The organism is Streptomyces sp. NPDC052079, from assembly GCF_040680275.1.
Lineage (GTDB): Bacteria > Actinomycetota > Actinomycetes > Streptomycetales > Streptomycetaceae > Streptomyces.
Window position 1 is genome coordinate 1 of sequence record NZ_JBFAWL010000029.1, and the last position, 57,671, is coordinate 57,671.

Consider the following 57,671-nt stretch of genomic DNA (forward strand, 5'->3'; position numbering starts at 1 on the left):
GCACACCACCGGTTCCGCACCGTCCGCGCGCAGGTCGTCTGCGTGGTCCGGGTTGCGGATCAGCCCTGTGACGTTGTCGCCGCGCGCCGAGAGCAGCCGGGTCAGCCGGCGCGCGATCTTTCCGTGTCCACCCGCGATCACAGTGTGCATGGGGTCATTCTTGCCCCACGCGACCGCTCACGCCGGGCGGCGGGACGGCCGCGGCAGGTCGGGTCGCGCGGTTGCCGCAAAGTCGGCGTACTCGCGCACCGCGCTGGGAACCGGCCGTCTGCCCAGCGGGCGCGATCGCGGGTTTCGCGCATATGGTCGAAGAGATATGTCCGCGTTCGTTGAGCTCGTAGTCCTGAGGCCGGCGACCTGAACTTGTCGATGGGGCGGTAAGGCGGTAAACGGCATGACGGTGAAACTGAACGCGAAGGCGTTCAACCACGCGAAGAAACTGACCGAAGAGGGCAAGATCGTCCTGGACGACCGGGACGAGTGGAGTGAGCACCAGCCTTCGGCAGCGGAAGAGAATGCCTACCTCGAGGAGCACGGGTTCAACGAGTACGCCAGGTGGTACCTGGCCATCGACGACGAGATGGGAGAGAAGACCAAGGGCCGCTACAAGTTCCCCTATGGCGATTTCGAGCGCGTCCACCGCTGCGGTGTGCTTTCTGCCGAGGTACGCGCCGCACGGCAGAAATACACGGACATCGAGAACGCCGCCGCACACCTGCACGGACTGCTGGACGGCAAGCGGGCCGGGAACCCGTGACAGCACCGGGAAAAGTGCACCCTCCTCGCGGAGCAGGACCCGCAGGCCCTCCTGGACGGTGGCCGCGTGGGAAGACATCGGGGACGATTACGACAGAAGCTGTCCAAGGGGCACGGAGGAAGGAACACACCATGGCCGACACCCCAATGTCCGACCGCGCGGAATGGCAGTCCCTGCTCGACGAGGTCACCGATGCACACAGCGGTGACCTGGTCACCATTGAAGTGGTGGATCCCTCGCTCGGAGACCAGCACGAAGCGGAGCAGCTGCCGTTCTCCTACCTCACCTATGACCCGAAGGACGACGTGGTGGTCGTCGCCGTCGGGGGTGAGTCACCGCGTTACCCGGTCGTCCTCCGCCATATGGTCCCGCACCCCCAAAGTGTCGAACTCTCTACGCCGGATGTCACTGAGGCAGCAGTCCGAGTGGTGGACCAGGAGGGCACCGCAACCTTGGTCACTTTCTTCCCCGCGGAGTCCGGGGCTGCCTGACGGCTACGGCGACGGAAAGCGCCGCGCCTCCTGGAGCGGCAAGCGGTCTTCCCGCGGTGTCGAGTGCCGCCACACGTACATCGCTGTCGCCATCACGAGGATCAGCGCCGACAGGATGAGCAGTTCCAGCCCCTCGACGTCCCACCGGAAGGACCTTTCCGCCTCGGCCGTCACGATGAGCACCTTGCGGATGCCGGCAATCAGGCCGACGACGAGGAACGGCTCGGCGTCGAGGGTCCGGTTCCTGATGGTGAGGCGGACGGTGTGGAGCAACTCGGCCACGATGAACAGCACCAGGCCGTTGTCCAGGGCGGAGAGAACGACCACCTCCTCGCGGTAGGGCCCCTGGATCGACCTGACGACGTCCTGGACGACCGTGACGGTCAGGAGCCCCGCGAGCAGTACGAGGAGCGCCGCGACAAGGAGGTGGATGCCGTCCTCGATGAGCTGCAGGACGCCCTGCAGCCGACCGCCCTCGAGCTTCGGGAGAATGGGTCGCACAGTCGACATGCTAGGGGTGCCCGCGCCCGCGGGCACGGCGTGCTGTCAAACGGGTGGACCCGCCGGAGCCCGGGCAGCGTCAAGTTCAGTACGACCAGGGCGTATTCGCCGGTGCGGGGGCCTGCCGGCGGGGCTTCCACGGAAACGCCTCCCCTAGCGCCGCCGGGCTCGTGGGTGCCCTTGGGCGCGGCCCAGGTGACGGAGATGTTCTCGCCGAGGGCGGTCTGCCCGTTCCCGGCACCATAGTCCATCGCATGACGCCCCTGCTGGGCAGGTTCGACGTGGATTTCGATGTGGAGGCCAACGGCCTCGGCCATATCCACGTCATCGCCCGTATGCCGCGCATGGGTCGGCCCTGGCAGATCATGCCCACGCCCCTTCTACCCGGACCACACGGTGCACAACCTCGGCGGCTCCGCGCCGCGGGTCCGCTACCGGCTCACGCCGCGCGGGCATTCCGTGCTGCCGATCATCGACGAGCTGGCGGGCTGGTGGCAGCCGGCGAACGCCGCGGAGAACTGACCGTCGCCGGCGGCCGTGAGGGGGTGGCAGCGGAGGGCAGTTTTAGTTAGCCTTACCTAAGTTTGCGGAGGGTTTCTGGGCGCTGTGAATCCGGTCCGGAGGATGCGTGAGAAATGCGGACCTGCCGGGACGGAACGTCCTGTGGCGCGCGGTGGGCGGTCAGCGCCGTGATGTCGTCGTCGGCGCGGTGCTGGGCATGGGGCACCAGACGGGCGAAGCCCTCGTGCCCGTCGTCATCGGACTCGCCATCGACCGCGGCGTCGTGGACGGCGACGTCAGCGGACTGCTGCTGTGGCTCGGCGTCCTGGCCGTCGTCTACGTCGGACTCTCCTCAAGTTTCCGCTTCGGCGCCCGCGCCGGTGAGCGCGCGTCCCTGACGGCCGCGCACCGCCTGAGGACGGAGCTGACCGCCCGTGTCCTCGCCCCCGAAGGCGGCACCGACGAGGGCCGGTTACCCGGGGAACTGGCGAACACCGCGACGGAGGACGCCAGAAGGGTCGGCGCCGTCACGATGGCACTCGTCGTCGGAATCGGGGCCGCGACCGGCCTGGCGGTCGGTGCGGTCGTGCTGCTGCGCATCTCCTTCCCCCTCGGTCTCCTCGTGCTCCTGGGCACGCCCCTGCTGCTGTGGCTGGTGCACCTGCTGAGCAAACCCCTTGAGCGCCGCAGCGAGACCGAGCAGGAACGCGCGGCGCACGCGTCGGGCGTGGCCGCCGATCTGGTGGCCGGACTGCGTGTGCTCAAGGGCATCGGCGCCGAACCGGCGGCGGTCTCCCGCTACCGGCGCATCAGCCAGGACTCGCTCACCGCCACCCTGCGCGCTGCACGTGCCGAAGCCTGGCAGAGCGGCGTCGTGACCATCCTCACCGGAGCGTTCCTCGCCCTGGTCGCCCTGGTCGGCGGCCGGCTCGCCGCACGCGGCGACATCGGCTCGGCGAGCTGGTCTCCTGCGTCGCGCTCGCCCTGTTCCTCATGGGGCCCTCTCCGAATTCTCCTGGGTCAACGCGGAGTTGGCGCAGGGGCGTGCGCCCGTGCCACCGGATCCTGAAAGCCCCACGCACTCCCCTGCCCCACGCAGTCCGAACCCCCCGCACCGCCCCGCACCACAGGAACCGAACCGAAGGACGACCGATGTTCCGCTCCCGCACAGCGTCACGGCTCGCCGCCGCGCTCGCCTCGACCCTCCTGCTCCTGACCGCCGCCACGGCCTGCGGCGGGGACGACTCCGGATCCGACTCCACCGACAGCGGTGCGAAGGCGGGCGCCTCCGGGGAGTCCGCCTTCCCCGTCACGATCGCGCACAAGTACGGCAGTACGACCATCAAGGCCGAACCGCAGCGGATCGTCACCGTCGGTCTCACCGACCAGGACGCGGTCCTGGCGCTCGGCAAGGTGCCGGTCGGCACCACCGAATGGCTGGGCGGTTACAAGGGTGCGATCGGCCCCTGGGCCGAGGACGAGCTGGGCGGTGCCGAGGCACCGACCGTCCTGAAGGACACCGGCACCGGCCCTCAGGTGGAGAAGATCGCGGCACTCAAGCCGGACCTGATCCTCGCGCTCTACGGGGGCCTGACCAAGGAGCAGTACGAGTCGCTGTCGAAGTTCGCGCCCGTGGTCGCCCAGCCGAAGGAGTACAACGACTACGGCATCCCGTGGCAGGAGCTGACGAGGAAGGTCGGCCAGGCACTCGGAAAGCCGGACGAGGCCACGAAGGTCGTCGAGGACACCGAGGCCACGATCAAGGCCGCGGCCGACGAGCACCCCGAGTTCAAGGGTGCCGGCGCGGTGATGGCCACCCCGTACGAGGGCATGTTCGTCTTCGGCAGCCAGGACGCGCGCTCCCGGATCCTGACCGACCTCGGCTTCTCCCTGCCCAAGGACCTGGACAAGGCGACCGGGGACAAGTTCGGCGCGAACATCAGCAAGGAGCGCACCGATCTGCTCGACCAGGACGCCGTCGTCTGGATCGCCGGCGACGTCGCCAAGGACGCCGACAAGCTGCACAAGGACGCCTCGTACAAGGATCTGAACGTGGTGAAGGAGGGCCGCGAGGTCTTCGTCGACGAGAGCAGCGACTACGGCAACGCCACGTCGTTCGTCTCCGCCCTCAGCCTGCCGTACGTCGTCGAGCGGCTGGCCCCGCAGCTGGCGGCGGCCGTCGACGGCAAGCCGGACACGAAGGTGGAGCAGCCCGCCTCCTGACGCCGGAGAGGGACAGTGAAAGGGGGCGGCCCCAGCGGCCGCCCCCATTCTTTCCGTGTGTGCCGTGTCAGCCGTCCATCGCCTCGGCCAGGCTCCGCGGCCGCATGTCGGTCCAGTGGGTCTCGACGTACTCCAGGCAGTCCTGCCGGTCGGCGGGCCCGTGGACGGTCCGCCAGCCGTCCGGCACGTCGGCGAACTCCGGCCACAGGCTGTGCTGGTTCTCGTCGTTGACGAGCACCAGGTAGACCCCCGTGGCGTCCTCGAACGGATTGCTCATCTGCTTCCTCTCCTCACGGCCCTACGGCCGACGGTTCCTCTCGGCCCGCACGACCAGCCCCTCCAGCGCCCGGAACCAGGTCCCGGCGAGGTCCTCGACCGTCTCGCGCGGCAGCAGCCCCTCCAGATGGGACCAGTGGGCGGCCAGCACCGGCCCGTCCTCCCGGTCCTCGGTCACGACGTTGATGCTCAGCGCATGGCCCTCCCGCATCGCGGCCTCGGGACCGATGTCGGCCGCGTCCTCCTCGGGCGCGTACGACCAGTCGGTCTCCTCCGGGATGCCGAACCGACCCAGGTAGTTGAACTCCACGCCGGCCGGTTCGCGGGCCGCCAGCACCTCACGGGTCCGGGGGTTGAGGTACCGCAGCAGGCCGTAGCCGACGCCGTTCGCGGGCAGCGCCGCCAGATGCTCACGCACCCGGCGTACGGCGTCCTCGGCGGCCGGGCCGCCGGCGAAGGCGTCGGCGGGGTCGGCCGGGCCCGCGTCGAGCCGCACCGGGAAGACGCTGGTGAACCAGCCCACCGTCCGGGAGAGGTCGACGTCGTCTCCGGCCAGTTCGGCCTCGCGGCCGTGACCCTCCAGGTCGACCAGGACGGAGGTGCCGGACCCGCCGGCGCGCCTGCGCCAGTCGGCGAAGGCCAGCGCGAGGCCGGCGAGCAGTACGTCGTTGACGCCGGCGCCGAACGCGGCGGGCACCGTCGACAGCAGCGGCCCGGTGAGCTCGGCGGGCAACCGCATGATCACCTCCCGCCGGGTCGCGGTGGTGTCGCGGTCGGGGTCCAACGGGCGGGCGAGCGGGAAGGGTTCGCCGCCGCCGTCGAGGATGGCCGTCCACACGGGCAGCTCCGCCTCCCGCTCGGGGGCCTCGGCCAGTTCGGACAGCAGCCGTGACCAGCGGGCGAACGACGTCTCGACGGGGCCGAGCCGTGCCGCGCGCCCGGCGGAGACGTCCTGCCAGGCCGCCGCCAGGTCCGGCAGCAGCACCCTCCAGGACACCCCGTCGACCACCAGGTGGTGAGCCATCAGCAGCAGCCGTCCAGGAGCGTCGCCCGCGTCGAACCACACGGCCCGCACCATGGTGCCGGCGTCCGGATCCAGCAGCGCCCGCGCCGCGTGCGCGTGCTCGCGTACGGCCTCGCCCAGCGCCTCGGCGTCGAGCCCGGTCACGTCCGCCCGATCGATCCACCGGGCGGCGTCGACCGTGCCGACGGGCGGGACGTGCAGCGACCAGTCGTCGGTGTCGTCGCGCGAGGGCCGCACCAGGGTGGCCCGCAGCAGGTCGTGCCGGTCGGCCAGGGCCTGGAGCACGGCGGTCAGGCCGGGCAGGTCCAGGGCGGCGGGCGTGCGGACGAGCGCGGCCTGGTGGTAGGTCGAAATGGGGCCGCCCAGTTCACGCAGCCAGTGCATCACGGGGGTGAGCGGCACGGTCCCGGTGCCGTCGTCCTCGCGGCGGATCCCGGTGATCCCGGGCGGCTCGGCGACGGCGCTCAGCGCGGCGGCCGTGCGGTGCCGGAAGACCAGCCGCGGGGTGATGCGTACGCCCGCCGCACGCGCCCGGCCGACGAGCTGCATGGCCACGATGCTGTCGCCGCCGAGGGCGAAGAAGTCGTCGTCCACGCCGACCCGTTGGAGCCCGAGCACCTCGGCGATGACCGCGCAGAGCGTCTCTTCCGTCGGGGTGGCGGGGGCGCGTCCGGAGGACAGTGCGGAGAAGTCGGGGGCGGGCAGGGCGGCCCGGTCCAGCTTGCCGTTGGCCAGCTGCGGGAACCGGTCGAGCGGTACGACGGCGGCCGGGACCATGTGGTCGGGGAGTCGGGCGGCGACATGGGCGCGCAGTGCGGCGGGGTCGGCGCCCTGGGCGACCACGTAGGCCACCAGCACCTTGCGCGCGCCCCCCTGACTGACCGTCACCAAAGCCTGCGCGACGGCGGGATGGGCCGTGAGCGCGGACTCGATCTCGGCGGGTTCGATGCGGAAGCCGCGGATCTTGACCTGGTCGTCGGCCCGGCCGAGGAAGTCGATCCGGCCGTCGGCCGTCCAGCGGGCCAGGTCACCCGTGCGGTACAGCCGGGAACCGGGCGCACCGAAGGGGTCGGCCACGAACCGCTCGGCGGTCAGGGCGGGGGCGCCGAGGTAGCCGCGGGCGAGTCCGCCGCCCGCGAGGTACAGCTCGCCCGTCACACCGGGCGGAACCGGTCGCAGCCGCTCGTCCAGGACGTGGGCCCGGGTCCCGGCCACCGGCCGGCCCACCAGCGGACGGTCGCTGTCACCGACCCTGGCGACCAGGGCGTCGACCGTGGACTCGGTCGGTCCGTAGAGGTTGAACGCCTCGGTGGCGCGCAACCCGGCCAGGTGCCGCCACTGGGCGACCGGTACCGCCTCGCCGCCGACGCCGACGACGGCGAGGGGGCAGTCGTCGCCCTCCAGCAGGCCGTTCTCCGCCAGTTGGGCAAACAGGGAGGGGGTGACCTCCAGGAAGTCGAAGCGGTGCCGGCGCACGGCCGCGGCGAGGAGTTCGGGGTCGCGCCTGACCTCCTCGGACACGATGTGCACGCAGTGCCCGTCCAGCAGCCAGAGCTGGGGCTGCCAGGAGGCGTCGAAGAAGAACGACCAGGCGTGCCCGGCGCGCAGGTTCCGCCGCCCGGTGGCCTGGATCGCGGGCCGGTACAGCGTCTCGCGGTGGCTGTGGAAGAGGTTGCCGACGGTTTCGTGGGTGATGACGACGCCCTTGGGGCGGCCGGTGGAGCCGGAGGTGTAGATGACGTAGGCCGGGTGGCGGGGTAACGGAACGGAGGTGTCATCGAGGCCGGACGGCGCCTGGGCGGCGATCCGCTCGGCCGTCGCGGGCTCGTCCAGGACCAGCCGTTCCGCGTCCGGGGGCAGGACGTCCGTGAACTCGCCGGTGGTGAGCGTCACCACGGGACGCGCGTCGTCGAGCACGTCGGCGGTGCGGTCCGGCGGCGCGTCCGGGTCGAGCGGCAGGTAGGCCGCACCCGCCTTGTGCACCGCGAGCACGGCCACCAGGAACCGGGCGGTGCGGGGCAGCGCCAGGGCGACCAACCGCTCGGGTCCGGCACCGAGTTCGCGCAGCGACCGGGCCAGTCGGTTGGCCTCCGCGCCGAGTTCGGCGAAGGTCAGCTCGATGCCGTCGGAGGTCACCGCGGGAAGCCCGGGGAACTGGCGGACGCATGCCTCGAAGAGGGCGGGCACGGTCGTCGGCGCCGCGAGGGCGGGGCGGCTGTGCCAGCCGTCCGTCAGGCGCTGCCGCTCGTCCGGGGCGAGGATGTCCACGCGGCCCACGGTGAGGTCCGGGTCGGCGGCCACGGCGCGCAGGACGCGGCGCAGCCGGTCGGCGAAGGACTGTGCGGTGGCGTGGTCGAACAGGTCCGCGCTGTACTCCAGGACCCCGTCGACCCCCGTGCCGTCGGCGCGCTCCACGAAGTCGAAGGACAGGTCGAACTTGGCCGTGGTCTGCGTGACTTCGCCCCGGCGGGCCTCCAGTCCGGGCAGGCCCGCGCGCTCGTCACCGGCCGCGAGGTAGACGACCATCACCTGGAACAGCGGGTGCCGGGCGAGCGACCGGGCCGGGTTGAGCACCTCCACCAGCCGTTCGAACGGCAGGTCCTGGTGGTCGAAGGCCGCAAGGTCCGTCTCCCGCACCCGGGCCAGCAACTCCCGGAAGGTGGGGTCGCCGGAGGTGTCGGTGCGCAACACCAGGGTGTTGAGGAAGAAGCCGACCAGGTCCTCCAGGGCCGCGTCCGTACGCCCGGAGATCGGGCTGCCGATGGGGATGTCGTATCCGGCACCCAGCCGGGTGAGCAGGGTCGCCACGGCGGCCTGGAGCACCATGAACACGCTCACCCCGTGATCGCGCGCCAACCGGTGCAGGTCCGCCGCCAGTTCGGCGTCGAGGGACAGGTCGGCCGAGCCGCCCCGGTGGCTCGCCTCCAGCGGCCGGGGCCGGTCGTAGGGCAGCGCCAGCTCCTCGGGGAGACCGGCCAGCGTCTGCCGCCAGTAGGCGGCCTGGAGCTCACTGACCTGGTCGAGCAGCTGCTGCTGCCACAGCGTGTAGTCGGCGTACTGGAGGGGCAGCGGCGCCCAGTCCGGCTCCCGCCCCTGTGTGCGGCAGGCGTAGGCGAGGGCGAGGTCACGGTTGAGGGGCGCGTCCGACCACTCGTCGCCGGCGATGTGGTGCAGCAGGACCAGCAACGTCCAGTCCTGTTCCCCCGTGCGGAACAGATGGACCCGCAGCGGGGGTTCGCGGTCCAGCTCGAAGCCGTACGCGCCGGCCTCCGCCAGCCGCTCGGCGAGCCGCTCCTCGCCGGTGTCCTCCACCTCGAAGGGGATGCGCACCTGGTCCGGGCCGAGGATCAGCTGGTGGGCCCGGCCGTCCTCGTCGGGGAAGACCGTGCGCAGCGTCTCGTGCCGTACGACGAGATCGTTCACGGCCGCCCGCAGCGCCTCGACGTCCAGCGCGCCGGTCAACCGCCAGGCCGAGGGGATGTTGTACGTCGCGCTGGGGCCCTCGACCTGGTAGAGCACCCACAGGCGCTGCTGGGCCGAGGACAGCGGCAGCCGCTCGGGGCGCTCGGCGGCCGGGAGGGCGGGGCGGGCGGCTGCCGCCGCGGTGCCGCCGGCCGCGAGTGCCGTGGCGAGCCCGGTCACCGTCCGCGTGTCGAAGACCGTGCGCAGGGACACCTCGACGCCGAGGGCGGCGCGGATCCGCGCGGTCAGACGCATGGCAAGCAAGGAGTGGCCGCCCAGGGCGAAGAAGTCGTCGTCGACGCCGACGGCGGGCAGGCCGAGGGTGTCGGCGAAGAGGGCGCAGAGGATCTCTTCGCGGGGCGTGCGGGGCCGCCCCCCGCCCGCCTGCGCGGCGAAGTCGGAGGCGGGCAGGGCGCGGCGGTCCAGCTTGCCGTTGGCCGTCAGCGGGAGGGCGTCGAGGATGACGAAGGCGGCCGGGACCATGTGCTCGGGCAGTTCGGCGGCGCTGTGGCGGCGCAGGTCGTCGGCGTTGGCGGTGCTCCCCTCGGCCGGCACCAGGTAGGCCACCAGCCGCTGATCATGCGCGACGACGACGGCGTGGTAGACGGACGGGTGCCGGACGAGTACGGCTTCCACCTCGCCGGGTTCGACCCGCATGCCGCGGATCTTGACCTGGTCGTCGGTGCGGCCCAGGAAGTCGAGCGTGCCGTCGGCCGTCCAGCGGGCCAGGTCACCGGTGCGGTACATACGGGTGCCGGGAGCGCCGTAGGGGTCGGCGACGAACCGCTCGGAGGTCAGGCCGGGGCGCTCGAGGTAGCCGCGGGCCAACTGGATGCCCGCCAGGTAGAGCTCCCCCGCGACGCCGGGCGGGACCGGGCGCAGGGCGGCGTCCAGTACGTAGGCGCGGGTGTTCCACACCGGGCGGCCGATCAGGATTTGCCCGGCTCCAGCGGGCACCTCGACGGCGGTGACGTCGACGGATGCCTCCGTGGGCCCGTAGAGGTTGTGCAGCCTCGCGGGCAGCAGCCGGTGGAAGCGTTCGGCGACGGCGGGCGGCAGCGCCTCGCCGCTGCACATCACCTGGCGCAGGCCGGTGCACCGCGCGGCGGTGGGTTCCTCCAGGAACATCTGGAGCATGGAGGGCACGAAGTGCGCGGTCGTGACGCCCTGTTCCCGGATCAGGGCGGCCAGATAGGCCGGATCGCGGTGGCCGTCGGGCCGGGCGACGACCAGAGTGGCCCCGGTGATCAGCGGCCAGAAGAACTCCCACACGGAGACGTCAAACCCGGCGGGGGTCTTCTGCAGTACCCGGTCGTCGGCGGTGAGCCGGTAGCTGTCCTGCATCCACAGCAGCCGGTTGGCGATGCCCGTCTGCGGGACGACGACGCCCTTGGGGCGGCCCGTCGAGCCGGAGGTGTAGATGACGTAGGCCGGGCTCAACGGGTGGTATGCGGTGGGGAGTTCGCCCTCGGGTCCCTCGGGGAGCGCGTCGCGGATGACGTACGCCGGACGCGCGTCGTCCAGGGTGAACGCGAGCCGCTCCGGCGGCAGGCCGGGCTCCAGCGGGAGGTACGCGGCGCCCGCCCGGTGCACCGCGAGGAGGGCCACGATCAGCTCCGCCGACCGGGGCAGCGTCACCGCGACCGTGCTCCCGGGTCCGACGCCGAGTCCGGCCAGGACGCGTGCGGTGTGCTCGACCCGGCTGTCCAACTCGGCGTAGCTGAGCCTTTGTTCGCCGACGACGAGGGCCAGGGCGTCCGGCATGCGGGCGGCCTGGGCCCGGAACAGTTCCGGCAGGGTGGTCGGGGTGACCTCGTGCGCGGTGTCGTTCCAGCGCTCGACGACCAGGTCGTGTTCGTCGGTGTCCAGAAGCCGCAGGTCGCGTACGGGCCGGTCGGGGTCGGTCGCCACCTGTTCCAGCAGCCGCACCAGCCGGGAGGCGAGCCGCTGGGCGGTCGTGGTGTCGCACAGGTCGAGGGCGTGTTCCAGGAGCAGCACCAGACGGCCGGGCCCGGTCTCGTCGACGAAGGTGAAGTGGAGGTCGAACTTGGCCATGCCGGTGTCCATGTCGAACCACTCGGTGGGCAGGCCGAGGACGTCCGGGTCGCCGTCGGGCCGGTGGTGATAGCCCAGCATGACCTGGAAGAGGGGGTTGCGGCCGGTCACCCGGGGCGGGTTGAGGGCCTCCACGACGTGGTCGAACGGCAGGTCCTGGTGCTCGAAGGCGGCCAGGGAGGACTCCCGGACGCGGGCGAGCAGCCCACGGAAGGACAGCCCGGGTCCGGAGAGGTCGGTGCGCAGGACGAGGGTGTTGACGAAGAAGCCGACCAGATCGTTCAGCGCCTCGTCGGTGCGGCCCGCGACGGGTGCGCCGAGCGGGATGTCCTCCCCCGCGCCGAGCCGGTGCAGCAGGGCCGCGGTGGCCGCCTGGAACAGCATGAACATGCTGGTGCCGGTGGCCCGGGACAGGTCGCGCAGGGCCCGTCCGGTGTCGGGGTCCAGCTCCAGGCGGACTGTGCCGCCGCGTCCGGTGGGCGTCTCCGGGCGGGGCCGGTCCAGGGGCAGGGCCAGCTCGTCGGGCAGGTCGCGCAGGGTCTCGGTCCAGTGGGCGAGCTGTCCGGCGCCGACCTGACCGAGCAGGCGGTCCTGCCAGAGGGTGTAGTCGGCGTACTGGATCGGCAGCGGTGCCCAGTCGGGGGCGCGGCCTTCGCGGCGGGCCAGGTAGGCGGTGGTCAGGTCGGTGAGGAAGGGCCGGTCGGACCATTCGTCCGTGGTGATGTGGTGCAGCATCAGCGTCACCACGTGGTCGGTGGGTCCGAGGCGCAACGCCTGGCAGCGGACGGGGAGTTCGGCGCTCAGGTCGAAGGGGCGGCGCTGGGCGGCGGTAACCCGGTCGGCGAGTTCGTCCTCGGTACAGTCCGCGACGGTGAACTCGGGCTCCACCGTCCCGGGTTCCGCGATCCACTGGTACGGCTCACCGTCCGACACCAGGAACCTGGTGCGCAGGGTCTCGTGACGGTTCGTCACGTGGCACAGGGCTGCGCGCAAGGCGTCGAGGTCCAGCTCGCCGCGGAGCCGGAAGACGAGCGGGAAGTTGTAGGCGACGCCGCCGGTGAGCCGCTCGACCAGCCAGAGCCGCCGCTGGGCGGCCGACAGCGGAATGCGCTCGGGCCGTTCGGCGGCGGGCTCCAGTACCGGCCGGGCGGGCCGCCGTCCCGCCTCTGCGCGCAGGGCCAGTTGCCCGGGCGTCGGGGTTTCGAACAGGTCGCGGACAGCGAGCTCGGCGCCGAGTTCGGTGCGGGCCCGGCTGATCAGCCGGGTGGCGAGCAGCGAATGCCCGCCCAGGTCGAAGAAGTTGTCCTCCGCGCCGGTGCGGGGCAGCCCCAGCACCTCGGCGAAGAGCCGGCACAGCACCTCCTCGACGGGCGTGCACGGGCCGCGCCCGGCGGACAGGGCGACGGCGGGCTCGGCGTCCGGCAGGGCTCGCACATCGAGCTTGCCGTTGTCGTTCATCGGCAGGCGCGGCAGCACCACGAAGGCGGCCGGGACCATATAGCCGGGCAGCCGCTGCGCCAGCTCCTCCCGGATCCGCCGCACGAGCGCGCCGTGGCCGCGGGTGGCGGTCGGGGTGTTGGCGTACGGCTCGGGGCCGCGCTCCGCGCGGGGGCGGTACAGGCCGAGGGTGCGGCCGGAGTCGGCGGCGGGCACGAACACGGCGTCGAAGAAGCCCGGGGTGTCGGACCAGGTCGTCAAGACCCGGAAGCCATGGGTCTCCCCCAACTGCCGTACGTCCTCCGGCTCCTCACCCGTCGGGGGCGCGGGCTGGGCGTCCAGCGCGCGCATCGCGGCGAGGTCGGCAGCCGTGCGCGCGTCGGGGATGCGCCGGACGCGGAAGGGTGCGGCCGAACTCAGGAGTGCGGTGAGGTCCGCGCCCCACTCGGTCTCCGGCACCTCGTCCAGCCGGAGGGCGTCGGCGGTGTCGGCGTACAGGACGACGTCGTAGCGGTACCGGGTCAGCTCGTTGTGGTGCCGTCCGCGCTTGGTGCGCAGGTCGACTCCGATGCCGAGGGTGGTGAACCAGTCGGGGTCGACGAGGAGTTCCTTCTCCAGGGCGAGCCCGCGGTCCACGGCCTGCCGCAGCGGCTCGCCCCCTCGGGCGGCCTGGATGCCGGTCTGGAAGACACGCGCCAGCCGCAGATCCCGTACGTCGCCCAGGAACAGCGCGCCGCCCGGCGCGAGCAGGCCCATCGCGCCCCGGATCACCTTGCGCAGGTGGTCCAGGCTCGGGAAGTACTGGATGACCGAGTTGATGACGATCGTGTCGAAGTGGCCGGGGGGCAGCCCGTCCGTCACCTCGGCCGCCTGGCAGCGCAGGTGGACCTTCCGGGCCAGTTCCGGGTCGGCCTTCAGGTCCTCGCCGAGCTTGCGGATCACGGGTGCCGCGAAGTCGGTCGCCCAGTACTCCTCGGCGTCCGGGGCAAGCCGGGACAGCAGCAGGCCGGAGCCGACGCCGATCTCCAGGATGCGGGCGGGCCGCAGCTCCCGGACGCGTGCGACGGTCGCCTCACGCCACTCCCGCATATGCTCCAGCGGGATGGGCGTGCCGTCGTAGGAGCTGTCCCAGCCCGTGAAGTCCTCGGTGAAGACGGCGGTGCCGATCTCGGTGTACTCGGCGGAGTAGATCTCCTGCCACTCCCCGATCTGCTCCGCCTCGGCCTTCTGGCGGACCTCGGCGTCGGGTTCGGCCGGGACGACGTACCCCACAAGCCGCCTGGTGCCGGGCGCTGAGGGGTCGTCGCGGGCGATGACGGCGGCCTGGGAGACCTCGGGGTGCTGGGCCAGCGCGGTCTCGATCTCGCCGAGTTCGACTCGGTGGCCGCGGATCTTGACCTGGTCGTCGGTGCGGCCGAGGAAGTCCAGGTTGCCGTCCGGGCGGCGCCGCACGAGGTCGCCGGTGCGGTACATGCGCTCGCCGGGCCGGCCGTAGGGGTCGGCGACGAAGCGCTCGGCGGTCGGGCCGGGCCGGTGCAGGTAGCCGCGGGCCAGCCCCACACCGGCGATGTACAGCTCGCCCGCCACCCCGTCCGGTACCGGTCGCAGCCAGGGGTCGAGGATGCGGGCGCGGGTGGCGCGGATGGGCTTGCCGACGGTCGGGGTCGCGCTGTCGTGGGTGCCGCCGCCGAGGGTGTTGATCGTGTACTCGGTGGGCCCGTACAGGTTGTAGCCGTAGGTGCCCTTGGTGTCCCGGAGGGTGTTCCACACGGTCTCGGTGACCGCCTCGCCGCCCAGCAGCACCAGCGGCGGCCGGTGGCCCTCCAGCAGGCCCTCCTCGATGAGGAGATGGGCGTAGGTCGGGGTCACGTTGACCACGTCGACGCGGTGTTCCTCGCAGTACGTCACCAGCGCGGTGGCGTCCCGGCGCAACTCCTCGTCGCAGATGTGCACTTCATGGCCCTCGACGAGCCAGAGCAGCTCCTCCCAGGACATGTCGAAGGCGAAGGACACCGTGTGTGCGATGCGGAGCCGGCGTCCGCCCGCCGAGGCGATGGCCGGGGCGAAGATCTCCTTCTGGTGGTTGAGCTGCATATTGGTCAGGCCGATGTAGGGGGTGACCACGCCCTTGGGGCGGCCGGTGGAGCCGGAGGTGTAGATCACGTACGCGGGGTGGTCCAGGCTGAAGGACACCCGTACGGGGTCGGCGGGCAGGGCGGCGAGTTCGGCCCGCGTCCGCGGGTCGTCCAGCAACAGGCGGGGGGTGTCGCCGGTGAGCGCCGCCGAGACGGCGCGGGTGGACAGCAGGAGCAGCGGGCGGGCGTCGGCGAGCATCAGCGACAGCCGCTCGGCCGGGTGGTCCAGTTCCAGCGGCAGATAGGCGGCACCGGTGCGCAGCACCGCGAACAGCGCCACCACGGTGTCGAGGGAGCGGGGCAGGCCCAGCGCGACGACCTTTTCCGGTCCGGCGCCGCGGGAGATCAGCAGCCGGGCCAACCGGTCGCAGCGGGCGTCGAGTTCCGCATAGGTGAGCGTGTGCTCGCCGAAGACGAGGGCGGTGGTGTCGGGGGTGCGGGCGGCCTGGGCGGCCAGCATGTCGGCGACCGTCTCATGCGGCACGGGCTGCCGGCCCGCCGTCTCCTCCCGGGCGAGCGCGGCGGCCTCGTCGGGCAGCAGCGCGGACAGCGAGCCCACGGGGGCGGACGGGTCGGCCACGAGCCGGTCGACCAGCAGCACGAACCGGTCGATCAGGCGCTGCGCGGAGGCGTCGTCGAGCAGGTCGGGGCGATAGGCGAGGGTGACGCGGACGCGCTCGCCGGGGGTGACGACGAGGTTGGCCGGGTAGTGGGTGGCGTCCACGTTGGCGACCGCGGTCGCCCCGTGCCGCTCGCGGAGCTCGGCGAGCCGGTCGTCGGTGTCGGCGTTGCGCAGCACGAACAGGGTGTCGAACAGGCGGCGGTGCCCGGCCTCGGCCTGGAGCACGCCGAGGCCAAGGTACTCGTACGGCATGACCTCCAGGCGCTCGTGCTGGATGCGGCGCAGCAGGTCCAGCACCGGTTCGCGCGGGTCGAAGGCGATGCGGGCGGGCACCGTGTTGAGGAACATGCCAATCACGTTCTCGACGTCCGGCACCTCACTGGGCCGGCCGGCGACCGTCGTGCCGAAGGCGACGTCGGTGCGCCCGCAGACGGCGGCGAGCACCAGGCCCCAGGCGGCGTTGAGCACGGTGTTGAGGGTCAGTCCGTGCCGCCGGGCGGTGTCCCGCAACCGTCCGGCGGTGTCCGGGTTAAGGACGGCGTCCAGCTGCCGCGGGAGGACCGGCTCAAGTCCCCGGTCGTCGACGGCCGGGGCGAGCAGCGTGGGCTCCTCGAACCCGGCCAGGGCCGCCCGCCAGGCGCGGCGGGCCTCGGTGTCGTCCTGGCGTTCCAGCCAGGTCAGGTAGTCGCGGTAGGAGCCGGGGCGGGCGAGCCCGGCGGGGTCGCCGCCGCTCTCGTACAGCGCGAACAGCTGGTCCAGGAAGACCCAGGCCGACCAGCCGTCCCACAGGATCAGATGGCGGCCGACGATCAGCCGGTCGCCGCGCTCCTCGCCGAGCCGGACCAGCAGCATCCGGAACAGCGGCGGGCGGCTCAGGTCGAAGCGGCGGGCGCGCTCCCCGTCCATCAACGCGGCCATGCGCCGGTCCTGTTCGGCCGCCGGCAGCCCGCACAGGTCCACCTCGCTGAGCGGGATGTCGGCGTCCCGGACGATGAACTGCACCGGCCGGCGCAGTCCTTCGCTGGTGAACCCGGCGCGCAGGGCGGGGTTGCGAGCGAGCAGGGCTCGGGTGGCGGCGCGCAGTCGGCCGGCGTCGACGCGCTCGGCGAAGCCGAAGGACTCGTGGACGGTGTAGACGTCCAGGGCGCTGTCGTCGTAGGTGGAGTGGAAGAACAGGCCCTCCTGGAGCGGGGCGAGCGGCCAGACGTCCTCGACGCGGCCGGGGGCGAGCGTGTCGACGCGCGCCCGCTCCTCGTCGGTGAGCGCGAAGGCGGAAGACTCGGGTTCGCGGCCGGCGTCCTCCAGGACCGCCGCCGCCTCGGCGAGCGCGGCCGGTGTGCGGTGCTCGAAGATCTGGCGCGGGCCGATCGCCAGCCCCGCCCGGCGGGCGCGGCTTGCCACGGCGATGGAGCTGATGCTGTCGCCGCCGAGCAGGAAGAAGTCGTCCTCGACTCCGGCGTCCGGCAGCTTCAGCACGGCGGCGAAGATCTCCGTGAGCAGGTGCTCGCGGGCGTTGCGCGGGGCGCGGGACTCGGTGCGCACGGTCTGCGGTGCGGGCAGGACGTTCCGGTCGAGCTTGCCGCTGGGGGTCAGGGGCAGGGCGTCGAGGACGACGTAGGCGGTGGGGACCATGGGGGCGGGCAGGGTTCCTTCCAGCGCGGCGCGCAGGTCGTCCGCTGCGGAGGTGACGGACAGTACGACGTAGGCGACGAGGGCGTTGTCCCGTACCGTCACCGCGGCCTGCGCGACCGAGGGCAGGCGGGTCAGGGCGGCCTCGATCTCGCCGAGCTCGATGCGGTTGCCGCGCAGCTTGACCTGCCGGTCGGTGCGACCGAGGTACTCGATCACCCCGTCGGGGCGGCGCCTGACCAGGTCGCCCGTGCGGTACATGCGGGTGCCGGGCGGGCCGTAGGGGTCGGCGGTGAAGCGTTCGGCGGTGAGCGCCGGGCGGGCGTGGTACCCGCGGGCGAGCTGGACGCCGGTGAGGTACAGCTCGCCGGGGACGCCGTCGGGCACTGGGCGCAGACAGGTGTCGAGCACGCGCAGGCCGGTGTTCCACACAGGGCGGCCGATGGGCACGGTGACGCCTTGGTCGGCGCCGTCTACCAGGTGGTGGGTGACGTCGACGGCGGCCTCGGTGGGGCCGTACAGATTGTGCAGGGGTACGCCGGTCAGCTCGCGCCAGCGGTGCGCGGCGGCCGTGGGCAGGGCCTCGCCGCTGCTGAAGACGCGGCGCAGGGAGGCGGCCCAGGAGGGGTCGTCGATGACCTCGCCGGACTGGAGGAACGCCTCCAGCATCGAGGGCACGAAGTGCAGGGTGGTGACGCCCTCCTCGCGCACCAGGGCGGCGAGGTACGCCGGGTCCCGGTGGCCGTCCGGCTTGGCGAGCACGACCGCCGCGCCTTCGAGGAGGGGCCAGAAGAACTCCCAGACCGAGACGTCGAAGCTGGACGGGGTCTTCTGCAGGACGCGGTCGTCGGCGGTCAGCCCGTATGTGCCCTGCATCCAGGCGAGCCGGTTGACGATGGCGCGGTGGGTGACGATCACGCCCTTGGGCAGGCCGGTGGAGCCGGAGGTGTAGATGAGGTAGGCGGGGTCGTCGGGGTGGGCGGGGCGCGCGGGTTCGGCCGGGGGCTCGGCGGTGTCCTCCTTGTCGAGGAGGAGTACGGCGGCGGCCGCGAGCTGCAGCCTGTCTGCGATCCCGGCGAGCGTGATCACCGTGCCCGTCCCGGAGTCGGCGAGCATGTGGGCGATGCGGTCCGCCGGATAGTCCGGGTCGACCGGGAGGTACGCGGCGCCCGACTTCAGGACGCCGAGCAGGGCCACCATCAGTTCGGTGGACCGGGGTACGGCGACCGCGACGAACCGGCCGGGACCGGCGCCGCGGGCACGCAGTCGTACCGCCAACGCCTCGGCGCGTGCGTCGAGTTCGGCGTAGGTCAGCCGTTCGTCCGCGAAGACGACGGCCGTGGCGTCCGGTGTGCGGGCGGTCTGTTCGGCGATGGCCCCGGCGAGGGTGGTCTCCGGGACCGGGCGCTCCTCGCCGGCCGGGTGGGCGCGCAGTGCCTCGTCCGGAGTGAGCAGGTCGAGGGCCGCGGCCCGTTGGTCCGGGTCGGTGGCGAACTCCTCCAGCAGGCGCGCCAGTCGGTCGCCGAGCAGGCGTACGGTGTCGCCGTCCAGCCGCTCGGTGTGGTGCTTCAGCCGCAGGTCGAGCCGTTCGCCCGGGGTGACGACGAGGGCGAGCGGATAGTGCACGGCGTCGTGGAAGGCGTCCCCGGTGATGCGCACGGCTCCCGAGGGGTCCCGCAGGTCGGTCGCGGCGGGGTAGTTCTCGAACACGACCAGGGTGTCGAAGAGTTCGCCCTCTCCGGCGTGTCCGGTGAGCCGCTGGATCTCGGCGAGTCCGAGGTGCTGGTGGTCCAGCAGACGTGCCTGCTCCTCCTGGAGGCGGGTCAGCAGGGTGCCGAGGGGTTCGCCCGGGGACCACCGCAGGCGGGTCGGGAGGGTGTTGATGAACAGGCCGACCATGGAGGCGATGCCCTCGACCTCGCTGTCGCGGCCGGAGACGGTGGTGCCGAACAGCACGTCGTAGCGGCCGGTGAGCCTGCCGAGGAGAAGGCCCCAGGCGGTCTGGACGACGGTGCTGAGGGTGACGCCGTGCTCGCGGGCGCGGTCCACAAGGCGGGCGGTGGTGCGTTCCTGCAGCTCCACCCGAGCGTGCGCCGGCTGTACCGGTGTTCCGGCGGCGGGAGTGTCGACCAGGTGGGTGGGTCCGTCGAGTCCGGCGAGTGCCGTGCGCCAGGCGTCGCGGGCGGCCTCGCGGTCCTGTCCGGCGAGGCGGCGCAGGAAGTCGCGGAAGGGGGTGACCTCGGGGAGTGCCGGGTCGTCGGTGCCGTAGCAAGCCATGAGTTCGCGGTGCAGGACGGGCAGGGACCAGCCGTCGGCCACCGCGTGGTGGAAGGTCAGGACGAGTCGGCTGCGATGTTCGCCGAGCCGGAGCAGGGCGCAGCGCAGCAGGGGCGGTGCGGCCAGGTCGAAGGCGGCCGCCCGCTCGTCGGCGGCGACGGCTTCGGCGAGGGTCTCGCGGATCTCGCCGTCCCGGGTGGACAGGTCGACCTCCCGCCAGGGCAGTTCGGCGTGGCGGGTGATGATCTGCACGGGCGTGCCGTCGGAGCGCCGGCGGAAGGCGGCGCGCAGGGGTGCGTGCCGGTCCAGCAGGCGCTGTGCGGCGCGGCGCAGGGTGGGGCCGTCGACCGGGCCCGCGAGGTCGAGGACCTGCTGGACGACGTAGACGTCGCCGCCGTTGCCGCTGGTCAGCGAGTGGAAGAAGAAGCCCTGCTGGAGCGGGGTGAGCGGGAGGAGTTCCTCGATGTCGAGGGGATCCGCGCCCTGGATCTCGGCCAGTTCGTCGGGCTCGATATGCAACAGCGGTGCCTGCTCGGCGTCTTCCTCCACGCGCTCGACGGCTGCCCGGGCCAGGGACTCGGCCGTGCGGTGCCGGAACACGTCCCGGGTGGTCAGCCTCAGTCCCGACTCGCGACCGCGGATGAGGAGTTGGATGGCGGTGATGCTGTCGCCGCCGAGGGCGAGGAAGTCGTCCTCCGCGGTCACCGCGTCCAGTCGGAGCACCTCGGCGAACAGGGCGCAGAGCAGCTTCTCGCGCGGTGTTCCGGGAGCGCGTCCGGAGCTCATCGCCCCGTAGTCGGGGGCGGGCAGGGCGCGGGTGTCGATCTTGCCGCTCGGGGTGACCGGCAGGGCGTGCAGGGGCACCAGCGCGGACGGGACCATGTACTCGGGCAGCCACTCGGCGGCGTGTGCGCGCAGGGTCCGCATCAGGGCATGGACGTCGCGGAAGGGCGCGGGACGGTTGGCGTGCGGGTAGGTGCTGCTGCCGCGGCGGTACAGGCCGGGGTGCGGATCGGTGAAGGCGAGGACCGCGTCCAGGGCGCCGTCGTCGGCGGTGCCGTTCCAGGTGAGCGCGGCCCGGTAGCCGTGGGGCTCGGCCAGGGCGTGCAGGTCCTCCGGGTCGGCGCCGGGGGCGGCCTCGCGGCTGCTGCCCTCCAGGGCGCGCAGGTCGGCGAGGTCGTCGGCGAGCCGGGCGTTGGGGATGCCGGTGACGCGCAACCGTGCGGGCCGCTCGGCGAGCAGCGCGTCGAGTTGCTCCGCGCCCGCCCAGGGGACCTCGCGCTCGTCGGGGGTGGCCGCCTGCGCGCCGGGGCGCAGGACGACGTCGTACCGGTAGCGGGTCAGCTCGTTGTGATGGGCGCCACGCTTGATGCGGATCTCGGCGTCGAAGCCGTCGAGGGCGGCGAAGTAGTCGGGGTCCAGGAGCAGTTCGCCCTCCCAGCGCACCGACTGCTCCACGGCCGCGCGCACGGCGCTCTTGTCGTCGGTGGTGGCGCGCCGGGTCTCCACGGCCGCACGCAGGGTGCGCAGCAGCCGCAGATTGCGGACGTCACCGACGAAGATCCGCCCGCCGGGGGCGAGCAGCCGGGAGGCGGCGCTCAGGACCTCGGTGAGGTACTCGGCGCTCGGGAAGTACTGGGCGACGGAGTTGATGACGACGGTGTCGAAGTGGCCCTCGGGCAGTCCGGTGGTGTCGTGGGCGGGCTGGGCGCGGAGTTCGACGCCGGGGAGGTCCACCTGGGCGCGCAGGGCGGCGATCGCCTCGGAGGAGAGGTCGGTGCCCCAGTACGCGTCGCAGTCCGGGGCGATACGGGAGAGAATCAGTCCGCTGCCGACGCCGATCTCCAGTACGCGCTTAGCCGGGCCGAGTTCGCGGATGCTCCGGACGGTGGCCTCCCGCCACTCCCGCATCTCCTCGACGGGGATCGGCAGCCCGTCGTACATGCTGTTCCAGCCAGCGAAGTTCTCCTGGTGACTCTCAGAACCGGCGGCGCTGTAGAGGAGTTCGTGAACCTCCTTCCACTCCTCCACACGGGTGGCCGAGCCGTCGAGGGCGGGTACGACGTAGGCGGCGAGCCGCCGGTCGCCGGGCCGGTCCTCGCGGGCGACGACGGTGACCTGGTCGACGGCGGGGTGGCCGTGCAGCACGGACTCGATCTCGCCCGGTTCGATGCGGAAGCCGCGGATCTTGATCTGGGCGTCGGCGCGGCCGAGGAACTCCAGCCGTCCGTCGGCCTTCCAGCGCACCAGGTCGCCGGTGCGGTAGAGGCGTTCGCCGGGTGCGCCGAAGGGGTCGGCGACGAAGCGTTCGGCGGTCAGGCCGGGGCGGCCGAGGTAGCCGCGGGCGAGGCCGGCACCGCCGAGGTAGAGCTCACCGGTGAGTCCGGCGGGGACGGGGCGCAGGTAGGCGTCGAGGACGTAGGCGCGGGTCCCCGGGTCGGGCACGCCGATGGGCACGAGGGAGCCGGCCGGGATGTCCGGGTCGCACAGACCGAGGGTGGAGTTGGTGGTGGCCTCGGTGGGACCGTAGGCGTTGAACATCATCCGGCCGCGGGCGTAGCGTCCGACGAGTTCCGGGGAGACGCGCTCGGTGCCGGCCAGCAGGGTTGCGGTGGGCGGCAGTTCGACGTCGTCGGGCAGGGCGGCGAGCAGGGCGGGCGGCAGGATCATGAAGGTGATGCCGTGCCGGTGGGCGTAGTCGGCGAGCGGGGCCGCGGGCACCCGTAATTCGGCGGGTACGACGACCAGTCGGCCGCCGGAGAGCAGGCCGAGGCACAGGTCCCAGAAGGCGACGTCGAAGCTGGGCGAGGCGAACTGGAGCACCCTGCTGTGCGGGCCGATGCCGAAACGTTCGCGTTGAGTCGCGACGAGCCCCGCGACTCCGCTGTGCGCGAGCACGACGCCCTTGGGGCGTCCGGTGGAGCCGGAGGTGTAGATGACGTAGGCGGCGTTGTCGACGGTGACGGGGGCGTCGGGGTCGCGCGTCGGGCGTCCGGCCAGCTCGGCGGCCGTCTCGGGCGCGTCGAGCGTCAGGACGGTCATGCCCTCGCGCCCGGGGAGGTCGCGGGCGGTCTCCTCGGTGGTGATCATGCAGACGGGGGCCGCGTCGCCGAGCATGTACGCGATGCGGTCCACGGGGTAGTCGTGGTCGGTCGGCAGGTAGGCGGCGCCCGACTTGAGGACGGCGACCTCGGCGACGATCAGTTCCGCACCGCGCGGCAGCGCGAGGGCGACGATCCGCTCGGGGCCCGCGCCGCGCGCGAGCAGGGCATGGGCGAGCCGGTTGGCACGCTGGTCCAGCTCGGCGTAGGTCAGTTGCTCGTCCTCGAAGACGAGGGCGACGGCGTCGGGGCGCTGCCGTACCTGCTCGGCGAACATCGCGGGCCAGGTGTCCGCGGGGACCGTGTGCTCGGTGGCGTTCCAGTCGAGGACGACCCGCCGGTACTCCTCCCGGCCCATTAACTGCAGTTTCTCGACGGGCGTTTCTGGTTCGGTGAGCGCGGCCATGAGCAGGGTCCGGTAGTGGACGAGGAGTCGCTCGACGGTCGTCGCCTGGAACAGCCGCGGGTCGTACGTCGCGCGCGCCTCGCCCTCGCTCACCTCCAGTAACAGGTCCACGGGGCCCGGCAGTTCTCCGGCGGGCCGGGCCGCCGTGGCGAAGGCGGTGTTGAAGAGCAGCCCTCCGCCGCGTGTCGGCCGCGGGTGCAACGCGTCGATCAGCAGGCCGACAGGCACCCGGTGGGTTTCGGCGTCCTCCCACGCCTGGGCGACCCGGCGGGCCAGTTCCACGAAGGCCGGTCCGTGATCGGCGGACACCCGCACCGGCAGACCGTCGTACCCGACGGTGAGGTCGGCCGCCCCGCTGTAGCGGTGCAGTAGCACGAAGAAGGCGGTGAGCAGGGCGGATTCGGAGGCGTCCGGGACGCCGGCCAGCGTGCGGGTGGCGCGGGCGGGGGCGGGTTCCGACGGATGGGGCCGGTCGGCGGGGAGCGAGATCTCCAGCGGGCGTGGTGTCAGCAACCGCTGCCAGTAGGCCAGGACGTCTTCGGAACCGCACACAGGCGTGCACCCTCCCCAGCAGGTGGTTCCCGGCCGGGCCGGGATCGGCGCCATAGTAAGGTAAGGGTTACCTAATTAGAAGGGTGCACAGATTTTTCGCCCGCGATGAGACGGTGGCCCGACTCGTCCTTTACAGTCCCTCACAGTAAGGCAAGGCAAGCCTGACCAAAGGAAGTTGACGTGGGGACCTCGGAGGACGGGGCGGCGAAAGACCCCCGCGCGGTACTGCTGCTGCTCGCTCTGTCCGGCGCGGCGCTGCTGACGCTGTGCGCCCTGTCGATGGCGTTCGGCGCGCTCAGCGTCCCCCTCGACCAGGTGTGGCACACGCTCCTCGGCGACGCTCCCAGCGCCCGTGTGGACACCGTGATCTGGTCCGTACGGCTGCCCCGGACCCTTCTCGGCCTGGCCACCGGGGCCGCGCTGGGCCTGTCGGGCGCGCTGATGCAGGCCCTGACCCGCAATCCGCTCGCGGATCCCGGAATCCTCGGGGTGAGCGCGGGCGCGGCCTTCGCCGTCGTCCTCTCGGTGGGGGTCCTCGGCATCGGCTCCGTCTACGGCTACATCTGGTTCGCCTTCGCGGGCGCGTTCGTCGCGAGTGTTTTCGTCCACCTCCTGGGAGGGCTCGGACGGTCGGGAACGACCCCGGTGAAACTCGCCCTGGCCGGCGTCGCCGTGACCTCGCTGCTGTTCTCGCTGACCAGCGCCGTCGCGCTGACCGACCCCGAGGCTCTGAACCGCTACCGGTTCTGGTCCGCGGGCTCCCTCGCCAACCAGAACGACGAAGTCCTGCTGCGCGTCCTGCCGTTCCTCGCCGTGGGCGCCGCCCTCGCGCTGGCCTGCGCGCCCGCCCTCAACAGCCTCGCCCTCGGTGACGATGTCGCCAAGTCCCTTGGGCTCAGGCTCGGATTCGTCCGCATCCAAGGCGTGGTGGCCGTCACCCTGCTCACCGGCGGAGCCGTCGCCGTCATCGGGCCGGTCGTCTTCGTCGGACTGGTCGTCCCCCACATCGCCCGCGTCCTCGCCCAGTACGCCGGTATCGGCCCCGACCACCGCTGGCTGCTGCCCCTGTCGGCCGTGCTCGCCCCCTGCCTGCTGCTGGCCGCCGACATCGCGGGGCGGCTGCTGGCCAGCCCGGTCGAGATCCAGGCCGGCATCCTGGTCGCCTTCATCGGCGGTCCGTTCTTCATCTCGCTGGTACGCCGCCGACGCCTCGCGGAGCTGTGAGCCATGACGATCGCGACGCATGAAGCGGTGAGCCATGTCGATCCCGACGATGAAGTGGTGAGCCATGACAGTCCCGTCGCACGAAGCGATGAGGCCACGACGATCCCGACGCACGAAGCGGTGAGCCCATGACGATCCCGACGCACGAAGCGGTGAGCCCATGACGATCCCGACGCGCGAAGCGGTGAGCCCATGACGACCGGCCTCGCGCCCGTTTCGGGCCGCAAGGACGCCGCGGACCGTACGGCCTCCCGCCGCACGGCCGGCCGTGTCGCCTTCCGGCTCGCCGTCCCGCCGGTCTCCGGCGTGCTGCGGCCCCGGCTGCTGGCGGTGTGCCTGATGCTCACGGCCGCCGCCCTCGCGCTGTTCCTCATGGAAACCGCGGTCGGGGACATCTCGCTCCCGCTCACCGACGTGGCGCGGTCCCTGGTCGGCGCGGGCGACCCGGCCACCGAACTCATCGTCCACGAGCTGCGCCTGCCCCGGGCCCTCGCGGGTCTGCTCGTCGGCATCGCGTTCGGCATCTCGGGCGCCCTGCTGCAGACGATGACCCGCAACCCGCTCGCCAGCCCCGACATGATGGGCATCACGCAGGGCGCCGGCGCCGCCGTGGTCACCGGCATCGTCCTCGGCTGGGACGGCGGGCTGAGCACCCAGGTGCTCGGGCTGCTCGGCGCGCTCACGGCCGCTCTGCTGGTCTATCTCCTGGCCTGGAAGAAGGGGGCGACCGGCTACCGGATCGTCCTCGTGGGCGTCGGCATCGCCTGGATCTGCACCAGTGCGACCGACTACCTCATGGCCCGCGGTGAGCGCTTCCAGGCGCAGGCCGCGCTGGGCTGGCTGGTCGGCAACCTCAACGGCCGCACCTGGCAGCAGATCACCCCGCTGGCCCTGACCATGGCCGTGCTGGTGCCGGTGGCGCTGCTGCTCGGGCGGCTGACGCGGACCCTGGAGCTCGGGGACGACGTCGCCCGGGGCCTCGGGACGCGCGTGCAGACCGTCCGGGTGGCCGTACTGCTCGCCGCCGTAGGGCTGGTGGCCTTCGGGACGGCGACCGCCGGGCCCGTCGCGTTCGTGGCGCTGGCCGCACCTCAGGTCGCTCAGCGTCTGGCCGGTACGGCCTTCCCGCCGCCCGTGGGCGCCGGGCTGACCGGGGCCGTCATGGTCCTCGGATCCGATCTCGCCGCACGGAAGCTCCTCACGGACACCGAGCTTCCGGTGGGGATCGTCACGGGTGTGCTCGGCGCGCCCGTACTGCTGTGGCTGCTCGTCCGCGCCAACCGCGCCGGTTCAGGAGGCTGACACCATGTCGAAGGCGGATTCCGTGCCGGGCGGCGGCCCCGGACTGCGTGCCGAGGGACTGCGGCTGGCGTACGACGACCGGACCGTCGTCGACGACCTCGACCTCGCCGTCCCCACCGGCAGGATCACCGTGATCGTCGGCGCCAACGCGTGCGGCAAGTCCACGCTGCTGCGCGCCCTGGCCCGGCTCCTGACACCCAAGTCCGGTGCCGTGCACCTCGACGGGCGCTCGATCCACGCCATCCCCACACGGACCCTGGCCCGGCGGCTCGGCATCCTGCCGCAGTCCCCCCTGGCCCCCGAGGGACTGACCGTCATCGACCTGGTGGGGCGCGGGCGTTCACCCCACCAGACCTGGTGGCGGCAGTGGTCGGCCGCGGACGAGGAAGCCGTGCACGACGCGCTGCGGGCCACAGCGATGACCGGCCTCGCGCACCGGGCCGTCGACGAACTCTCCGGCGGACAACGGCAGCGGGCCTGGATCGCGATGGCGGTCGCCCAGGGCACACCGGTGATGCTGCTGGACGAGCCGACGACCTACCTCGACCTCGCCCACCAGATCGACGTCCTCGACCTGGTCACCGATCTGAACCGGCATCAGGGCCGTACGGTGGTGATGGTGCTGCACGACCTCAACCAGGCGTGCCGGTACGCGGACCACATCGTCGCCATGAAGGCGGGCCGCGTGGTGGCCGAGGGCGCCGCCGAAGAGGTCATCACCGCCGCGACGGTGGAGGACGTCTTCGGGCTGAGGTGCGTGGTGGACGCGGACCCGGTCAGCGGAACGCCGATGGTCGTACCGATCGGCCGGCACCACGAGGGTGCCGGCGCGGCGGCCGTGGCCGTCTCCGACGCCCTCGGGTGACCCGGAGGGCTTCCGTGTCTTACGGACGGTCCGTCAGATAGCCGCCCATGGTGCGGAAGTAGTCGGTGGCGGCGTACTCGGTGCCGTCCTCGGTGCGCACCCGCTCGACCACCAGACCGGGCAGCCGCCCGGACCGTGCGCCGGCGCCGGCCACGACGACGACTCCGTCGCCCTCGCGGATGAAGATCCGGCCCGGCGTGCCGCCGTAACGGCCCTTCGAGACCGATGCCTTGAGGATCCGGACCCGCGCGCCGCGGTGGTACGTGAAGGCGTTCGGGTACGGATCCGACTGGGCCCGCACCAGCCGCTCCAGGTCCGCGGCGGGCCACGTCCAGTCGATGCGGCTGTCCTCCAGGGACCGCTTGTGGAAGAAGCTCGACCTGGAGCGGTCCTGCGGTGTCCACACGGCCTCGCCGGAGGCGATGAGGCCGAGGGATTCCCTGACGATCGGGCCGATGAGGTCGACCGTGCGGTGGAACAGGTCCGTCGCCGTGTCGGTGGCACCGACCGGCACCGAACGCTGCATCAGGATGTCGCCCATGTCGAGGTCGGCGTCCATGCGGTGAGCGGTGACGCCGACCTGCTTCTCACCGTTGATGAGCGCCCAGATGAGCGGCGAGAAGCCCGCGTAGGAGGGCAGCAGCGAGTCGTGGATGTTGAGTGTGCCGTGCGGCGGGAGGTCGTAGATCTCCGGGGGCAGCCAGGTACGCCAGTTGTTCGCCACGACGAGGTCCGGCTCCGCCTCCTTGAGCGCGCTCAGCAGTTCCTCGTCCCCCGGCCGGTCGCGCAACAGCACCGGCACACCGTGCTTTTCGGCCAGGTCGGCGACCGAGTCGTTCCAGATCCTCTCGTACACATGGTCGCTCTCGGGATGGGTGACGACCAGGACCACCTCGTGCTCGGGGTCCAGCAGAGCTTGCAGCGTCCGGTGTCCCCAGGTCTGGTAACCGAACATGACGACCCGCATCCAAGCCTCCTCGGCATTGCTAGGTAAGGCTAACCTTATCTAGCATGTGCCTGTTGAGGGGAGCCTGTGTCCGTTCATGGGAGAACGCTTCGGCTTCCCCCCTACAGGAGGCGATGACGCGGTGACGACGCTGCACACTGGGCCGGACTCCATCTACGACGTACTGGGCATCGGTTTCGGCCCGTCCAACCTCGCACTCGCCATCGCGGTCCACGAGCACGGCGCGGCCTCGTCCTCCGGGGACGGACTGCGGGCCGGATTCCTGGAACGGCAGCCGCGGTTCGGCTGGCACCGCGGCATGCTCATCGACGACGCCACCATGCAAGTGTCCTTCCTCAAGGACCTGGTGACGATGCGCGACCCCACCAGCGACTTCACCTTTCTGAACTATCTGCGAGAGCGCGGGAGGCTGGTCGACTTCCTCAACCAGAAGACTCTCTTCCCCCTGCGCATCGAGTTCCACGACTACTTCGAGTGGGCGGCCGCCCGTGTCGGCCATCTCGTCGAGTACGCCGCGGACGTGGTCTCCGTGAAGCCCGTCACCGAGGACGGCGAGGTCCGCTGGTTCGACGTCACCAGCCGTGATCCGGACGCGCCGGAGCGGCTGACGGTGCGCCGGACCCGCGCCGTCTGCGTGGCCACCGGCCTGGAGCCGCATCTGCCGCCCGGTGCCGAACTGTCGAACCGTGTTTGGCACAACAGCGAGTTACTTCCCCGCGTGGACCATCTCCTGCGCTCGGAGACACCGGTGCGCCGTGCCGTGGTGCTCGGCGCCGGCCAGAGCGCCGCCGAGACGGTCGACTACCTCCACCGCCGCTTCCCCGGGGCCGAGATCTGCTCCGTGTTCGCCAAGTACGGCTACACACCGGCCGACGACAGCCCGTTCGCCAACCGGATCTTCGACCCCGAGGCCGTCGACGTGTTCTACGCCGCCTCGTCAGAGGTGAAGCAGTCACTGAACGACTACCACCGCGGCACCAACTACTCCGTGGTCGACATGGACTTGATCGAGTCCCTTTCGCGGACGATGTACCAGGAGAAGGTCCAGGGCACACAGCGGCTGCGGATGATGAACGTCTCCCGGATCCGCGAGGCCGCCTCCCGCGCGGACGGCGTACGGGTGACGGTGGAGTTCCTGCCGACGGGGGAACGCGAGACACTCGACGCCGACGTGCTCGTCTTCGCAACCGGCTACCAGCCGAGGGGGATCGGCGACCACCTCGGAGACATCGCCAAGCTCTGTCTGCGCGACGAGGAGGACCAGCTCCGCGTCGGACGGGACCACCGCGTGGAGACCGCCCCCAACGTCACCGCGGGCATCTACCTCCAAGGGGCCACCGAGCACACCCACGGCCTCACCTCGACGCTGCTGTCCACCACCGCCGTCCGGGCCGGGGAGATCCACGCCTCCCTCCTCGCACACCGCTCCTCACCCGCCGCAACGGCGACGACTTCCCGCGGGTAGGGACGACACACGTGCGCCGTCGCGCCGCCGAAACCCTGCTGCCGGTCGACAGCACGCTGGCCGCCGCCTCGCCGTCCTGCTGCTCGCGGCCACGGCGGTGGCGGCCGACTTCCGGCTCTTACCCGACGCGTCGTACGGGCGGGCCCGCGAGGTCGTGACGGCGGAGTGCGGGCGTGCGGGCGTGCGGGCAACTCGCCGCGGCCGGGCGGTACGGCGAGGTCGAGGCCGTCCTGTCCCTGGGCCTCCCGAAGCGGGACGCCCACCTCGAAGCCGCCCGCGGCGCCGCAATGCTCCTGGCCGGCGCCTCCCCCGTGCGGGCGGCCGCCGTCCAGGTCTTCGTCCCCGTCGCACTGCTCGCCGTAGAGGCCCTGTCCGTGGCCCTGACCGTCGAACTCGTCGCCCGCCGCCGGCTCCATCGCACGGGCGTGCCGGCAGGGCGGGCGCGTGGCGGGGCGTGACCAACGCATCCCGGCCACGCCCCGACCGCACCGCTTGCTCAACCGCCGCTCTTGCGCCGGAACGACCGCTGACTCGCTGCCGGACCGTGCGCCGCACGCACCTTCGACGCATCGGAGTTGGCGGCGCCGGCGGCGGCCTCCGCCTGGGCACTGCGCTTTCGGGCCAGGGCTTCGCGGAACTTGCGCTTGATGTCGTCCGTGCCGTCGGCGTCCGGCGCCACAGGGGACGTCTCGGGGGCGGCCGGCTCCTCCGAACCTTCCGTGGATGCGTGATCTGCGGTCATGGTGACCTCCTGGGTTCGTGGGGCGGGCAGGCACAGCTTGTCATGCCGGGCGTGCTGCGGGGCTTGTCATGCCGGGCGCGCTGCGGGGACGCCGTCGTCCCGCTCCGCTCGGCCGCGCTCTCGGGGCGGCGCCGCTCAGCCGTTGCGACGTATCCGGGCGGCCCTGCGGGCATCCTTGGCCCTCCGGGACGTGCCGCCCGCGCCGCGGGAGGTGACCTTGCCGGTGCCGAGGCCGCGGAAGGGTGTCCACGGGACGGCGCGGGGCCGGGTCAGGTGCGGGCGCCGGTCGGTGCCTCCCGGTCCGGGGCGGGGTCGGCCGGTTCCGTGAGTCCGGTGGGACCGGTCGGCGGCTGGGCGTCGTCGGGGGCCGGTTCGGCGTTCTCTCCGAGGAAGCCGCCCGACTGGTGCTGCCACAGTTTGGCGTAGGCGCCGTCCGCGGCGAGCAGTTCCTCGTGCGTGCCCTGTTCGACGACGCGTCCCCGGTCGAGCACGACGAGGCGGTCCATGCCGGCGACGGTGCTCAGACGGTGGGCGACCACCAGGGCCGTACGCCCCTCCATCAGCCGCCACAGCGCATCCTGGACGAGGAGCTCGCTCTCCGAGTCCAGCGCGCTGGTCGCCTCGTCGAGCAGCAGGATCGGGGCGTCGCGCAGGATGGCCCGGGCGAGGGCGACGCGCTGGCGCTGGCCGCCCGAGAGTTTCACTCCCCGCTCCCCCACCAGGGTGGCGAAGCCGTCGGGGAGCTGGTGGGCGAACTCGGTGACATGAGCGGCCGCGGCCGCCGCGTGGATCTCCGCCTCGGTGGCGCCGGGCCGGGCGAAGGCGATGTTGTCCCGCAGGCTGCGGTGAAACATGGCGGGTTCCTGCGGGACGCAGGCGATCAGTGAGCGCAGGTCGGCCTGGCGCAGCCGGCTGATGTCCTGACCGCCGATCAGGACGCGTCCGGCGTCGATGTCCGACATCCGCAGCAGCAGCCGAGTGAGGGTGGTCTTGCCCCCGCCGGACCTGCCGACCAGGCCGATCCGCGCGCCTGCGGGCACGTCCAGGTTGAGGCCCTCGAAGATGGGCTTCGCACCGGCGTGGGCGAACGTCACGGCCTCGAAGCGGATGCCGGTGTCCTCTGGGGACAGCGGTTCGGGGTCGGTCGGGTCGAGCACGGTGGGCGGGTCCAGCAGCAGCTCGGTGAACTGGGCGGCCTCGGTCATCGAGCTCTCCAGCCGCCGGTAGATCTGGTTGAACTCGAACATCATCTGGGTGGCGCTGGAGTAGTAGGTGAACGCGACCACGATCTCCTCCACCCCCTGGCCCGGGCTTCCGAAGGCGATGGCCACCAGCAGGCCCAGCACGTTGGTCAGCACGGACATGGGGGCGATCAGGGTGTCGACGCGCAGATTGCCGTAGTCCCACGACTTCAGCGTCAGGCGCCGGGACTCCGCGACGCGGCTGCGGTGCTCCTCGGCCTCCCGCCGCTCGGCGGCGAACGCCCGGATGGTCTCCATGTTGGTGAGGCTGTCGGCGACATGGCCGGAGACCCGGGCGATCGCCGCCTCGCGTGCGTTGACGAGCGCCTGACGGCGGCGGATGAGGGGCACGGCGGCCACCACGGTCACGGCGATCATCAGCAGCAGGCCGACGACCAGCATCGGTGCGTAGCTCCAGAGAACCACGGCGCCGAAGACGAGGGGCACGAGGCTGCCCACGATCCGGTACGTCAGGGTGTCGACGAAGTCCTCGAAGCGCTTGCCGAAGCTCAGCACCCGTTTGGTCAGCGAGCCGGCGAAGTTGTCGTGGAAGAACGCGGCGTCCTTGGCGAGGAGTTCGTCCATGCCGCTGACGTACAGGTGCTCGATACCGAGGGCGTCGACCCGGTTCAGGCAGTGCAGCCCGATCCGCCACACCGTTTCGGCGAGCAGCAGCACCACGCCGAAGCCCAGCACGTACGGCAGTGCCGAGGCGAGGGTCAGGCCACCGTCGTCGGCCGCCTGTCCCGCCAGTTTGGCGATCAGCAGAGGGGCCACGTAGCGGATGCCGATGTTGCCCACAGCCGGCAGGAGCAGCGCGGGCAGGGCAAGCCGTCGTAGTCGGAAGATCTCCTGGCCGTAGCGGCGCAGCGCGAGAACGACCGCGCTCCTGCCCGGCGTCGGCCCGTGTACATCGGTGGTCGCCATCACACTCCCGGGAGGTCGGAGTCCGGAGTCTCCCGCGGGAGGACGGCACCGGTCCAGGCATTTACCGCGGATGGGCGACAACCGGACACTACCCCGCATGCTTCCCGCGTCCGGTGAGGTAGGTGGCCGGTGCGGCCCTGCGCACCCGGGCCCGGGACGGACTCGACCTGTCCGGGCAGGTGTGGCGGGCGACTGCCCCTCCCCCACCCGGTGCCCCTCATGACCTGAACGGCGCAAGGATCGGCGTCCCGGAGCGCTGGAACCCGCGCCGGGCGCAACGATCGGACCAATGAGAGGGAGACACCGCTGGAACCGAACGCGCCGCGCACGCGGGTCCGTGCGCGACCCGGGGGACGCCGACGGGTCGGCAAGGGGAGCCTGTGACACGTACGAACAACGACTCCCAGACGCGGGCCGGGCGACGCTCACTGGCCAGCCAGCTCTCCGACCGGGTGCGCTCCTACCTGGCCACCGAGGCGGGCAGCGCCGGCCTGCTGCTGGTCGCGGTCGTGGTGGCCCTGGTGTGGGCCAACTCGCCCTGGTCGGCCTCCTACACCACCCTGTGGTCGACCGAGCTGTCCGTGTCGCTCGGCAACGCCGAGCTCTCCATGGACCTGAGCCACTGGGTCAGCGACGGCCTGATGACCCTGTTCTTCTTCGTCGTCGGCCTGGAGGTCCGCTACGAGATCTCGGTCGGCGCGCTGTCCGGCCGCGACCGCATCATGCTCCCGGCCCTGGCGGGAATCGGCGGGATGGTCGTGCCCACGGCGATCTACCTCCTGATGGCGCCCGAGGGCGAAGCGGAAGGCGGCTGGGGCGCGGTCATCGGCACCGACACCGCCTTCATGCTCGGGGCGCTCGCCCTGGTGGGGCCCCGGTTCGCCACTCAACTGCGGGTCTTCCTACTGGCCATGACCGTCATCGACGACATCGTCGCGGTCAGCGTCATCGGCCTGGTCTACTCGGAGACCATCCACCTGGTGCCGCTGCTGGTGGGGCTCGCGCTCTGTGCGGCCCTGGCCATGCTGACCCGCCTGGGCGTCTGGCGGTCGGCCCCGTACGTGCTGCTCGTCACCGGGCTGTGGCTCACCACGCTCGAGGCCGGTCTGCACGCGTCCATCGCGGGCATGATCGGCGGCTTCCTCATCCCCGCCCACCCCCCTGTGCCCGAGTTCCTGGACCGTGCCGCCCGGCTCTTCCGCGCCTTCCGCCAGTCGCCGAGGGCGGACGTCGGACTGTCGGCGCGTCTGGGGCTGCAACGCGCGGTGTCGGTCAACGAGCGGCTGCAGTTGATGCTGCATCCCTGGGCGAGTTACGTCGTCGTCCCGTTGTTCGCCCTCGCCAGTGCCGGTATCGACCTGCGCGGAGGCGTCCTGGGACGCGCCCTCTCCTCCTGGCTGACCTGGGCCGTCGTCGTCGGCCTGGTGGTCGGCAAGCTCGTGGGCATCTGGGGCGGGGCCCACCTCGGCACCCGTCTCGGGCTCGGGCAGCTTCCGAAGGGGGTGGGGCTCGGCCATGTGGTGGGCGGGGCCGCCCTCTCCGGGATCGGCTTCACCGTCTCCCTGCTGATCATCGGACTCGCCTTCGACGACCCGGCGCTGCGCGCCCAGGCGACCGTCGGCGTCCTGATCTCGGTGGTCCTCGCCACGGCCCTGGGATGGCTGGCGTTCCGTCTCGCCGCGGCGCTGCGCGGCGAGACGGACGCGGACCTGCCGCGTTTCCTCGACCGTCCGGTCGACCCGGAGGTGGACCACATCGCCGGCCCCGTGGACGCACCCCTCACCCTGGTGGAGTACGGCGACTTCGAATGCCCCTACTGCGCCCGCGCCACCGGCGTCATCCACGAACTGCGGCAACGCTTCGGCGACCGGCTCCGCTACGTCTTCCGGCACCTGCCGCTCACCGACGTCCACCCGCACGCCATGCTCGCCGCCCGGGCGGCCGTCGCCGCCGACGAACAGGGACGCTTCTGGGACATGCACGACATGCTCTTCGCACACCAGGACAAACTGGAGTTCGAGGACATCGCCGCCTACGCCATCGAGCTGGGACTCGACATCGAGCGGTTCCTCGAAGCCATCGACAGCGAGAGAACCGCCGAACGGGTACGGGCGGACATGGCCAGCGCGGAGGCCAGCGGGGCGCTCGCCACCCCGACCTTCTTCGTCGGCAACCGCCGGCACGTCGGGCCGTACGACGCGGAGACACTCGCCCGCGAGCTGGAGGCATCCGCGGCCGACCACTCGTCCTGAGCCGAGCTCAGGGTTCAGAATCCGCTACCCGGTCAGCAGCTTTCGCCGAACTTGACGGCCCCGATCGTCACCGGCTGTCCGTCGAGTTCCGCCCCGGCCGCCGGGTCGGTCGAGCAGACCTGCCAGTTCGACTCGACGAGCACCATCCGGTCCTGGCCGGACACGTCGTCGACGACGATGCTGGTGGAGCCGTCGAGCGCCTGGCGGGCGACCTTGACCGACTTGCCGGCGAAGTCCGGCATGGTGCCACCGGCCTCCTCGGGTTCGGCCTGGTCGCCGCTCGCGGGACAGCTCTCCTCGAGCTTGACGGTGCTGAAGTCGACCTTCGTGTCGGTCGGGTGTGTGCCGGGCGCCGGGGTCTGGGCGCAGACCTTCCAGTTCCGGTCGAAAAGCTGGTTCCGGCCCCGGCCGAGCGCGTCGTGGGACGTGAGGTGGTAGAAGCCGGCGGCCTGCGCCTCGTCCTGGGCGCTCTGCAGTCCCTTGCCGGCCATGTCCGGCAGCGCCGCGGCGGACTTGGTGTCCACCGAGGGTTCCTCGGCCGCCTCGCCGGTGTCGGAAGCCGAAGGGGCGGTGGACGCGGCGTCGTCCGTGCCGGTGTCGGCGGTTGGACCGCAGGCGGTGAGCGCTGCGAGCAGCAGCGTCGTGGCTGCGGAGACACGGGTGATGCGCATGGTGAACCCCAAAGGTGTGGCAGAAGTCTCCGCTCCCGCCGGCTTGGCGCTCTGGCGGGTCTCCGGGCTCGAGCCGTCAGTATGAGGGTCACCGGCGTCCAGCGGTCGGTGTCGACCAGGGGCGGTCAGGCAGCGGTCCCATCCGGTTGACGGCCCCGGGCCGGCCTGAACCAGACGTACAGAGTGCGGGCGAAGCACAGAACGGCCAGAGGGAAGGCGATGCTGTAGTTGCGGATTCTGCCCTCGTGCGCCTCGATCGCCTTCTCCTGCATCTCCGCGTAGCTGCCGCCGCCGCCCTGTCCGCTGTAGTCGTCACACCTGTCGCCAGGAGTCATCGCCTCGCCGCCGCAGTCCGGCGCCGCGCTCGGGTCGAAGCCCAGGTTCAGGACCACGGACACGACCGCGAAGATCAGAGCTCCGAGTCCTATCAGCAGGGGAAGACACCCGGGTACGTACTGACCACTCGACCCGCTTCGCCCTGACTGTCCCCCCGGCTCACCCTCCGGCGTTGCCGTCATGTCGCTCCCCTCCGTCACTGCGCGCACACTTGTCCGTCTCGTCCGCGGTCGGCACGCACGTCCTCAACGACCGGCGTTTCTCGGCCTGGAGCGCTTTTTCTACCATGGGATCCGACGGTGGATGACGTGCCCCGTCACACGGACCGGGCCTAGCCGGGTCCGCAACTCCTGTCGACTGTTTGGGAGGTGAAGCGGTGGGCGGGACCTGGGCGGGGGTGCGAGAGCGCGTTCTCGCGCTGCGGAATGCGCCGCACTGGAGGGTGGTGTTCGGGGCCGACTTCCACGACCACGGCCATAAATTCCAACTGCATCCCGTCCTGAACGGGGAACAGCTGCGAGCGGTTGAGCGGCGGTTCGGGACCGAACTGCCGGAGGAGTACCGCACGTTCCTCCTTCAGGTGGGGGCCGGTGGCGCGGGCCCGGACTACGGCCTCTTCCCGATGAAGCCGTCCGCGCCCGGCGTCCTGTCGGCCACCGGCCGCTGCGCGCTGCCCTTCCACCCCGGGCTCACGGCTGAGCTCGACCAACACGAGTGCGCGGAGCCCCAGCGGGCCGACTACCCGGACGACGATGCCTTCGCTGCCGCGCACACCCCCTGGGTGGCCCGCCACGAGGAGCTGTACGACGCACTGACCGAGGGCACCCTCTGCATCAGCTCCCAGGGCTGCGCGTACTACTCGCTCCTGGTGGTCACCGGCCCCCATCGCGGCACCATATGGGAGGACGTACGGACGGTCGGCGAGGGCGTGGTGCCGGTCGGACGACGCGGCACCACGGAACCCGCTACATTCGCGCAGTGGTACCTGAACTGGCTCGAAGACGCCGAGCGCCGCGCCTGGGACGAACGGAGCGAACCACCGCCGCGCCCGCGGCTCACCTCGGACCATAACCTGTCCGGCGAGTCATGAGCGGAGCCAGAGGCGTACGGCTGCAGCGGCTACCATCCCGTGGAAGACATACACGGGCGGCGCGCGGTGCGGCAGGGGCTGTCGACCGCGACCAGCAGATCGCGTCGGCCGGTGTCCGTGTACTGGGCGAGCGCGGGACTCACGGTGCGGGCCAGCGTCTCCCACCCCGACGGCCCTGGGACCGCAGCTGTACGCCCTGCGGGTCGACTCGGCCAAACTCGACGCGCATTTCCTCGCCGGCTGTCTGCGCGCGCCCTCCAACGGGCGGCAGGCGGGTACCCACGCCTCCAGCTCGTCACGGGTCGACATCCGGCGCCTGCAGGTGCTCCACCTCCCTCTGCGGGAGCAGCAGGCGTACGCCGAGATCTTCCGGGACCTCCGGGACTTCGAGGCACGACTCGGCACCGCCGAAGGCCTGGGCAGGAGACTGGTGAGCGACATCTCCGACCTGCTCGCCGCGGGCGGGCTCGGCGTCTGACCTCGCCCGAGGCTCTCCAGGAGCACGTCCAGCGCCGTCTCCTCATGCAGGGCGACACCCAGCGCCTCCGTGCGCGTGACCAGGGGGCCGCAGGCCGAGCCACTGCTCGGCGTCCCACGCGTGGAACCGCTCGACCTCCGTAAACCCCAGCTTGGCCGCGAGGCGCATCGAGCGGACGTTGGCGGTCTGGGTGGCGAGCACCACCGGCTCCCCCGGAAGGACGTCGTCGAGCCAGTCCAGTGCCGCCGCGCACGCCTCGGCGGCGTACCCGGATCCCCACGCCCGCGGCAGGAACAGGTAGCCGAGGTCGATCTTCCCCGCGGCGGCCGGGCGGCGGTCCTGTGGGGCTCTCCTGAGCAGGATCTGGCCGATCATCGCCCCGTCGAGAGCGACGACGAAACTCCCGGGCCATCTCTCGGGCACTTCGGGCATCTCGCGCTCGAGCTCGCTGCGCGGGCGGGCGCCGCCGAGGTAGGTGTGCACGTCCGGCGACGCCAGCAGCTCGATGAAGGCCGCACGGTCGCCGGGCTCGGGCTCACGGAGTACAAGCCGCTCGGTCCTGATCGGGGCGGGCGGCCAGGCGACGGGTCCGAGCTCAGTCATGCCGGCCACTCCATCAGCGGGCTCGCAGGTGATCAAGTGCCGTGTCCCTCATGGCAGTTCCGGGCGTGTCAGAGCCCTCGCGAAGGGCTCGCCCGTGCGGCGGGCGTACGTCATGCGCTCGCGGACCTCCCTCAGGGTGCGCGGACGGTATCCGGGCCCGCCGCAGCAGCTCTTGTGGAAGTGGACACCGGCGTGGAGGAGAACGGACAGCGTGCGCCAGGCGGCGGTGTCCCGGCGCGGGGGCGCCCCGAAGGCCGACCCCACGTGGATCAGAGGTTCCGCGCAACGGGGGCAGACCCGGTGCGGCCGTTCCCTGTCGTACGGCTGCTTGTACGAAGCCCGGCACGGCAGGCAGACGTAGGAGCTCTTCCCATGGCCCATGCCGTCAGGGTAGGCGACGGCCGCGCGTTGCTCGACGGAGTTTTCTGAAGCGGGGGTGCCAGGAGGATCGCTTGACCCGGACTTCGCTCGAGGCTGCCCCAGACACAGTCCCCGCCCCGCAGGCGCCGGGCGGGGACTGTGTCTGGGGACCCGGGTCAGGCCTGCGTCAGAGGCTCCTGGGTGAGCGTTGCGTGGAAGTGGCGGGTGTGGTTGACCTGGCGTTCCGGGCCCGTGAGGGTGACCCTCGCCGCCAGGCGGGTGTCGGTGCTCGACGCGGCCAGGCGCAGTTCCAGGGCCCCGGGTTCCACGACCCGGCGGCCGTCGCGGCCGGTGAAGGACGCGACGTCGGCCGGGACCGTGACGCGGATCCGTCGGGCCTGCCCCGGCTCCAGCAGGACCCGGGTGTAGCCGACGAGGCGCTGCACCGGCTGGACGACGGAGGCGACCGGGTCGTGCAGATAGAGCTGGACGACCTCCGTGCCGGAGCGGTCGCCGGTGTTGCGGACGGTGAGGGCGAGGGTGAACTCGCCGTCCGTCGGGGCCTCGTGCGCGTCCACGGCGAGGTCGCTCCAGGCGAACGTCGTGTACGTGAGGCCGTGGCCGAAGCCGAACGCCGGGGTCGGGTCGACGTTGGACACCTCGCTGACCTGGGCGAGCCGTGCACCGAGGTAGGTGGTCGGCTGGGAGCCGGGGCCGCGCGGCACGCTGACCGGGAGCCGGCCGGAGGGGGCCGTACGTCCGCTGAGCACACCGGCGATCGCCCGGGTGCCCGCGACTCCGGGGAAGAAGGACTGCACGATCGCCGCGGACTCGGCGGTGGCGCGGCCGAGGGCGTAGGGGCGGCCGGCGAGCAGCACGGTCACCACCGGCGTGCCGGAGTCGAGCAGCGCGTCCAGCAACTGCTGCTGGGCGCCGGGCAGCGCGAGGGACTCCGCGTCGCAGCCCTCGCCGCTGGTGCCGCGGCCGAACAGGCCCGCGCGGTCGCCGAGGACGGCGACGACGATGTCCGCCTCCCGGGCCGCGTCCACGGCCTCGTCGAGGCCGGCGAGGTCCCCGTCGTCCACGCCGGTGCCGCGGACGACGGTGATGTGCGCGTCGGGGAACTCGGCGGCCAGGGTGTCCCGCAGGGTGGGCAGGTCGATGCCGAGCGGGACGTCCGGGTGCTGCACGCCCACGTGCTGGGGCAAGGAGTAGCAGCCGAGTACGGCGGTGGCCTCGGCCGCGTTGGGGCCGACCAGGGCGATGCGGCGGGGCGGGGCGAGCGGCAGGGTGCCGTCGTTGGTGAGCAGGACGATCGCCTTCTCGGCGATCTCGCCGGCCAGTTCGCGGTTCTCGGGGCTGTCCAGGTCGATCGTGCCGCGCAGGGCGTCGGGGTCGTCCAGGTCCGCGCCGTCGAGCGCGGGCGGCACCGGGCTCCAGTCGCGGTCGAGCAGGCCCAGCTCCGCCTTCTGGGTGAGGACGCGGCGCAGGGCGCGGTCGATGAGCGACTCCGGGACCCGGCCCGCGGCGACGGCCTCGGCGAGCGGTGCGCCGTACGTCTTGACGGTGGGCAGTTCGACGTCGACACCGGCCTTGAGCGCGGCGCCCGCGGCGTCCGCCCAGTCGCCGGCGATGCCGTGCAGGGTCTTGAGGAAGGCGATGCCGAAGTAGTCGGCGACGACGGTGCCTTGGAAGCCCCAGGTGTCGCGGAGCAGCCCGGTCAGCAGGCTGTCGTCGGCCGCGGCGGGGACGCCGTCGGTGTCGGTGTAGGAGTGCATCACCGAGCGGGCGCCGCCCTCGCGGATCGCCATCTCGAAGGGCGGCAGCAGGACGTCGGCCCGTTCGCGGGCGCCCATGGGCGCGGGGGCGCAATTGCGTCCGGCGCGGGAGGCGGAGTAGCCGGCGAAGTGCTTGAGGGTGGCGACGATTCCGGCGGATTCGAGGCCCTGCACGTACGCGGTGGCGATGGTGCCGACGAGGTAGGGGTCCTCGCCGATGGTCTCCTCGACCCGGCCCCAGCGGGCATCGCGTACCACGTCGAGCACGGGCGCGAGTCCCTGGTGGACGCCGACGGACCGCATGTCGCGGCCGATGGCCGCGGCCATGCGCCGCACCACGTCCGGGTCGAAGGTGGCGCCCCAGGACAGCGGGACGGGGTAGGCGGTGGCGCCCCAGGCGGCGAAGCCGGCAAGGCACTCCTCGTGGGCGACGGCGGGGATGCCGAAGCGGCCCGCGCCGGTGATGCGGGACTGGGTGCGCAGCAGGGAGAGCGCGCCGAGTGCCGGGTCGACAGGTGCGGTGCCGAAGGGGCGGGTGAGCTGGCCCAGTCCGCTGGGGAGCAGCGCGTCGAGGTCGACGGTCTCCTCCATGTCGTGCTGGTGGGGGGCCACTTCGGCGCCGTTGGCGGACGCGCCGACCCACACGCCGTACAGCTGGGCGATCTTCTCGTCCAGCGTCATGGCGGCGATCAGTGCGTCGACCCGGTCGGCGACGGGGCGGTCGGGGTCGTTCCAGAGGGGGATTTCGGGGGTGGTCTCTACGGCCACGTCGGCAGTCACTTTCCTCCGACACCCATCAGACCCTGGACCAGGGCGCGACGGGCGAACAGGTAGACGAGCAGGATGGGCACCATGGAGAGCACCACGGCTCCCAGCAGACCGGGGATGTCGATGCCGTGTTCGGTCTGGAAGTTGTACAGACCCAGGGTGACGACCTTGCTGGAGTCGGACTGGGTCAGGGCGAGCGGGAACAGGAAGCCGTTCCATGCCTGGAGCGCGGAGAAGACCACGATGGTGGACAGTCCGCCCCGGGACAGCGGCAGGACGAGTTGGAAGAACATGCGCCGCGGGCTCGCTCCGTCGATGGCCATGGCCTCATACAGTTCCGGCGCGATGTCACGCATCGCGCCGCTGAGGATCAGCGCCGACATGGGCAGACAGAACGCGGCCGTGGGCAGGATGACGCCGAGCAGGTTGTCGTACAGCCCGGCTTCGCTGATCAGGTAGAACATCGGCACGATGACGGCCTGGGCGGGGATGGTGAGTCCGAGGAGGAACAGCCGGAAGATCGCCGACGTGGCACGGCCGCGGCTGCGGACGATCGCGTAGGCGAGCGGCGGTACCAGCAGCAGCACGATGCCGATCACGCAGGCGGTGACGACAAGGGTGTTGAGGAAGTACTGGCCGAAGCCCGAGTCGAAGGCACCGGTGTAGTTGTCGAGCGTGAGGCTGTCCGGGGGGGGAGATGGGGCCGTTGTCGGCGTAGTCCTGGCGGGTGCGCAGGGTCGCGGCGAGCAGCACGTACAGCGGCAGGCCGACCAGGAAGAGCCAGATGAGCGATCCGGCGCCGGCCACGTAGTTCGGTCGGCGCCTCATGACACACCCTCCATGGAGCTGCGCATCTTGTCGTAGCCGGAAGCCCGGACGACGATCAGCGAGATGATCGTGGCCGCGACGACGAGGACCAGGGCGATCGCGGAGCCGGTGCCGTAGTCGAAGCTCTTGAACGCCTTGTCGTACATGTAGTAGGCGCTGATGGTGGTGTCGGTGCCGGGGCCGCCCTGGGTCAGGATGAGGACCGTCTCGAACGCCCCGCCGTTCCCGTCACCGCAGGCCGAGAGGATCAGTGCCAGGGCGAGCGTCGCAGCGCAGACGACCAGTCTGGCAAGCGCGCACGTGTCGTCATCGTTCGCCCTTCGAAAGTTTCGGAGACCTCACCGAAAGCCATGCCGTGGGACAGTAGGTCAGACAGGAGTTTCGGTCAACGGTCGAACATTACTCACCCAAACTGTTATCGCGCGCGGGACCGTGTCCTGCGTGTATGCACGATGAGGACGAGACGGGTGGCGGCAGAGTCACCCTGGCCAGGGTGGCGAAAGAGGCCGGCGTTTCGATGCCGACAGTTTCGAAGGTGCTCAACGGCCGAACGGATGTCTCCCGAGCCACCCGCGCCAAGGTGGTACGCCTGCTGGACGTCCACGGGTACCGCAGGCGCGCCCAGCCGTCGTCCCGCTCCCCGCTCATCGACATCGTGTTCCACGAGCTGGAGAGCATCTGGGCGATGGAACTGATCCGGGGCGTGGAGAACGTCGCCAAGGAGAACCGCGCGACGGTGGTGCTCACCGAGAGCGGCACCCGGCACACACCCGCACCCGAGTGGCTGCCGGGCCTGCTGCGGCGCAGGCCGCTGGGCGTCGTGCTGGTCTGCTCCTCACTCCCGGGAGACATCAAGCGCCGGCTCAGGGCCGCGGCCATCCCGTTCGCCGTCATCGACCCGGCGGGCGACGCCGACCCCGACGTGCCCTCCGTCGGCTCGGCGAACTGGGCCGGGGGCCTGGCCGCCACCCGCCATCTCACCGGCCTCGGCGACCGGCGGGTCGCGATCATCACCGGCCCGAAGGTGCAGAGGGGCTTCGCACACGCCATGGAACTCCTGGAGGGTCCCGAGCGGCCGACGGCCGTCTTCGCGGGGAGCGACCTCCAGGCGCTCGGCGTGCTGGAGGCGGCCCGGGTCAAGGGGCTGCGCGTCCCCGAGGACCTGTCGGTGGTCGGCTACGACGACGTCCCGCCGGGCCAGTGGTCCAGCCCGCCCCTCACCATGGTCCACCAGCCCCTGCGTCACATGGCCGAGGAAGCGGCCCGCATGCTGCTCCGCCCGGACGATCCCGGGACGGCGGCGCAGCGCATAGAACTGGCGACCCAGTTGGTGGTCCGGCAGAGCACGGCCCGGCTCGAAGATGAGGGTGCAGCCGCGGACCGCTGATCCGCCTCGTGAGCCGGCGGTCAGCGGGCGATGCCCCGCTCCCGTCGCAGACGGCGCAGCACGACGAGCAGGTCCAACAGCGCCGTCAGCGCGAGCACGCCGCAGACCACGGCGAGGAGCACCAGCGGCCCGCGGCCCGGGCTGTCGTCGGGGCCGGAGTCCGCGGCCCACACGGCGAACAGGGCGCAGCCCGCGAGGAACAACGGCAGGAAGAGCCCCGCGAGCAGCCGGCGCAGCCGCAGCGGGCTCCGCGCGGTGACCGGTTCGGTGCCGCTCCGGGGGTACCGGCGGCCGAACGTTCCGGAACGGGCCCGGGAGACCGGTTTCCCGGCCCGGTGGGTACGTTCGTCTCGCACGCCGTACACCTCCTCGTCCGCGTTCGCAGGGGACCGGGTAGCCCTCGGCGACGAGGGCAAACGGGCGTCCGTTGGTCCGGGCACGTTCGGGGGTACCCGGCGACCGACCATCGCGGACCAGCGCACCATGAGGAAGGACACCCGCCTCATGCAGCACGATCAGATCATCGGAAAAGTGCAGGCCCTGGCAGGGCTGCCGGACCGGGGATCGGCCGAAATGGCGACCCGCGCGGTGCTGACGACGCTGGCCGAACGGCTGCCGTCCGGGCTGACCGACCACGTGGCCGCCCAGCTTCCCCCGCCCCTGGCCGCCCCTATGCGACAGGCAACGGACTCCGCCGCCGAGGGGCCGAGGGCCACCTCGGGTGAGCGCTTCGGCCTGACCACGTTCGCCGGCCGGATCGCCGGCCGTGCGGAGACGGACGAGGACGCGGCCCTGCGGGAGGCCGCCGCCGTACTGGAAGTGCTCGACGCCGCGCTCACCCCGGAGCTGACGGAGAAGGTGGCCGCCGCGCTGCCCAAGGACATCGGCAGTCTGCTGCCCGTCGCCCGGGCGGCCGAGGACACCCGCTGAGGAGGTGACCTGACATGGTCTCGGAATCCGTGACGGTTCCCTCGGGTGGCGCCGCCCTGGCCGGTGACCTCGAGATTCCCGTCGGGGCGCGCGGGATGGTGCTGTTCGCTCACGGCAGCGGCAGCTCCCGGCACAGCCCCCGCAACCAGGCCGTCGCCACCGCGCTGCAACTGGCCGGGTTCGGCACGCTTCTCCTGGACCTGCTGACCGAGCAGGAGGAGATCGAGGACGCGGCGACCGGCCAACACCGTTTCGACATCGGTCTGCTGGCTCGGCGGCTGGCGCACGCCATCGACTGGCTGGAACAGCGCCCGGACACCGTGGACCTGCCGGTCGGTCTGTTCGGCGCCAGCACGGGAGCCGCGGCCGCCCTGGTGGCGGCGGCCGAGCGTCCCCAGAGGGTGTCGGCGGTCGTGTCGCGGGGCGGACGCCCCGACCTGGCGGGGGACGCGCTGGCCCTGGTCTCGTGCCCGGTACTGCTCATCGTGGGCGGCAACGACACGACGGTCCTCGAACTCAACCGCCGGGCCGCCGAGCAGCTGACGGCCGCCCCGCACCGCATCCATGTCGTCCCCGGCGCGACCCATCTCTTCCCCGAGCCGGGCGCGCTGGAGCAGGTGGCGGACCTGGCCGCCGAATGGTTCCGCGAGCATCTGTGACATGGCATGCGGCGAGCTGCGGCGCGGAACACTCCGCGGCCCGCCCCTCGGTCAGCCGGAACTGCACGACACCGTCGGCCAGCTCCCGTTGCCGTTGCTCTGAATCGACGTCGTGTCTCCTTCGTCCGGGGTCGCAGGCAGCCGGGGGTGAATCAGATGCTTCCGGTGACGGAGGGGTGGTGGTGCGCCGCGGCGAGCAGGCCGGCGGCGCCCCGCACGGCGGCGGTGTGCGGGGACGGCACCGGCTGGACCGGGCAGCCGAGGCGGTCCGGAAGGTCGCGGGTGATGTCGGGGCGCAGCGCGCCGCCGCCGGCCAGCAGGACGCCGCGGCGCAGGGCGGTGCGGGTCAGCGCGGTGCGGTCCCGCCGCAGCATCGCCGTCACCATCCCGGTCACCGCCTCGGTGATGAGCTCGGGCTCCGTGCCGTCGGTCAGGTCCGCGGTGCCCAGCGCGGCACGGCGGGCGTCGGTCACCGCGCCGTCGGCGAGCAGTACCACCTCGGTGAGGTGGGCGCCGAGGTCCACGACGAGCAGCGGCCGGATGTGGTCGGCGCCCGCGGCCAGCGCCACAGCCCGGGCCCCCGGGACGGTCAGCACAGCACGCGGATTGAGGACCTCCACGGCGGTGCGGGCCTCGGTGCGGAAGGCGAGCCCGTCCAGCACCGGTGCCGTCACGACGACCAGCGGCCGGCCGATCCTCGGCATCCGGTGCCCGAGGAGCCGTTCCAGCATGCGGGCCGTGCCGGGGGTGTCGACGATGGTCCCGCGCTGGATGGGGTGCACGGCCCCGGTGCCCGGGAAGGTCACGGTGGGCACGTCGAGGACCATGCCCCGGCCGGCGATCCACGCGCGTGTGCGGGCGCTGCCCAGGTCGAGAGCGATACCCGAGCAGCGCCGGCACAGCGGCCAGTGCCGGTGACGTACGGGAGCCGGCCGGGGGCGCCGGATCACGGTCACCGGCCGGCCTCCCTGACCTGCTGACAGCGCCCGCAGTAGCGGGCCTGGGGGACGATCAGCAGGCGGTGGCGTTCGACCGGGCGGCGGCACAGATGACAGGTGCCGTACTCCCCGGACTCCATCCGGGCGAGTGCCGCCTCGACGTCGGCGAGCACCATCCGGGCGGAGGCGGCGAGCTTGACGCCGACCTCGATCTGGGCGGCGTCCGCCTGCCGGCGCCCGTCGTCGGCACGGTTGGTGGAGGCGAACTGCCGCAGCTGCTCCTGGCGGAACTGCCGCTGCTCGTGCAGGTTCTCGCGCAGCGCGGCGAGGTCCTCGGGGGTGAGGGCCGCGTCGCGCTCGCCGATGGTCTGGTGGGTCACCACTGCACCCCTCGGGCAGAGCGGGAGAGAAGGACGGTCGTGGCGGGCGTCAGGCCGCGCGGCGCTGGCAGGCGACGCAGTAGCGCGTGTGCGGGAGGATCTCCAGCCGCTCCGGCGGGACGGCCTTGGAGCAGCCCTGGCAGGTGCCGTAGGTGCCGTCGTCGACCCGGGCGAAGGCCTCGTCGATCTCCGTGAGGGTGCGCTTGATCGCGTCGATCTGGTTGGACATCAGGTGGTCGCCGGGGCTCTGCCCGGTTTCGTCGAGCGCCTTGAGCTGTGCCAGCCGGGTCGTGCGGGCGTGTTCGAGCCGCTGACGGACCTCGGCCGCGGCCGGGAGTGCGGTGCGCGGTTCGGTGCGGGGCAGGTCGAGCGACACGTGGTCCTCCTCGAAGGCGTACGGGTGATGTCCTCACCATCGCCCGTTTCGTGCGTCGCGCCCATCGGGCGCGGTACCCATCTGTGCGGGGTCCCAGGACCCACCCCGTACGGATGGGTCCGACGGAGGACCGGAAATGGGGTGCGGGGCCCATCGACACCCGCCGTGCGGGCCGTGCACGCTGGCCGCTGTCCGCCGGGACCATGGGCCGCGGCCGCACGACGAGGCACGGTGACCGACAGTAGAGGCAGACGAGAAAGAGGAAGGCGTGACCTCCGTGTCCCTGTACTGGCGGATCTTCGGGCTGAACGCGGTGGTGCTGGGAAGTGCCACCGCGCTGCTGTTGTGGGCTCCCGTCACCGTGTCCGTTCCGGTGCTGCTGACCGAGGCGGTGATCCTGGTGGGCGGGCTCGCCGTCATGCTCGTCGCCAACGCCGCGCTGCTGCGTATCGGGCTGGCCCCGCTGGACCGCGTCACCCGGCTGATGACGACGGTGGACCTGCTGCGCCCCGGTCAGCGGCTGCCGGTACGGGGCGGGGGCGAGGTCGCCGAGCTGGTCAGCGCCTTCAACTCCATGCTGGAGCGGCTGGAGAGGGAACGCGTCGCGAGCAGTGCCCGCGCCATCCTCGCCCAGGAGGGCGAGCGGCGCCGTATCGCCCAGGAGTTGCACGACGAGGTGGGGCAGAGCATGACCGCCGTGCTGCTGGCCCTGAAGCGGGCCTCGGACGAGGCGTCCGAGCCGCTGCGCGGTGAGCTCCAGCAGGCCCAGGAGATCACCCGGGAGAGCCTCGACGAGGTCCGCCGGCTGGTGCGCCGGCTGCGCCCGGGCGTCCTGGACGATCTCGGGCTGGTCAGCGCGGTGACATCGCTCGCCACCGAGTTCGCCACGCACACCGGGCTGCGGGTGGTGCGCCGTTTCGACGCGGATCTGCCGGGGCTCGACCCTGAGACGGAGCTGGTGATCTACCGTGTGGCGCAGGAGAGTCTGACCAATGCCGCCCGGCACGCCGAGGCGCGGTCCGTGGAGGTGAGCCTGCGCGCGGTCGACTCCGGCGTCGTCCTGGAGGTGATTGACGACGGGCGCGGCATCGGCGCCGCGCACGAGGGCGCCGGACTTCGGGGCATGCGGGAACGTGCGCTGCTGATCGGGGCCATGCTGGATCTATCGAGCCCGGACGGGAACTCCGCGACAGCGCGCGGGACGCGTATCCGGCTCACCGTGCCCGCCGTCAGGAAGCAGTCATGACCCCTCAGGAACACCGGCCCGGCCACCCGACGCAGTCGAAGATCCGGATTCTGCTCGCCGACGACCACGCTCTGGTGCGGCGCGGCGTCCGGCTCATCCTCGACCGGGAGCCGGACCTGGAGGTGGTGGCCGAGGCGGGTGACGGTGCGGAGGCGATCGCCATGGCCCGGACCCATGACATCGACCTGGCGGTGCTGGACATCGCCATGCCGCGGCTGACCGGTCTGCAGGCCGCGCGTGAGCTGACGGCGCTGAAGCCGGGGCTGCGCATCCTGATGCTGACGATGCACGACAACGAGCAGTATCTGTTCCAGGCGCTGAAGTCGGGGGCCGGCGGCTATGTGCTGAAGTCCGTCGCCGACCGGGACCTGGTCGCCGCCTGCCGGGCCGCGATGCGGGACGAGCCGTTCCTGTACCCGGGTGCGGTGACGGCGCTGATCCGCAACTACCTCGACCGGGTCCGGCACGGGGAGGAGGCGCCGGAGCAGCTGCTGACGCCGCGCGAGGAGGAGGTGCTGAAGCTCGTCGCCGAGGGGCACTCGTCGAAGGAGATCGCCGAGCTGCTGGTCATCAGCGTCAAGACGGTGCAGCGGCACCGCGAGAACCTGCTGCACAAGCTGGGGCTGCGGGACCGTCTGGAGCTGACCCGCTACGCCATTCGCGCCGGGCTCGTCGAACCTTGACCGCCGCCCCGCGGGGACGCTCCGCCCGCCTTCCGTTCCGCCGTGCCGCGTCGGCCCTCGCCGCCTTCGCGGCCATACTGCTGACCCTCGGGGTCACCGGCGGTGCCGCGTTCGAGTCCGGCGCCGTGTCCGCCCCCGCGACCTCCCCCGAGCCGGCGCCCGCGTCGTACTCCTTCGACACCCGTCCGTACAGCGACGACGCCTACGTCGGTGCCCGCACCGTGCTCACCCGGCCGGAGCGGGACGTCGGGGAGCGGTCGATGTCCGCCGGGCATGTGCTCTTCACCGAGGCGTACACGCCGCCCGTCCCGCCGCGGCCGGTGCGTCCGGCACCGGTGGCCGGGCATGCGCAGCCCCCGGCCGCGCACATGCCGTCGGATCCGGGACGCGCCCCTCCCCCGCCCTCCAGCACCTGAGATTCCCTCTTCCTCTTCTCCGCGTGCCTGCTGGAGGCATCTGTGAATCGTCCCGCCCGCCTCAGGGCGTTGTTCGCGCTCGCCGTGATCGTCGCATCCGTGTTCGTCGCCGTCACCGTTCCGGTCCGTCTGGGACTGGACCTCCGGGGCGGCACCCAGATCGTCCTGGAGACCCGTTCCACCGAGACCGTCGAGGCCGACACGGAGGCCACCGACCGCACCCTGGAGGTCCTGCGCGGCCGTGTCGACGCGCTCGGGGTGGCCGAACCGAGCATCGTCCGTTCCGGTGAGAACCGGATCATCGTCGAACTGCCCGGCCTGCAGGACCCGCGTCAGGCGGCCGACGTCCTGGGCCGTACCGCTCAGCTCTCCGTCCACCCGGTGCTCGGCATCGCCTCCGCGACCGACAAGCCGCAGAAGAAGGGCGAACGGATCCTGCCCGACGAGGCCGGAGAGCGGCTCCGGCTGGGCGACGCCGCGCTCACCGGCCAGGACGTGAAGGACGCCGAGGCGCGCTTCGACCAGCAGGGCGGCGCGGGCTGGCATGTCACGGTGGACTTCGAGGACGACAAGGCCTGGGCCCGGCTGACCGGTGAGGCCGCCTGCAACCCGCCGGGCGACCCGAGGCGCCGGGTCGCGATCGTGCTGGACAACAAGATCATCTCCGCTCCCCAGGTCGACCCGTCCGTCTCCTGCGGCGCGGGCATCACCGGCGGCTCCACCCAGATCACCGGTTCGTTCAGCAGCGAGGAGGCCAAGGAACTCGCCCTGCTGATCAAGGGCGGCGCACTCCCGGTGCCGGTCGAGACGGTGGAGCAGCGGACCGTGGGCCCGACGCTGGGCGCCGAGGCCATCAAGGCGAGTGCCTGGGCGGCCGTCGTCGGTACCGCGCTGACCGCGGTCTTCATCATCGTCGTCTACCGGCTGATGGGCGTCCTGGCCACCCTGGCCCTGCTCTGCTACGGCCTTATCTCCTACGCCGCTCTCGCCGCCCTTGGGGCGACGCTGACCCTGCCCGGACTCGCCGGTTTCGTCCTGGCCATCGGTATGGCGGTGGACGCCAACGTGCTGGTCTTCGAACGGGCCCGTGAGGAGTACGGCAAACGCAACCGGCGGCCCAGCAGCCGCTCGGCCCTGACCGCCGGCTTCAAGGGCGCGTTCAGCGCCATCGCGGACTCCAATGTCACCACGCTGATCGCGGCGGTGCTGCTGTTCCTGCTGGCGTCGGGACCGGTGAAGGGCTTCGGTGTCACGCTGGCCATCGGTGTCATCGCGTCCATGATCAGCGCCCTGGTGATCACCCGGGTGCTGGCCGAGTTCGCGGTGGCCCGCCGCTGGGTGCACCGCCGGCCGGAGCTGACGGGGCTGGCCTCGATCGGGCGGGTCCGCACGTACCTCACCCGGCGCAATCCGCAGCTGATGCGGCGTCCGCTCCGCTGGCTGGCGGTGTCCGCCGTCGTGCTCGTCCTCACCGGCGCGGGCATCGCGGTGCGCGGGCTGAACTTCGGTGTGGAGTTCACCGGCGGCCGGCTGATCGAGTACTCCACCAGTAATCCCGTCGACCCCGACCGGGCCCGGGAGGCGCTGGCCGACGCCGGCTTCCCGCAGGCGGTGGTGCAGTCCTCCGGCGACAACCAGCTGACGGTCCGCACCGAGGAGCTGACCAACGCGGAGGCCGCCGAGGTGGCCGACGCCATCGAGGAGGTCGGCGGCGGCGCGGAGAAGGTCCGTGACGAGCTGATCGGCCCGAGCCTCGGCGAGGAGCTGCGGCGCAACGCGCTGATCGCCCTCGGTCTGGCGCTCGCCGCCCAACTGCTGTACCTCGCCGTGCGGTTCCGCTGGATGTTCGGCGCGGGCGCGGTCGCGGCGCTCGCGCACGACGTGGTGATCCTGACCGGCATCTTCGCCTGGCTGGGCAAGCCGATCGACGGTGTGTTCCTGGCCGCGCTGCTCACCGTGATCGGTTACTCGGTGAACGACTCGGTGGTGGTGTTCGACCGGATCCGCGAGCTGTGGCGCAAGGACAGCAAGGCACCGCTGGACCAGGTGACGAACCTGGCGGTCCTCCAGACGGTGCCTCGTACGGTCAACACCGGTATGGGTGTGATCTTCATCCTGGCCGCGCTGGCCCTGCTCGGCGGCGAGTCACTCACCGACTTCGCCCTCGCCCTGCTGATCGGCATGCTCGTAGGCACATACTCCTCGGTATTGACCGCATCCCCACTAGCCATCGAACTCAACAAACACGCCACCAAGGGCCCCCGAGGCCGCGGCACCCCCAAGCGCCGCCCCCGAACCAGGCCCACCAACCAGGACACGTAACACGCCCGGCGGCTCCCCGCCCGGGAGCCGCCGGACCCGACGCGACGGCACCCCGCCGACGCGCCCCCGCGTGCAGTCACGTGCCGCCCTCCGCGGGCAGTCGTGCCGCTGGGGCGGCACGGGTGGGCGCGACGGCACCCCGCAAGCGCCGGGCTGCGCGAACACCCCCCGGCCCGCACCAACGCGGCAGCCCCCTACGCCACCGCCGGCTCGGCGTCCGCCCCCGGCCCACCCTCCCCGCCGGCGGCGAACTGCGTACGGTGCAGCTCGGCATACCGACCCCCCGCCGCCAGCAGCTGCTCATGCGTCCCCCGCTCCACAATCCGCCCCGCCTCGACCACCAGGATCAGATCCGCCGCCCGCACGGTGGACAGCCGATGCGCGATCACCACCGCCGTCCGGCCCTCCAACGCCTCGCCGAGTGCCTCCTGAACGGCGGCCTCCGAGGTGTTGTCCAGATGAGCGGTGGCCTCGTCAAGAATGACGACCCGCTGCCGGGCCAGCAGCAGCCGGGCGATCGTCATACGCTGGCGCTCGCCCCCGGAGAGCCGGTAGCCCCGCTCCCCCACCACGGTGTCCAGCCCATCGGGCAACGCCCGTACAAGCGTGTCGAGCCGCGCCCGCCCCAGCGCATGCCACAGGTCGGCATCGCTCGCATCCGGCCGGGCCAGCAGCAGATTGGCCCGCACCGTGTCATGGAAGAGATGCCCGTCCTGGGTGACCATCCCGAGCGTGGCGCGCAACGACCGAGCGGTCAGCTCCCGCACATCGACGCCGCCCACGCGTACGGCACCCCCGTCGACGTCGTACAGCCGCGGCAGCAGCGCCGCGATCGTCGACTTCCCCGCCCCGGAGGAGCCGACGAGCGCGACGGTCTGCCCGGGCTCGGCCCGGAACGAAATGCCGTGCAGCACCTCTTCGCCGCCGCGCGAGTCGAGAGCCGCGACCTCCTCCAGTGAGGCCAGGGAGACCTTGTCAGCAGCCGGGTAGCCGAAGCGGACGTCGTCGAACTCCACGGAGACCGGTCCCTCCGGCAGGTCGCGGGCGTCCGGCTTCTCCCGGATGAGCGGCTCGAGGTCCAGGACCTCGAAGACCCGCTCGAAACTGACCAGCGCGCTCATCACCTCGACCCGCGCCCCGGCCAGCGAGGTCAGCGGCGCGTACAGCCGGGTGAGCAGCAGTGCCAGCGCGACGACCGCGCCGGGTTCGAGGACGCCGCTGAGGGCGAGCCGCCCGCCGAGGCCGTAGACCAGGGCCAGCGCGAGGGCGGAGACGAGGGTCAGCGCGGTGATGAACACGGTCTGCGCCGTGGCCGTACGCACGCCGATGTCCCGCACCCGGCGGGCGCGCACCGCGAACTCCTCCGACTCCTCCTCGGGGCGGCCGAACAGCTTCACCAGGGTGGCGCCGGGCGCGGAGAACCGCTCGGTCATCCGGGTGCCCATGGCCGCGTTCAGGGCGGCGGCCTCACGCTGCATACCGGCCATGCGGCGTCCCATGCGGCGGGCGGGGATCACGAAGACCGGCAGCAGCACCAGGGCGAGCAGGGTGATCTGCCAGGACAGGGTGAGCATCACGGCGAGGGTGAGGAGCAGGGTGACCAGATTGCCGACCACGGTCGACAGGGTGTTACTGAAGGCCCGCTGGGCGCCGATGACGTCGTTGTTGAGACGGGAGACCAGCGCTCCCGTACGGGTGCGTGTGAAGAAGGCGACGGGCATACGTTGGACGTGGTCGAACACCGCTGTGCGCAGGTCGAGGATGAGTTCCTCGCCGAGGGCGGCCGACAGTCGCCTTCCGAGGATGCCCAGGGCCGCCTCGACGATCGCGATCAGCGCGATGAGCAGGGCCAGACGGACGACCGTGCCCTCGTCACCGGCGGACACGATGGTGTCCACGACGCGTCCGGCCAGCACAGGGGTGGCGACGGCGAGGGCCGCGGTCGCCGTGCCGAGCAGCACGAAGAGGACGAGTTTACGGCGGTGCGGGCGGGCGAAGGCGCCGATCCGGCGCAGGGTCTCCCTGGTCACGGGGCGGTGCTCGTCCTCTGCGTACATCACGCTGCGCAGCTGTGTCCACGCTGTGGTCTCCATGCTCATGAACGTGAAGGTAGAACCTCGACCATGATTGAGGTCAAGCAGGGAGCGGCCCCTCTCCAGGAACCGCTCCCCGGTCGTAACGTGACGCTGACGGTCCGCCGGATCCTGTGTGTGCTGCCCCTGTTACTCGTCACCGTCATCGCCGTACGGCACCGGGCGGTGCTGGCCGAGGGCTTCGCCCTGCTGCCGACCGCCCGTCGGCCGTGGCTGCTGACCGCGGCCGGTGTCACCTGTCTGACCTGGGTGGCGGCCGCCTTCACCCGGCAGGGCGCGGTCGTCGAACGGCTGCCCGGACGGCGCCTGCTGGCCACGCAGTTCGCGGCGGGCGCGGCGAACCACATGCTGCCCACGGGGCTGGGCGCGAGTGCGGTCAATCTGCGGTTCATGACGGTCTGCGGGTTGACGCCGGCCCGTTCCTCCGCGGCTCTGGCGCTGTATCTCCTCGCGGAGTCCGTCGGCCGGGTGGGGCTGCTGGCGGCCCTGCTCGTGGCGTTCCCGGACGCCCTGCGGTTCGGCCCGCTGCTGCCCGCGGGGGCGTTCGGCCCGCTGCTGCTCGCGATCGGCGCGGTGGCCGTCGTCGCGGTGGGTGTGCTGACGGCCGTACGGCCGCTGCGGCGGGCCGTCCGTTCGTTCCTGCGGACGGCGTTGGGCGAGGCGCGGTCGGTCCACGCCCTGCCCTCCCGGGCGCTCGCGCTGTGGGGCGGCGCGCTGGCCTTCCCCGCGTTGCAGGCGACCGTGCTGGTGCTGGTGGGGCTGGCGTTCGGGCTGTCCGTGCCGCCCGCCCATATGGCGGTGGCGTATCTGGCGGCGACCGTCGCGGTAGCACTGGTGCCCACTCCGGGCGGGCTCGGTTCGGTGGAGACGGCACTGGTCGTGGCGCTGGTCGCGGTGGGCGCGGCGGCGGCGCCGGCCACGGCGGTGGTGCTGGTCTTCCGGGTCATCACGGTGTGGCTTCCGCTGCTGCCGGGCGCGTTGACGCTGGGCGCGCTGGTGCGGCTGAAGGTGATCTGACCCCCGGGCCGGGGTAGGGTCCCGGGTCCGACCAGCCGAGAGGGGCACTGTCATGCCGGTCCGGATCGAGCACCGGGGACCCGTCACCACGGTCGTCCTGTCCCGGCCCGAGGTGCGCAACGCGGTGGACGGCCCGACCGCCGCCGCGCTGGCCGACGCCTTCCGCGCGTTCGAGGCGGACGACGGGGCCGCGGTGGCGGTGCTGTGGGGCGAGGGCGGCACGTTCTGCTCGGGCGCCGATCTGAAGGCGCTGGGCACGGAGCGCGGCAACCGGGTCGGCGAGGACGGGGACGGGCCGATGGGACCCACCCGGATGCGGCTGTCCAAGCCGGTGATCGCCGCCGTCGCCGGACACGCCGTGGCGGGCGGTCTCGAGCTGGCGCTGTGGTGCGATCTCCGGGTGGCCGAGGAGGACGCCGTCTTCGGGGTGTACTGCCGCCGCTGGGGCGTGCCGCTGATCGACGGCGGCACCGTGCGGCTGCCCCGTCTGATCGGCACGAGCCGGGCGCTCGACCTGATCCTCACCGGGCGGCCGGTGGCGGCCGAGGAGGCCCTCGCCATGGGACTGGCCAACCGCGTCGTGCCCGTGGGGCGGGCCCGCGCCGAGGCCGAGGAACTGGCCGCCGCCCTCGCCCGGTTCCCCCAGGCCTGTCTGCGTGCCGACCGTGCCTCGGTGCTCGGCCAGGAGGGGCTGGACGAGGAGACGGCACTGCGCGGCGAACTCCGGCACGGGGCCGCCGTCGTGGCGGAAAGTCTGGAAGGCGCCGCCCGTTTCGCCTCGGGGGCGGGCCGGCATGGCTCGTTCTCGGACCTGTGAGACCGGGCGTGGTACGAACTGCCCCTCGGGATACGGCAGGATGAGCGATCGTGCCGACCGCAGGTCAGGGGGAGGTCGGCACGCCTGGATTCCGTAGAACTCGAGCAGGTGACACATGACACGACATCACATAGGGCCGTGGGCCGCTGGTTTCACCGGAGGTGAGCGGTGACCCGCTCGCTCACCATGGACGATCTGGTGTACGCGGGGATCGCCCTCTTCGCCGGCGTCGTCGCGGCGTTCCTGCTCCGGATGCTGCTGCGCTGGCTGGGGCGGCACGCCGAACGCACCAACTGGCGCGGGGACGACGTCCTCGTGGACGCGCTGCGCATGATCGTGCCGTGGGCGGCGATCGCGGGCGGCGCGGCCTCCGCGGCGGCGGCGCTGCCGCTGACCCGGACCGTGCAGCACAACGTCAACCAGACGCTGACCCTGATGGTGATCTTCGCCGCGACCGTGTCGGCGGCCCGAGTGGTGGCGGGGCTGGTGCGCTCGGTCACCCAGTCCCGTTCCGGCGTCGCCGGGTCGGCCACCATCTTCATGAACATCACCCGGATCCTGGTCCTGGCGATCGGCTTCCTGGTGGGCCTGCAGACGCTGGGCATCTCGATCGCCCCGCTGCTCACCGCCCTCGGTGTCGGCGGTCTGGCGGTGGCACTGGCCCTTCAGGACACCCTCGCCAATCTGTTCGCGGGCATCCACATCCTCGCCTCCAAGACCGTGCAGCCCGGTGACTACATCCGGCTGAGCAGCGGGGAGGAGGGCTATGTCGAGGACATCAACTGGCGGCAGACGACCGTCCGTGCGCTCTCCAACAACCTGGTGGTCATCCCGAACGGGCAGCTCGCCAAGACGAACATGACCAATTTCATGCGCCCCGAGCAGCAGCTGACCATCCTGGTGCAGGTCGGCGTGTCGTACGACAGCGATCTGGAGCAGGTGGAGCAGGTGACGAAGGAGGTCGTCGCCGAGGTGATGACCGACATCACCGGCGCCGTGCCGGAGCATGAGCCGGCGGTGCGCTTCCACACCTTCGGCGACTCCCGTATCGGGTTCACCGTGATCCTGGGCGTCGGTGAGTTCAGCGACCAGTACCGGATCAAGCACGAGTTCATCAAGCGCCTGCACCGCCGCTACCGCGAGGAGGGCATCCGTATCCCGTCGCCCGCGCGGACGGTGGCGCTCCAGCAGGGCACGACGCTGATCCCGCAGCAGCGGGACGCGGTGTCCGCGCCGGACGACATGACCACGGCCCGGCCCATCTGAGGGCCGGGCGGGCGACCTCCCGCCGCGACGGCCCGGCCGGCCGCGTGGCGGGAGATCGCCCGGAACTCGGCGCGGACCCCTGTCGAGCCGGGGCCCGTCACAAGATATCTTGATGTCGAGCAATGTTGCAGACGTGGAGCGGAGCACCCGGTGACTGACTCGACCATCATCTATACGCACACTGACGAGGCTCCGGCCCTGGCGACGTATTCCTTCCTGCCGGTGGTCCAGGCGTACGCCTCGCAGGCGGGTGTCGCCGTGGAGACACGGGACATCTCGCTGGCCGGGCGCATCATCGCCGTGTTCCCGGACTACCTGACCGAGGACCAGCGCATCCCGGACGCCCTCGCCGAGCTCGGTCAGCTGGCGAAGACGCCCGCGGCCAACATCGTCAAGCTGCCGAACATCTCGGCGTCGATCCCGCAGCTCAAGGCCGCGATCGCCGAGCTGCAGGCCAAGGGCTACGCGCTGCCGGACTACCCGGACGACCCTAAGACCGACGAGGAGCGGGAGATCCAGGCCCGCTACGACAAGGTCAAGGGCTCGGCCGTGAACCCGGTCCTGCGTGAGGGCAACTCCGACCGCCGGGCCCCCGCCTCGGTGAAGAACTACGCCAGGACCCACCCGCACCGCATGGGCCCCTGGAGCCCCGAGTCGAAGACCAATGTCGCCACGATGGGCCAGGACGACTTCCGCTCCACGGAGAAGTCGGTCGTCATCGCCGAGGACGGCGCGCTGCGCATCGAGCTCAAGGGCGACGACGGCTCGACCACGGTGCTGCGGGAGTCCGTACCCGTCCTGAAGGGCGAGGTCGTCGACGCCTCCGTGATGCGTGTCGCCGCGCTGCGGGAGTTCCTGACCGCGCAGATCGCCCGCGCCAAGCAGGAGGACGTCCTGTTCTCCGTGCACCTGAAGGCCACGATGATGAAGGTCTCCGACCCGATCATCTTCGGTCACGTGGTGCGCGCCTTCTTCCCGAAGACGTTCGCGAAGTACGGCGACAAGCTCGCCGCCGCCGGTCTCACCCCGAACGACGGTCTGGGCGGCATCTACAAGGGCCTGGAGAACCTGCCCGAGGGCGCCGAGATCAAGGCGTCCTTCGACGCCGAGCTCGCCCAGGGCCCGGACCTGGCGATGGTCGACTCCGACAAGGGCATCACCAACCTGCACGTCCCCTCGGACGTCATCGTGGACGCCTCCATGCCGGCCATGATCCGCACCTCCGGCCACATGTGGGGTCCGGACGGCCAGGAGGCCGACACCCTGGCGGTGCTGCCGGACTCGTCGTACTCCGGCGTCTACCAGGCCGTGATCGACGACTGCCGGGCCCACGGCGCCTACGACCCGTCCACCATGGGCTCGGTGCCGAACGTCGGTCTGATGGCGCAGAAGGCCGAGGAATACGGCAGTCACGACAAGACCTTCGAGATCCCGGTCACGGGCACCGTCCGTATGGTCGACCGCAACGGCGAAGCGGTCATCGAGCAGGCGGTCTCCGCCGGTGACATCTTCCGCGCCTGCCAGACCAAGGACGCCGCGATCCGCGACTGGGTGAAGCTGGCCGTCACCCGCGCCCGCGCCACCGGCGACCCGGCGGTGTTCTGGCTGGACGAGACCCGCGCGCACGACGCCAACCTGATCGCCAAGGTCGAGCAGTACCTGCCGGAGCACGACACCGAGGGCCTGGACATCCGCGTCCTGTCCCCCGTCGAGGCGACCAAGCTGTCGGTGGAGCGCATCCGCCGCGGCGAGAACACCATCTCCGTCACCGGCAACGTGCTGCGCGACTACCTCA

General features: G+C 72.0%; 41 protein-coding genes and 3 pseudogenes (1 of these 44 running past the window's edge). 25 read left to right on the forward strand and 19 right to left on the reverse strand.

The window, feature by feature from the left end; genetic code table 11:
- Positions 1-150, reverse strand: a 150-nt coding sequence (locus AB0L56_RS28500) for an NAD(P)H-binding protein (RefSeq protein ID WP_365428318.1), incomplete at its 3' end; no start/stop codon positions are given.
- Between the two features lie 244 nt (positions 151-394).
- Here AB0L56_RS28500 and AB0L56_RS28505 point away from each other — a divergent pair.
- Positions 395-757, forward strand: a complete 363-nt coding sequence (locus tag AB0L56_RS28505) for a hypothetical protein (protein ID WP_365428193.1) — start codon at positions 395-397, stop codon at positions 755-757.
- A gap of 131 nt (positions 758-888) precedes the next feature.
- Positions 889-1,248, forward strand: coding sequence for a DUF5335 family protein (locus tag AB0L56_RS28510; protein WP_365428196.1), 360 nt, complete (start codon positions 889-891; stop codon positions 1,246-1,248).
- 3 nt (positions 1,249-1,251) lie between these two features.
- Here AB0L56_RS28510 and AB0L56_RS28515 read toward each other — a convergent pair whose 3' ends face one another.
- Positions 1,252-1,758: a phosphate-starvation-inducible PsiE family protein gene (locus tag AB0L56_RS28515; protein ID WP_365428199.1), complete on the reverse strand. Its 507-nt coding sequence runs from the start codon at positions 1,756-1,758 to the stop codon at positions 1,252-1,254.
- 387 nt (positions 1,759-2,145) lie between these two features.
- On the opposite strand from AB0L56_RS28515, the gene AB0L56_RS28520 reads away from it, so the two are divergent.
- The 3 genes and pseudogenes from AB0L56_RS28520 (at position 2,146) to AB0L56_RS28530 (ending at position 4,473) form a co-directional block, all read left to right on the forward strand.
- Positions 2,146-2,271 (forward strand): winged helix-turn-helix transcriptional regulator, encoded by a 126-nt coding sequence (locus AB0L56_RS28520; protein ID WP_361028222.1) that lies wholly within the window; start codon positions 2,146-2,148, stop codon positions 2,269-2,271.
- Positions 2,272-2,377: 106 nt separating this feature from the next.
- Positions 2,378-3,299: pseudogene (locus tag AB0L56_RS28525) on the forward strand (ABC transporter ATP-binding protein); the annotation flags it as partial.
- 103 nt (positions 3,300-3,402) lie between these two features.
- Positions 3,403-4,473 carry an iron-siderophore ABC transporter substrate-binding protein gene (locus tag AB0L56_RS28530; protein ID WP_365428202.1) on the forward strand — a complete coding sequence of 357 codons (1,071 nt, stop codon included), beginning with the start codon at positions 3,403-3,405 and terminating at the stop codon, positions 4,471-4,473.
- Positions 4,474-4,540: 67 nt separating this feature from the next.
- Here the strand turns inward: AB0L56_RS28530 and AB0L56_RS28535 are convergent, their stop codons facing one another.
- Together AB0L56_RS28535 and AB0L56_RS28540 are read right to left on the reverse strand one after the other, a co-directional pair.
- On the reverse strand, positions 4,541-4,750 hold the full coding sequence (locus AB0L56_RS28535; protein ID WP_361028219.1) for an MbtH family protein: 210 nt from the start codon (positions 4,748-4,750) through the stop codon (positions 4,541-4,543).
- 21 nt (positions 4,751-4,771) lie between these two features.
- Entirely contained in the window at positions 4,772-23,449 is an 18,678-nt protein-coding gene (locus AB0L56_RS28540) for an amino acid adenylation domain-containing protein (RefSeq protein WP_365428206.1), read from the reverse strand.
- A gap of 180 nt (positions 23,450-23,629) precedes the next feature.
- On the opposite strand from AB0L56_RS28540, the gene AB0L56_RS28545 reads away from it, so the two are divergent.
- The 4 genes from AB0L56_RS28545 to AB0L56_RS28560 are packed head-to-tail and all read left to right on the forward strand — an operon-like array spanning position 23,630 to position 26,840.
- On the forward strand, positions 23,630-24,673 hold the full coding sequence (locus AB0L56_RS28545; protein WP_365428209.1) for an iron chelate uptake ABC transporter family permease subunit: 1,044 nt from the start codon (positions 23,630-23,632) through the stop codon (positions 24,671-24,673).
- 3 nt (positions 24,674-24,676) lie between these two features.
- Positions 24,677-24,805, forward strand: a complete 129-nt coding sequence (locus AB0L56_RS28550; protein WP_365428212.1) for a hypothetical protein — start codon at positions 24,677-24,679, stop codon at positions 24,803-24,805.
- 60 nt (positions 24,806-24,865) lie between these two features.
- The gene (locus AB0L56_RS28555) at positions 24,866-25,975 is read left to right on the forward strand and encodes an iron chelate uptake ABC transporter family permease subunit (RefSeq protein ID WP_365428215.1); all 1,110 of its coding nucleotides are present in this window, start codon (positions 24,866-24,868) and stop codon (positions 25,973-25,975) included.
- Positions 25,976-25,979: 4 nt separating this feature from the next.
- Complete coding sequence (locus AB0L56_RS28560) at positions 25,980-26,840, forward strand: ABC transporter ATP-binding protein (protein ID WP_365428218.1); 861 nt, start codon at positions 25,980-25,982, stop codon at positions 26,838-26,840.
- Positions 26,841-26,859: 19 nt separating this feature from the next.
- Here the strand turns inward: AB0L56_RS28560 and AB0L56_RS28565 are convergent, their stop codons facing one another.
- Positions 26,860-27,807 carry a methionyl-tRNA formyltransferase gene (locus AB0L56_RS28565; RefSeq protein ID WP_365428221.1) on the reverse strand — a complete coding sequence of 316 codons (948 nt, stop codon included), beginning with the start codon at positions 27,805-27,807 and terminating at the stop codon, positions 26,860-26,862.
- A gap of 121 nt (positions 27,808-27,928) precedes the next feature.
- On the opposite strand from AB0L56_RS28565, the gene AB0L56_RS28570 reads away from it, so the two are divergent.
- Entirely contained in the window at positions 27,929-29,272 is a 1,344-nt protein-coding gene (locus tag AB0L56_RS28570; RefSeq protein WP_365428224.1) for a lysine N(6)-hydroxylase/L-ornithine N(5)-oxygenase family protein, read from the forward strand.
- A 173-nt stretch (positions 29,273-29,445) separates the two neighbouring features.
- Positions 29,446-29,730 (forward strand): ABC transporter permease, encoded by a 285-nt coding sequence (locus tag AB0L56_RS28575; protein WP_365428227.1) that lies wholly within the window; start codon positions 29,446-29,448, stop codon positions 29,728-29,730.
- Positions 29,731-29,768: 38 nt separating this feature from the next.
- Here AB0L56_RS28575 and AB0L56_RS28580 read toward each other — a convergent pair whose 3' ends face one another.
- Together AB0L56_RS28580 and AB0L56_RS28585 are read right to left on the reverse strand one after the other, a co-directional pair.
- Positions 29,769-30,014, reverse strand: coding sequence for a DUF5302 domain-containing protein (locus AB0L56_RS28580; RefSeq protein ID WP_365428230.1), 246 nt, complete (start codon positions 30,012-30,014; stop codon positions 29,769-29,771).
- A 269-nt stretch (positions 30,015-30,283) separates the two neighbouring features.
- Positions 30,284-32,182, reverse strand: a complete 1,899-nt coding sequence (locus tag AB0L56_RS28585) for an ABC transporter ATP-binding protein (protein WP_365428233.1) — start codon at positions 32,180-32,182, stop codon at positions 30,284-30,286.
- A gap of 380 nt (positions 32,183-32,562) precedes the next feature.
- Between AB0L56_RS28585 and nhaA the strand changes: the two genes are divergently transcribed.
- The gene (gene nhaA, locus AB0L56_RS28590; RefSeq protein WP_365428235.1) at positions 32,563-34,434 is read left to right on the forward strand and encodes a Na+/H+ antiporter NhaA; all 1,872 of its coding nucleotides are present in this window, start codon (positions 32,563-32,565) and stop codon (positions 34,432-34,434) included.
- A 32-nt stretch (positions 34,435-34,466) separates the two neighbouring features.
- Here the strand turns inward: nhaA and AB0L56_RS28595 are convergent, their stop codons facing one another.
- Positions 34,467-35,105, reverse strand: coding sequence for a PASTA domain-containing protein (locus AB0L56_RS28595; protein ID WP_365428238.1), 639 nt, complete (start codon positions 35,103-35,105; stop codon positions 34,467-34,469).
- A gap of 125 nt (positions 35,106-35,230) precedes the next feature.
- Positions 35,231-35,503, reverse strand: a complete 273-nt coding sequence (locus AB0L56_RS28600; RefSeq protein WP_361028184.1) for a hypothetical protein — start codon at positions 35,501-35,503, stop codon at positions 35,231-35,233.
- 314 nt (positions 35,504-35,817) lie between these two features.
- Here AB0L56_RS28600 and AB0L56_RS28605 point away from each other — a divergent pair, with 314 nt between their 5' ends.
- Complete coding sequence (locus tag AB0L56_RS28605) at positions 35,818-36,531, forward strand: SMI1/KNR4 family protein (RefSeq protein ID WP_365428242.1); 714 nt, start codon at positions 35,818-35,820, stop codon at positions 36,529-36,531.
- Positions 36,532-36,853: 322 nt separating this feature from the next.
- Positions 36,854-37,009 (forward strand): hypothetical protein, encoded by a 156-nt coding sequence (locus AB0L56_RS28610; protein WP_365428245.1) that lies wholly within the window; start codon positions 36,854-36,856, stop codon positions 37,007-37,009.
- Positions 37,010-37,051: 42 nt separating this feature from the next.
- On the opposite strand, the gene AB0L56_RS28615 is transcribed toward AB0L56_RS28610, so the two are convergent.
- From AB0L56_RS28615 to AB0L56_RS28635, 5 genes and pseudogenes are all read right to left on the reverse strand, one after another.
- Positions 37,052-37,612 carry a GNAT family N-acetyltransferase gene (locus tag AB0L56_RS28615; protein ID WP_365428248.1) on the reverse strand — a complete coding sequence of 187 codons (561 nt, stop codon included), beginning with the start codon at positions 37,610-37,612 and terminating at the stop codon, positions 37,052-37,054.
- 48 nt (positions 37,613-37,660) lie between these two features.
- Complete coding sequence (locus tag AB0L56_RS28620; RefSeq protein ID WP_365428251.1) at positions 37,661-37,993, reverse strand: deoxyxylulose-5-phosphate synthase; 333 nt, start codon at positions 37,991-37,993, stop codon at positions 37,661-37,663.
- 155 nt (positions 37,994-38,148) lie between these two features.
- A complete protein-coding gene (locus AB0L56_RS28625) occupies positions 38,149-40,530 on the reverse strand; it encodes a glycoside hydrolase family 3 N-terminal domain-containing protein (protein WP_365428254.1) in 2,382 nt (793 codons plus the stop codon).
- Positions 40,527-41,346: pseudogene (locus tag AB0L56_RS28630) on the reverse strand (carbohydrate ABC transporter permease). The gene AB0L56_RS28625 and the pseudogene AB0L56_RS28630 overlap by 4 nt, the downstream one beginning before the upstream one ends.
- Positions 41,343-41,558, reverse strand: a pseudogene (locus AB0L56_RS28635) (sugar ABC transporter permease); the annotation flags it as partial. The pseudogenes AB0L56_RS28635 and AB0L56_RS28630, both read right to left, overlap by 4 nt.
- 233 nt (positions 41,559-41,791) lie before the next feature.
- Between AB0L56_RS28635 and AB0L56_RS28640 the strand changes: the two are divergent.
- Positions 41,792-42,733, forward strand: coding sequence for a substrate-binding domain-containing protein (locus tag AB0L56_RS28640; RefSeq protein ID WP_365428257.1), 942 nt, complete (start codon positions 41,792-41,794; stop codon positions 42,731-42,733).
- A 20-nt stretch (positions 42,734-42,753) separates the two neighbouring features.
- Here the strand turns inward: AB0L56_RS28640 and AB0L56_RS28645 are convergent, their stop codons facing one another.
- Complete coding sequence (locus tag AB0L56_RS28645) at positions 42,754-43,089, reverse strand: DUF6343 family protein (protein ID WP_361028160.1); 336 nt, start codon at positions 43,087-43,089, stop codon at positions 42,754-42,756.
- Between the two features lie 148 nt (positions 43,090-43,237).
- Between AB0L56_RS28645 and AB0L56_RS28650 the strand changes: the two genes are divergently transcribed.
- Both AB0L56_RS28650 and AB0L56_RS28655 read left to right on the forward strand, forming a co-directional pair.
- Entirely contained in the window at positions 43,238-43,663 is a 426-nt protein-coding gene (locus tag AB0L56_RS28650) for a DUF2267 domain-containing protein (protein ID WP_365428260.1), read from the forward strand.
- A gap of 14 nt (positions 43,664-43,677) precedes the next feature.
- Complete coding sequence (locus AB0L56_RS28655; RefSeq protein ID WP_365428263.1) at positions 43,678-44,322, forward strand: alpha/beta fold hydrolase; 645 nt, start codon at positions 43,678-43,680, stop codon at positions 44,320-44,322.
- Positions 44,323-44,474: 152 nt separating this feature from the next.
- Here the strand turns inward: AB0L56_RS28655 and AB0L56_RS28660 are convergent, their stop codons facing one another.
- Genes AB0L56_RS28660 through AB0L56_RS28670 form a run of 3 tightly spaced genes read right to left on the reverse strand, consistent with a single transcriptional unit; the run spans position 44,475 to position 46,016 of the window.
- Complete coding sequence (locus tag AB0L56_RS28660; protein ID WP_365428266.1) at positions 44,475-45,278, reverse strand: hypothetical protein; 804 nt, start codon at positions 45,276-45,278, stop codon at positions 44,475-44,477.
- Positions 45,275-45,640 carry a TraR/DksA C4-type zinc finger protein gene (locus AB0L56_RS28665; RefSeq protein ID WP_365428269.1) on the reverse strand — a complete coding sequence of 122 codons (366 nt, stop codon included), beginning with the start codon at positions 45,638-45,640 and terminating at the stop codon, positions 45,275-45,277. Before AB0L56_RS28665 ends, AB0L56_RS28660 begins: the two co-directional genes overlap by 4 nt.
- 49 nt (positions 45,641-45,689) lie before the next feature.
- Positions 45,690-46,016 (reverse strand): TraR/DksA C4-type zinc finger protein, encoded by a 327-nt coding sequence (locus AB0L56_RS28670; protein WP_361028142.1) that lies wholly within the window; start codon positions 46,014-46,016, stop codon positions 45,690-45,692.
- Between the two features lie 268 nt (positions 46,017-46,284).
- Here AB0L56_RS28670 and AB0L56_RS28675 point away from each other — a divergent pair, with 268 nt between their 5' ends.
- The 4 genes from AB0L56_RS28675 to secD are packed head-to-tail and all read left to right on the forward strand — an operon-like array spanning position 46,285 to position 50,683.
- The gene (locus AB0L56_RS28675) at positions 46,285-47,262 is read left to right on the forward strand and encodes a sensor histidine kinase (protein ID WP_365428273.1); all 978 of its coding nucleotides are present in this window, start codon (positions 46,285-46,287) and stop codon (positions 47,260-47,262) included.
- Positions 47,259-47,945, forward strand: coding sequence for a response regulator transcription factor (locus AB0L56_RS28680; protein WP_365428276.1), 687 nt, complete (start codon positions 47,259-47,261; stop codon positions 47,943-47,945). Before AB0L56_RS28675 ends, AB0L56_RS28680 begins: the two co-directional genes overlap by 4 nt.
- A complete protein-coding gene (locus tag AB0L56_RS28685) occupies positions 47,942-48,361 on the forward strand; it encodes a hypothetical protein (protein ID WP_365428279.1) in 420 nt (139 codons plus the stop codon). Before AB0L56_RS28680 ends, AB0L56_RS28685 begins: the two co-directional genes overlap by 4 nt.
- Before the next feature lie 42 nt (positions 48,362-48,403).
- On the forward strand, positions 48,404-50,683 hold the full coding sequence (secD, locus tag AB0L56_RS28690; protein WP_365428282.1) for a protein translocase subunit SecD: 2,280 nt from the start codon (positions 48,404-48,406) through the stop codon (positions 50,681-50,683).
- 194 nt (positions 50,684-50,877) lie between these two features.
- Here the strand turns inward: secD and AB0L56_RS28695 are convergent, their stop codons facing one another.
- Positions 50,878-52,782 carry an ABC transporter ATP-binding protein gene (locus AB0L56_RS28695; protein WP_365428285.1) on the reverse strand — a complete coding sequence of 635 codons (1,905 nt, stop codon included), beginning with the start codon at positions 52,780-52,782 and terminating at the stop codon, positions 50,878-50,880.
- A gap of 24 nt (positions 52,783-52,806) precedes the next feature.
- Here AB0L56_RS28695 and AB0L56_RS28700 point away from each other — a divergent pair, with 24 nt between their 5' ends.
- From AB0L56_RS28700 to AB0L56_RS28715, 4 genes are all read left to right on the forward strand, one after another.
- Entirely contained in the window at positions 52,807-53,793 is a 987-nt protein-coding gene (locus AB0L56_RS28700; RefSeq protein WP_365428288.1) for a lysylphosphatidylglycerol synthase domain-containing protein, read from the forward strand.
- Positions 53,794-53,845: 52 nt separating this feature from the next.
- Entirely contained in the window at positions 53,846-54,610 is a 765-nt protein-coding gene (locus AB0L56_RS28705; RefSeq protein WP_365428291.1) for a crotonase/enoyl-CoA hydratase family protein, read from the forward strand.
- A gap of 168 nt (positions 54,611-54,778) precedes the next feature.
- Complete coding sequence (locus AB0L56_RS28710; RefSeq protein ID WP_365428294.1) at positions 54,779-55,876, forward strand: mechanosensitive ion channel family protein; 1,098 nt, start codon at positions 54,779-54,781, stop codon at positions 55,874-55,876.
- Between the two features lie 150 nt (positions 55,877-56,026).
- On the forward strand, positions 56,027-57,671 hold the 5' portion of the coding sequence (locus AB0L56_RS28715; protein WP_365428297.1) for an NADP-dependent isocitrate dehydrogenase. Its footprint extends 575 nt past the window's final position; the window shows 1,645 of its 2,220 coding nt (coding positions 1-1,645); the start codon lies at positions 56,027-56,029; its stop codon lies off the right edge, out of view.

What these genes read in the sequence shown, in the direction of transcription:
- AB0L56_RS28640 (WP_365428257.1), top strand. Translation starts at nt 41,792, where the DNA reads ATGCACGATGAGGACGAGACGGGTGGCGGCAGAGTCACCCTGGCCAGG.
- AB0L56_RS28700 (WP_365428288.1), top strand. Translation starts at nt 52,807, where the DNA reads ATGATTGAGGTCAAGCAGGGAGCGGCCCCTCTCCAGGAACCGCTCCCC.
- AB0L56_RS28650 (WP_365428260.1), top strand. Translation starts at nt 43,238, where the DNA reads ATGCAGCACGATCAGATCATCGGAAAAGTGCAGGCCCTGGCAGGGCTG.
- AB0L56_RS28695 (WP_365428285.1), bottom strand. Translation starts at nt 52,782, where the DNA reads ATGAGCATGGAGACCACAGCGTGGACACAGCTGCGCAGCGTGATGTAC.
- AB0L56_RS28620 (WP_365428251.1), bottom strand. Translation starts at nt 37,993, where the DNA reads ATGGGCCATGGGAAGAGCTCCTACGTCTGCCTGCCGTGCCGGGCTTCG.
- AB0L56_RS28515 (WP_365428199.1), bottom strand. Translation starts at nt 1,758, where the DNA reads ATGTCGACTGTGCGACCCATTCTCCCGAAGCTCGAGGGCGGTCGGCTG.
- AB0L56_RS28535 (WP_361028219.1), bottom strand. Translation starts at nt 4,750, where the DNA reads ATGAGCAATCCGTTCGAGGACGCCACGGGGGTCTACCTGGTGCTCGTC.
- AB0L56_RS28550 (WP_365428212.1), top strand. Translation starts at nt 24,677, where the DNA reads ATGACGATCGCGACGCATGAAGCGGTGAGCCATGTCGATCCCGACGAT.
- AB0L56_RS28510 (WP_365428196.1), top strand. Translation starts at nt 889, where the DNA reads ATGGCCGACACCCCAATGTCCGACCGCGCGGAATGGCAGTCCCTGCTC.
- AB0L56_RS28615 (WP_365428248.1), bottom strand. Translation starts at nt 37,612, where the DNA reads ATGACTGAGCTCGGACCCGTCGCCTGGCCGCCCGCCCCGATCAGGACC.
- AB0L56_RS28530 (WP_365428202.1), top strand. Translation starts at nt 3,403, where the DNA reads ATGTTCCGCTCCCGCACAGCGTCACGGCTCGCCGCCGCGCTCGCCTCG.
- AB0L56_RS28585 (WP_365428233.1), bottom strand. Translation starts at nt 32,182, where the DNA reads ATGGCGACCACCGATGTACACGGGCCGACGCCGGGCAGGAGCGCGGTC.
- AB0L56_RS28560 (WP_365428218.1), top strand. Translation starts at nt 25,980, where the DNA reads ATGTCGAAGGCGGATTCCGTGCCGGGCGGCGGCCCCGGACTGCGTGCC.
- AB0L56_RS28705 (WP_365428291.1), top strand. Translation starts at nt 53,846, where the DNA reads ATGCCGGTCCGGATCGAGCACCGGGGACCCGTCACCACGGTCGTCCTG.
- AB0L56_RS28555 (WP_365428215.1), top strand. Translation starts at nt 24,866, where the DNA reads ATGACGACCGGCCTCGCGCCCGTTTCGGGCCGCAAGGACGCCGCGGAC.
- AB0L56_RS28580 (WP_365428230.1), bottom strand. Translation starts at nt 30,014, where the DNA reads ATGACCGCAGATCACGCATCCACGGAAGGTTCGGAGGAGCCGGCCGCC.
- AB0L56_RS28655 (WP_365428263.1), top strand. Translation starts at nt 43,678, where the DNA reads ATGGTCTCGGAATCCGTGACGGTTCCCTCGGGTGGCGCCGCCCTGGCC.
- AB0L56_RS28680 (WP_365428276.1), top strand. Translation starts at nt 47,259, where the DNA reads ATGACCCCTCAGGAACACCGGCCCGGCCACCCGACGCAGTCGAAGATC.
- AB0L56_RS28505 (WP_365428193.1), top strand. Translation starts at nt 395, where the DNA reads ATGACGGTGAAACTGAACGCGAAGGCGTTCAACCACGCGAAGAAACTG.
- AB0L56_RS28565 (WP_365428221.1), bottom strand. Translation starts at nt 27,807, where the DNA reads ATGCGGGTCGTCATGTTCGGTTACCAGACCTGGGGACACCGGACGCTG.
- AB0L56_RS28595 (WP_365428238.1), bottom strand. Translation starts at nt 35,105, where the DNA reads ATGCGCATCACCCGTGTCTCCGCAGCCACGACGCTGCTGCTCGCAGCG.